Source organism: Ruegeria sp. HKCCA5463 (assembly GCF_013034175.1).
In the GTDB taxonomy this organism is placed as follows: Bacteria; Pseudomonadota; Alphaproteobacteria; order Rhodobacterales; family Rhodobacteraceae; genus Ruegeria.
Genome location: NZ_WQFL01000002.1, coordinates 1 through 56,778, shown reverse-complemented (window position 1 = coordinate 56,778; position 56,778 = coordinate 1). Strand labels below are relative to the sequence as shown.

The 56,778-nt window shown below is 57.5% G+C and carries 53 protein-coding genes and 1 tRNA gene (1 of these 54 only partly in view); 27 read left to right on the top strand and 27 right to left on the bottom strand.

Annotation, left to right across the window (positions count from 1 at the left end; genetic code table 11):
• The 6 genes from addB to regB form a co-directional block, all read right to left on the bottom strand.
• Nucleotides 1-117: the 5' end (the start) of a double-strand break repair protein AddB gene (gene addB / locus GOW09_RS06330; RefSeq protein ID WP_171116666.1), read on the bottom strand. 2,808 nt of this gene lie to the left of the window's left edge; the window shows 117 of its 2,925 coding nt (coding positions 1-117); it begins with the start codon at nt 115-117; the stop codon falls past the left edge of the window.
• On the bottom strand, nt 110-796 hold the full coding sequence (locus GOW09_RS06325) for a nucleotidyltransferase family protein (protein ID WP_171116664.1): 687 nt from the start codon (nt 794-796) through the stop codon (nt 110-112). The genes addB and GOW09_RS06325 overlap by 8 nt, the downstream gene beginning before the upstream one ends.
• On the bottom strand, nt 793-1,797 hold the full coding sequence (locus GOW09_RS06320; RefSeq protein ID WP_171116662.1) for an aminoglycoside phosphotransferase family protein: 1,005 nt from the start codon (nt 1,795-1,797) through the stop codon (nt 793-795). Before GOW09_RS06320 ends, GOW09_RS06325 begins: the two co-directional genes overlap by 4 nt.
• Nucleotides 1,794-2,267 carry a tRNA (adenosine(37)-N6)-threonylcarbamoyltransferase complex ATPase subunit type 1 TsaE gene (gene tsaE / locus GOW09_RS06315; RefSeq protein ID WP_171116660.1) on the bottom strand — a complete coding sequence of 158 codons (474 nt, stop codon included), beginning with the start codon at nt 2,265-2,267 and terminating at the stop codon, nt 1,794-1,796. The genes GOW09_RS06320 and tsaE overlap by 4 nt, the downstream gene beginning before the upstream one ends.
• A 41-nt stretch (nt 2,268-2,308) precedes the next feature.
• Entirely contained in the window at nt 2,309-3,817 is a 1,509-nt protein-coding gene (locus tag GOW09_RS06310; protein WP_171116658.1) for a PAS-domain containing protein, read from the bottom strand.
• 66 nt (nt 3,818-3,883) lie between these two features.
• Nucleotides 3,884-5,281 (bottom strand): sensor histidine kinase RegB, encoded by a 1,398-nt coding sequence (regB, locus tag GOW09_RS06305; RefSeq protein ID WP_171116656.1) that lies wholly within the window; start codon nt 5,279-5,281, stop codon nt 3,884-3,886.
• 90 nt (nt 5,282-5,371) lie between these two features.
• On the opposite strand from regB, the gene GOW09_RS06300 reads away from it, so the two are divergent.
• From GOW09_RS06300 to GOW09_RS06290, 3 genes are all read left to right on the top strand, one after another.
• Nucleotides 5,372-5,998 (top strand): SCO family protein, encoded by a 627-nt coding sequence (locus GOW09_RS06300; RefSeq protein ID WP_171116654.1) that lies wholly within the window; start codon nt 5,372-5,374, stop codon nt 5,996-5,998.
• Between the two features lie 80 nt (nt 5,999-6,078).
• The gene (locus tag GOW09_RS06295; RefSeq protein ID WP_152459641.1) at nt 6,079-6,633 is read left to right on the top strand and encodes an ActR/PrrA/RegA family redox response regulator transcription factor; all 555 of its coding nucleotides are present in this window, start codon (nt 6,079-6,081) and stop codon (nt 6,631-6,633) included.
• A gap of 101 nt (nt 6,634-6,734) precedes the next feature.
• Nucleotides 6,735-7,106 carry a VOC family protein gene (locus tag GOW09_RS06290; RefSeq protein WP_152459642.1) on the top strand — a complete coding sequence of 124 codons (372 nt, stop codon included), beginning with the start codon at nt 6,735-6,737 and terminating at the stop codon, nt 7,104-7,106.
• A gap of 78 nt (nt 7,107-7,184) precedes the next feature.
• On the opposite strand, the gene GOW09_RS06285 is transcribed toward GOW09_RS06290, so the two are convergent.
• On the bottom strand, nt 7,185-7,898 hold the full coding sequence (locus GOW09_RS06285; protein WP_171116652.1) for a GDSL-type esterase/lipase family protein: 714 nt from the start codon (nt 7,896-7,898) through the stop codon (nt 7,185-7,187).
• A gap of 51 nt (nt 7,899-7,949) precedes the next feature.
• A complete protein-coding gene (locus tag GOW09_RS06280; protein WP_171116650.1) occupies nt 7,950-8,543 on the bottom strand; it encodes an HD domain-containing protein in 594 nt (197 codons plus the stop codon).
• A 206-nt stretch (nt 8,544-8,749) separates the two neighbouring features.
• On the opposite strand from GOW09_RS06280, the gene GOW09_RS06275 reads away from it, so the two are divergent.
• The 4 genes from GOW09_RS06275 to GOW09_RS06260 all read left to right on the top strand — a co-directional run bounded on the left by GOW09_RS06275 (nt 8,750) and on the right by GOW09_RS06260 (nt 11,802).
• On the top strand, nt 8,750-9,064 hold the full coding sequence (locus tag GOW09_RS06275; protein WP_171116648.1) for a hypothetical protein: 315 nt from the start codon (nt 8,750-8,752) through the stop codon (nt 9,062-9,064).
• A 103-nt stretch (nt 9,065-9,167) separates the two neighbouring features.
• Nucleotides 9,168-10,556: an adenosylhomocysteinase gene (ahcY, locus tag GOW09_RS06270; protein WP_171116646.1), complete on the top strand. Its 1,389-nt coding sequence runs from the start codon at nt 9,168-9,170 to the stop codon at nt 10,554-10,556.
• Nucleotides 10,557-10,569: 13 nt separating this feature from the next.
• Nucleotides 10,570-11,319 (top strand): extensin family protein, encoded by a 750-nt coding sequence (locus GOW09_RS06265; protein ID WP_171116644.1) that lies wholly within the window; start codon nt 10,570-10,572, stop codon nt 11,317-11,319.
• A gap of 141 nt (nt 11,320-11,460) precedes the next feature.
• The gene (locus GOW09_RS06260; protein WP_152459648.1) at nt 11,461-11,802 is read left to right on the top strand and encodes a DUF2853 family protein; all 342 of its coding nucleotides are present in this window, start codon (nt 11,461-11,463) and stop codon (nt 11,800-11,802) included.
• Between the two features lie 218 nt (nt 11,803-12,020).
• On the opposite strand, the gene GOW09_RS06255 is transcribed toward GOW09_RS06260, so the two are convergent.
• The 5 genes from GOW09_RS06255 to tsaD all read right to left on the bottom strand — a co-directional run bounded on the left by GOW09_RS06255 (nt 12,021) and on the right by tsaD (nt 16,245).
• The gene (locus GOW09_RS06255) at nt 12,021-13,334 is read right to left on the bottom strand and encodes a hypothetical protein (RefSeq protein ID WP_171116642.1); all 1,314 of its coding nucleotides are present in this window, start codon (nt 13,332-13,334) and stop codon (nt 12,021-12,023) included.
• A 161-nt stretch (nt 13,335-13,495) separates the two neighbouring features.
• On the bottom strand, nt 13,496-13,918 hold the full coding sequence (locus tag GOW09_RS06250; protein ID WP_171116640.1) for an EVE domain-containing protein: 423 nt from the start codon (nt 13,916-13,918) through the stop codon (nt 13,496-13,498).
• Nucleotides 13,918-14,187 (bottom strand): YciI family protein, encoded by a 270-nt coding sequence (locus GOW09_RS06245; RefSeq protein WP_171116638.1) that lies wholly within the window; start codon nt 14,185-14,187, stop codon nt 13,918-13,920. The genes GOW09_RS06250 and GOW09_RS06245 overlap by 1 nt, the downstream gene beginning before the upstream one ends.
• 1 nt (nt 14,188) lies before the next feature.
• Nucleotides 14,189-15,151 (bottom strand): NAD(P)H-dependent glycerol-3-phosphate dehydrogenase, encoded by a 963-nt coding sequence (locus GOW09_RS06240; RefSeq protein ID WP_171116636.1) that lies wholly within the window; start codon nt 15,149-15,151, stop codon nt 14,189-14,191.
• Nucleotides 15,148-16,245 carry a tRNA (adenosine(37)-N6)-threonylcarbamoyltransferase complex transferase subunit TsaD gene (gene tsaD, locus GOW09_RS06235; protein ID WP_171116634.1) on the bottom strand — a complete coding sequence of 366 codons (1,098 nt, stop codon included), beginning with the start codon at nt 16,243-16,245 and terminating at the stop codon, nt 15,148-15,150. The genes GOW09_RS06240 and tsaD overlap by 4 nt, the downstream gene beginning before the upstream one ends.
• Nucleotides 16,246-16,343: 98 nt before the next feature.
• Here tsaD and GOW09_RS06230 point away from each other — a divergent pair, with 98 nt between their 5' ends.
• From GOW09_RS06230 to GOW09_RS06220, 3 genes are read left to right on the top strand one after another with little or no spacing between them, the layout of a single operon-like run.
• Complete coding sequence (locus tag GOW09_RS06230; RefSeq protein ID WP_171117255.1) at nt 16,344-17,057, top strand: uroporphyrinogen-III synthase; 714 nt, start codon at nt 16,344-16,346, stop codon at nt 17,055-17,057.
• A 54-nt stretch (nt 17,058-17,111) separates the two neighbouring features.
• Nucleotides 17,112-18,326: a COG4223 family protein gene (locus GOW09_RS06225; protein WP_171116632.1), complete on the top strand. Its 1,215-nt coding sequence runs from the start codon at nt 17,112-17,114 to the stop codon at nt 18,324-18,326.
• A 10-nt stretch (nt 18,327-18,336) separates the two neighbouring features.
• The gene (locus tag GOW09_RS06220; protein WP_171116630.1) at nt 18,337-19,830 is read left to right on the top strand and encodes a heme biosynthesis protein HemY; all 1,494 of its coding nucleotides are present in this window, start codon (nt 18,337-18,339) and stop codon (nt 19,828-19,830) included.
• A 344-nt stretch (nt 19,831-20,174) separates the two neighbouring features.
• Here the strand turns inward: GOW09_RS06220 and GOW09_RS06215 are convergent, their stop codons facing one another.
• Nucleotides 20,175-20,756 (bottom strand): TetR/AcrR family transcriptional regulator, encoded by a 582-nt coding sequence (locus GOW09_RS06215; protein WP_256368147.1) that lies wholly within the window; start codon nt 20,754-20,756, stop codon nt 20,175-20,177.
• A gap of 86 nt (nt 20,757-20,842) precedes the next feature.
• Here GOW09_RS06215 and GOW09_RS06210 point away from each other — a divergent pair, with 86 nt between their 5' ends.
• Nucleotides 20,843-21,316, top strand: coding sequence for a cupin domain-containing protein (locus GOW09_RS06210; protein WP_253282584.1), 474 nt, complete (start codon nt 20,843-20,845; stop codon nt 21,314-21,316).
• 261 nt (nt 21,317-21,577) lie between these two features.
• Here the strand turns inward: GOW09_RS06210 and GOW09_RS06205 are convergent, their stop codons facing one another.
• Entirely contained in the window at nt 21,578-22,219 is a 642-nt protein-coding gene (locus GOW09_RS06205; protein WP_171116624.1) for a TetR/AcrR family transcriptional regulator, read from the bottom strand.
• Nucleotides 22,220-22,357: 138 nt separating this feature from the next.
• On the opposite strand from GOW09_RS06205, the gene GOW09_RS06200 reads away from it, so the two are divergent.
• A complete protein-coding gene (locus GOW09_RS06200) occupies nt 22,358-23,467 on the top strand; it encodes an efflux RND transporter periplasmic adaptor subunit (protein WP_217360256.1) in 1,110 nt (369 codons plus the stop codon).
• 12 nt (nt 23,468-23,479) lie between these two features.
• Nucleotides 23,480-26,623: an efflux RND transporter permease subunit gene (locus tag GOW09_RS06195; protein ID WP_171116620.1), complete on the top strand. Its 3,144-nt coding sequence runs from the start codon at nt 23,480-23,482 to the stop codon at nt 26,621-26,623.
• A 517-nt stretch (nt 26,624-27,140) separates the two neighbouring features.
• On the opposite strand, the gene GOW09_RS06190 is transcribed toward GOW09_RS06195, so the two are convergent.
• Nucleotides 27,141-27,227 (bottom strand) — tRNA-Leu (locus GOW09_RS06190).
• 201 nt (nt 27,228-27,428) lie between these two features.
• Between GOW09_RS06190 and GOW09_RS06185 the strand changes: the two genes are divergently transcribed.
• Entirely contained in the window at nt 27,429-28,412 is a 984-nt protein-coding gene (locus GOW09_RS06185; RefSeq protein ID WP_171116618.1) for a complex I NDUFA9 subunit family protein, read from the top strand.
• Here GOW09_RS06185 and GOW09_RS06180 read toward each other — a convergent pair whose 3' ends face one another.
• Nucleotides 28,413-29,216, bottom strand: coding sequence for an undecaprenyl-diphosphate phosphatase (locus GOW09_RS06180; RefSeq protein ID WP_171116616.1), 804 nt, complete (start codon nt 29,214-29,216; stop codon nt 28,413-28,415).
• A 230-nt stretch (nt 29,217-29,446) separates the two neighbouring features.
• On the opposite strand from GOW09_RS06180, the gene GOW09_RS06175 reads away from it, so the two are divergent.
• From GOW09_RS06175 to GOW09_RS06140, 8 genes are all read left to right on the top strand, one after another.
• Nucleotides 29,447-30,880: an NAD(P)-dependent oxidoreductase gene (locus GOW09_RS06175; RefSeq protein ID WP_171116614.1), complete on the top strand. Its 1,434-nt coding sequence runs from the start codon at nt 29,447-29,449 to the stop codon at nt 30,878-30,880.
• 24 nt (nt 30,881-30,904) lie between these two features.
• Nucleotides 30,905-31,342 (top strand): GFA family protein, encoded by a 438-nt coding sequence (locus tag GOW09_RS06170; RefSeq protein ID WP_171116612.1) that lies wholly within the window; start codon nt 30,905-30,907, stop codon nt 31,340-31,342.
• On the top strand, nt 31,339-35,871 hold the full coding sequence (gltB, locus tag GOW09_RS06165; RefSeq protein ID WP_171116609.1) for a glutamate synthase large subunit: 4,533 nt from the start codon (nt 31,339-31,341) through the stop codon (nt 35,869-35,871). The genes GOW09_RS06170 and gltB overlap by 4 nt, the downstream gene beginning before the upstream one ends.
• A gap of 180 nt (nt 35,872-36,051) precedes the next feature.
• Complete coding sequence (locus GOW09_RS06160; protein ID WP_171116607.1) at nt 36,052-36,966, top strand: Hint domain-containing protein; 915 nt, start codon at nt 36,052-36,054, stop codon at nt 36,964-36,966.
• A gap of 39 nt (nt 36,967-37,005) precedes the next feature.
• A complete protein-coding gene (gene mtgA, locus GOW09_RS06155) occupies nt 37,006-37,740 on the top strand; it encodes a monofunctional biosynthetic peptidoglycan transglycosylase (protein ID WP_171116605.1) in 735 nt (244 codons plus the stop codon).
• A 58-nt stretch (nt 37,741-37,798) separates the two neighbouring features.
• Nucleotides 37,799-38,464, top strand: a complete 666-nt coding sequence (locus GOW09_RS06150; RefSeq protein ID WP_171117253.1) for a glutathione S-transferase family protein — start codon at nt 37,799-37,801, stop codon at nt 38,462-38,464.
• Between the two features lie 75 nt (nt 38,465-38,539).
• Nucleotides 38,540-39,577: a tRNA epoxyqueuosine(34) reductase QueG gene (queG, locus tag GOW09_RS06145; protein ID WP_171116603.1), complete on the top strand. Its 1,038-nt coding sequence runs from the start codon at nt 38,540-38,542 to the stop codon at nt 39,575-39,577.
• A gap of 72 nt (nt 39,578-39,649) precedes the next feature.
• Nucleotides 39,650-41,653: a hydantoinase/oxoprolinase family protein gene (locus GOW09_RS06140; RefSeq protein ID WP_171116601.1), complete on the top strand. Its 2,004-nt coding sequence runs from the start codon at nt 39,650-39,652 to the stop codon at nt 41,651-41,653.
• A 39-nt stretch (nt 41,654-41,692) separates the two neighbouring features.
• Here the strand turns inward: GOW09_RS06140 and msrA are convergent, their stop codons facing one another.
• Nucleotides 41,693-42,205: a peptide-methionine (S)-S-oxide reductase MsrA gene (gene msrA / locus GOW09_RS06135; RefSeq protein WP_171116598.1), complete on the bottom strand. Its 513-nt coding sequence runs from the start codon at nt 42,203-42,205 to the stop codon at nt 41,693-41,695.
• The gene (gene msrB, locus GOW09_RS06130) at nt 42,205-42,651 is read right to left on the bottom strand and encodes a peptide-methionine (R)-S-oxide reductase MsrB (RefSeq protein ID WP_152459671.1); all 447 of its coding nucleotides are present in this window, start codon (nt 42,649-42,651) and stop codon (nt 42,205-42,207) included. The genes msrA and msrB overlap by 1 nt, the downstream gene beginning before the upstream one ends.
• A gap of 145 nt (nt 42,652-42,796) precedes the next feature.
• Here msrB and GOW09_RS06125 point away from each other — a divergent pair, with 145 nt between their 5' ends.
• On the top strand, nt 42,797-43,318 hold the full coding sequence (locus GOW09_RS06125; protein ID WP_152459672.1) for a glutathione peroxidase: 522 nt from the start codon (nt 42,797-42,799) through the stop codon (nt 43,316-43,318).
• Here the strand turns inward: GOW09_RS06125 and GOW09_RS06120 are convergent.
• Nucleotides 43,294-44,181 (bottom strand): DMT family transporter, encoded by an 888-nt coding sequence (locus tag GOW09_RS06120; RefSeq protein ID WP_171116596.1) that lies wholly within the window; start codon nt 44,179-44,181, stop codon nt 43,294-43,296. The genes GOW09_RS06125 and GOW09_RS06120 overlap by 25 nt on opposite strands.
• Before the next feature lie 182 nt (nt 44,182-44,363).
• Here GOW09_RS06120 and GOW09_RS06115 point away from each other — a divergent pair, with 182 nt between their 5' ends.
• The gene (locus tag GOW09_RS06115; RefSeq protein ID WP_171117252.1) at nt 44,364-45,560 is read left to right on the top strand and encodes a BCCT family transporter; all 1,197 of its coding nucleotides are present in this window, start codon (nt 44,364-44,366) and stop codon (nt 45,558-45,560) included.
• A gap of 196 nt (nt 45,561-45,756) precedes the next feature.
• Here GOW09_RS06115 and GOW09_RS06110 read toward each other — a convergent pair whose 3' ends face one another.
• The 5 genes from GOW09_RS06110 to GOW09_RS06090 form a co-directional block, all read right to left on the bottom strand.
• Nucleotides 45,757-46,116, bottom strand: a complete 360-nt coding sequence (locus GOW09_RS06110; protein ID WP_371808024.1) for a CHAP domain-containing protein — start codon at nt 46,114-46,116, stop codon at nt 45,757-45,759.
• Between the two features lie 456 nt (nt 46,117-46,572).
• Nucleotides 46,573-46,860, bottom strand: coding sequence for an HU family DNA-binding protein (locus tag GOW09_RS06105; RefSeq protein WP_117871130.1), 288 nt, complete (start codon nt 46,858-46,860; stop codon nt 46,573-46,575).
• Nucleotides 46,861-46,990: 130 nt separating this feature from the next.
• A complete protein-coding gene (locus GOW09_RS06100; protein ID WP_152459674.1) occupies nt 46,991-48,454 on the bottom strand; it encodes an AMP nucleosidase in 1,464 nt (487 codons plus the stop codon).
• A complete protein-coding gene (gene ade / locus GOW09_RS06095; protein ID WP_171116594.1) occupies nt 48,451-50,253 on the bottom strand; it encodes an adenine deaminase in 1,803 nt (600 codons plus the stop codon). The genes GOW09_RS06100 and ade overlap by 4 nt, the downstream gene beginning before the upstream one ends.
• Before the next feature lie 108 nt (nt 50,254-50,361).
• Nucleotides 50,362-51,231, bottom strand: coding sequence for a LysR substrate-binding domain-containing protein (locus tag GOW09_RS06090; RefSeq protein ID WP_171116592.1), 870 nt, complete (start codon nt 51,229-51,231; stop codon nt 50,362-50,364).
• Between the two features lie 112 nt (nt 51,232-51,343).
• On the opposite strand from GOW09_RS06090, the gene GOW09_RS06085 reads away from it, so the two are divergent.
• Both GOW09_RS06085 and GOW09_RS06080 read left to right on the top strand, forming a co-directional pair.
• Nucleotides 51,344-52,099, top strand: a complete 756-nt coding sequence (locus tag GOW09_RS06085) for a class II aldolase and adducin N-terminal domain-containing protein (protein ID WP_171116590.1) — start codon at nt 51,344-51,346, stop codon at nt 52,097-52,099.
• A 23-nt stretch (nt 52,100-52,122) separates the two neighbouring features.
• On the top strand, nt 52,123-53,112 hold the full coding sequence (locus GOW09_RS06080; RefSeq protein WP_171116587.1) for a sterol desaturase family protein: 990 nt from the start codon (nt 52,123-52,125) through the stop codon (nt 53,110-53,112).
• Nucleotides 53,113-53,136: 24 nt separating this feature from the next.
• On the opposite strand, the gene GOW09_RS06075 is transcribed toward GOW09_RS06080, so the two are convergent.
• A complete protein-coding gene (locus GOW09_RS06075) occupies nt 53,137-53,769 on the bottom strand; it encodes a class I SAM-dependent methyltransferase (RefSeq protein ID WP_171117250.1) in 633 nt (210 codons plus the stop codon).
• Nucleotides 53,770-53,857: 88 nt separating this feature from the next.
• Between GOW09_RS06075 and GOW09_RS06070 the strand changes: the two genes are divergently transcribed.
• Nucleotides 53,858-54,703: an SDR family oxidoreductase gene (locus GOW09_RS06070; protein WP_171116586.1), complete on the top strand. Its 846-nt coding sequence runs from the start codon at nt 53,858-53,860 to the stop codon at nt 54,701-54,703.
• A 5-nt stretch (nt 54,704-54,708) separates the two neighbouring features.
• Here the strand turns inward: GOW09_RS06070 and GOW09_RS06065 are convergent, their stop codons facing one another.
• On the bottom strand, nt 54,709-56,328 hold the full coding sequence (locus tag GOW09_RS06065) for a GMC family oxidoreductase (RefSeq protein ID WP_171116584.1): 1,620 nt from the start codon (nt 56,326-56,328) through the stop codon (nt 54,709-54,711).
• Between the last annotated feature and the right edge of the window lie 450 nt (nt 56,329-56,778).

Genomic DNA, 56,778 nt, shown 5'->3' with positions numbered 1-56,778 from the left:
CGCCAAAGTTTCGGGTGGGCCCGAACAGCGCTGCCGCAGGCCATCGACCAATGCCGTGGGGAAATCCGTACCGGGAGGCACGGCAAATACACGGGGTAGGGTGCCGGATTCAAACATCAGCCAGCAAACCCTCGGCCAGCGTGATGCCTTCCGGACGACCTACGTCGCACCAGCGTCCCGGGTATTCGATCGCAAAAAGCCGACCCTTATCAAGCATCTGGTTCCAGAGCAGGTTGAGTGAAAACGCAGTTTGCGAGAACGAATGCAAACCTTGGGCCTTGAGGATCTGGGCCCCGCCGTAAACCAGACCAGGACCGCGCGTGATCCGTCCATCTTTTCCAGCGGTGAAATCACCCGATCCAATATGACCAACGGTTCGCACAACTGGAACACACATCAACAGCGCATCCATACGACCCGGGTCCCAGGCTTGCTGCAACAGGGTCAAAGGGTTTGGCCCTGACCAGATCGCGTCCGTGTTCAACGTGAATACGGGGTCGGTGCCCAGCATCGGCAAAGCCGCCCGCAATCCGCCACCTGTTTCCAGGATTTCAGGAGCTTCCCGAGACAGCAGAACGCCTTTGGGGCCGAGATGCGCCGCGAGTTGATCAGCGTGATAATGCAGGTTGGCAACGGTACGGACGGGATCAAGATCTTCGACAAGATCCAGCGCATGATCAATCAGTGGTCGCCCCGCCACTTCGATCAATGGCTTCGGCCGGTCTTTGGTCAGCGCACCCATGCGGGTGCCAAACCCGGCTGCGAACAGCATTGCGGCAAATGGCGATCCGGTCATTGCGTTCTCAACTTGGCCAGGTTTTCCGGTGTGGGTCTGGGCAAAGCTTCGTGCAGCAGGGACGCCACCGAAACCAGGGCAGGGTGATCCAGATCGCGCATCAGATGTGCCCAGACGGCCGGGATCATGTCCACATAGTGAGGCTTGCCATATTCCGTCGCCAGACGTGCGAAGACGCCAAGGATACGCAGGTTTCTCTGGGCCCCCAAAACACTGTAGGCCGTGCGGAAATCATGGTCGTCCATACCTGACGCAGAGATGTAGTGGTTGATCATCTGCATTTCGATCCCGGCCGAGACATCTCGGCGTACATCCTGTAGCAGAGACACCAGATCGTAGGCCGGGTGCCCCAGCATGGCCAACTGAAAGTCCAGCAACCCGACGCGCTTCACGCCTTCGCGCTGCGGCAGCCACAACAGGTTTTCCGCGTGATAATCCCTGAGAATGACCACTTTCGAACCGGATGTTTCACGATGCAGGATGTCCGCGAACCGGTGCTCGAACCGCGACAGGGCGTCCTCATCACGTGTTCCCAGGATACCGGCCGCATACTTGGTGAAAGCCAATGAAGCCAGTTCCGTCATCAGGGACGGATCATAAGACGGCAAGGCAAGAGAAGGCGCCCGATGCAGGTGGAGCAGCACGTCGGTGGCGGCCCGGTACAATTCACGCTCTTTGCCCGGGTCTTTTTTCAGGACGCGCGCAAAAAGATCATCACCCAGATCTTCCAGCAACAGAAAACCGTACTGGGTATCTTCGGCATAGATTTCCGGCGCGCTCAGACCAACCGATCGGAGGTATTCGGCAACCCGCACGAAGGGTTCAACATCGTCACTTTTTTCAGGTGGCGCGTCCATCAAAACCGCAGTGCGCCCGTTGGTTGGATCAATCAGCCGTTCGTATCGCCGGTTCGAGGCATCGCCTGCCAGTGGCGTACGTGTTGCTCTGGCCCAGGGTGTTTGCGCAATCAGGGCTTCGGCCAGGACCGTCCTGTTCGTCATGCGGTTCTCTCCAGTTTTTCCGCCCATTTCGGAGCAGTCCAAGACAGGGTCACACGGCGGAAATCGATATTGTTAGGGTCTGTTTCAAAAGCCAAAGTCAACGCGCCTTGGGGCGCCAACGGGCCCATCTTGTCCGGCCATTCCACAAGGCAGATTGCCGTATCGAAAGCGTCCGTCAGACCCAGTTCGTCAACTTCTTCGGCCGCGCTCAGACGATACAGGTCGCAATGCCATATTTCCCCTGATGGCGTGTCGTAAGCCTGGACCAAAGTGAATGTTGGCGAGGGCACATCTTCGGGTTCATCCATCAATGACTGAATGAGGTTGCGCGCGAAATGCGTCTTGCCGCTGCCGATCGGGCCCTCCAGCAGAACGACATCGCCCGGGCGCAGTGATTTTCCCAATTGCCGTGCGAAAACTGCGGTTTCTTCGGGCGATTTGAAAGTCAGAGATCGGGCGGTCTGTGTCATGCCGCCACAATGGCCTTGCGCCTGACCGGCTGCAACCCGGTTCAGGCGCTGATCTGTTCTATCGCGGTGGATTTTGAGGGAAATTCGGATTGCGTAAACCGCACGATTGTCGCGCCGTTATGAACCGGTGTGACGGTGCAATCCACGGTAATGCCGGTTCTCATCTGGATTTCAGCTGTCCATTCGGCGCGGTTTTCCCGCATTTCGACAAAATCCCGCACCTCACCCAAAACCGGCGTCGCAATACAGAGGTCTTGCCAGCGTCGCGTGACGTCGGTGACCGTTTCGCTTTGGAACCCGACCTCGTGCGCGTCTCCCCACAGCTTCTGATACGCATAGTTGGTGAAGGCCAGCGTACCGTCATCCGCAAAGACGGCAATCGCGTCCGCCAGTTTGTCCAGGATGGACTGCATCAGATCCATTTCTGATCGAAAGCGCCGCGTCAGGGTGATTTCGGCGGTGATATCCTCGAATAGAAACGCCACTGCGCCGTCCGGGTGAGGGCGGCCGCTGACGGAATAGACCGACCCGGATGGCAGCGACCACGTCTCGTGATAGTTTCCATCTTCAGCCGCTTCGAGAAGGTCGTTCATCTGACGCCGCCAGCTGCGGTAATTCTTCGGTTCGGGCATCATGTGTTGATCCCGCAAGCGGTCGAAGAAACTGCTCAGGCTGGGGCGGCAACTGAGGAAATCGGGCGGCAAGGTGGTCAGGTCGATCAAGGCCGGGTTGAACAGGGCCAATTGCCGATTGCGGTCAAAAATGGCGAGACCAATGGACAATTGGGCAAAGGTCTTGGTCATGGTCTGCACGAATTTGCGCTGGGCGGTTTCCGCCTCGACAATCGCGTTGACGTCAACGGCATAGCATAGATGCCCGTTCTCATGTTCGATCCGAGTCAAATCGAACCAAAGCTTGCGATCAGTATCTGCCACATCCACCGACACGCGGGTTTTTCCGGTAGGTCTTGTGGCATCCGCCGGGCTTTCAAAAAGCGGCGCAGTCAGATCGGCGTCCTGATCACGTGCCTTTTGAACAAGTGCGACATAGGCGGCATTGCACCATTGCACCCGATTGTCGTTATCCGCCAACCATACCGGGTAAGGGGCCAGATCCATTGCCAGACGAGTCGGTTCGCCTGGGGTAACCGATCCGGCCGAGGTGGTCCTGGCGCATTCGCAAAGTCGAACGCGGACGATACCGTCGATCCACTCACACACGACTTCTCGTTCGATCGTGCAGTCAATGGCCGATACCACGATTTTGCCCTGATCGCGCACTTTGTCGGAAGTTTCGGGAAAGGTGGGGAAGTCCCTTTGCAACAAGCGCCGCAGATCCAGCCAGTTTTCAACATGCTCAAACCCGGCCAGTGCGAAATCAGAATGGCTGATCAGTTGGTCGCCATCGAACAGGAATACGGCGTCAAACAGCGAGGTGTTCGAAAACAGACCAAAAGCCTTGTCGCGCTGAGCCCGGCGTGGCAACAGCCACAGTACGGCGAAACAGCACGAAACAAGACTGATCGCGGCCAGAATAATCCAATCGGCCATCAAATTCCCCAAGCCTGAACGATACAAGGACAGACTATGTGTGCGATTGGTTAACGGTCTCTTAATTCACACCTGGATGCGCGTGTTGGATCCCGACGGGACCGGGGTGTCACCTTTCTGCGCATCAATCAGCTTGCGTGGCCAGGTCACCTTGACGATTGCCCCGCGCCGTTCCGGATTGTCGGTCAGATGCTGGTAGGGGTCCGAACCATTGGCGAATTCCAGTTCGGCGCCGCTGCGTTCCAGCAGGGTTTTGGCGATGAACAATCCCAGGCCCATCCCTTCGTACTCCGGGCGTGCTCTCTGATCGGATTCCGCCCGTCTGCGGCGCATAAACGGGTCGCCGATGCGCCCGATCATGTGGGGCGGATATCCCCGCCCGTCATCCATGATGCTGACGGTGATCCTGCTGTCGGTCCATTCGGCCTCGACCCAGACATTTGCGCGGGCGAAATCCACGGCATTCTGAATCAGGTTGCGCAAACCGTGAATGATCTCGGGTTTGCGCAGGATCGAGGGCTGCTGAACATCCCCGTCCTGCGCGGGGCCTTCAGAGAAATGAACCTCTTTGCCGCGACCGACATGTGGTTCGGCCGCTTCGTTCACCACTGTCGAAAGCGGTGCCTGCCTCAGGTGCAGATCATCTTTGCCCGCCCGCCCCATGTCGCGCAGAATGTCACGGCAACGGTCTGCCTGCTCGCGGATCAAAGCAGCGTCTTCTTTCAGGTCCGGGCGGTCGTCCAGTTCTTCGATCAGTTCCGCGCTGGTCAGTTTTATCGTCGCCAGAGGCGTGCCCAGTTCATGCGCGGCAGCGGCAACGACGCCCCCAAGATCGGTCAGTTTCTGCTCGCGCGCCAGCGCCATATGCGTGGCGGCCAGCGCTTCGGACATGGATTGGACTTCGGAACTGACGCGGTGGGAATAGGCGCCGATGAAGACGATGGCGATTATGATCGCGGCCCAGTTTCCAAACAGAAGGATATCAGGGATATCCAGAACAAGCCCGAGACTTGTCCGCAACGGAAGGTGAAATTCCGCCAGCACAGTTGTCAGAACGATTGCGACGGCGCCGACAATCAGGGTCGATCGTGTGCTCATGACATTGGCTGAAATCGTGACCGGGCCCAGCAGAAGCAGCGCAAACGGATTGTTCAGCCCGCCGGTCAAATAGAGCAGAATTGACAATTGCAGCAGGTCGAACAGAACCATCAGGAAGTTTTCAAACTCGGTCAGGCGCTTGTTTTGCGGAAACAGCAATATGGCAGTCAGGTTGCCCATGACCGAGATTCCGATGGCCAGGTAACACAGGCCCAGTTCCAGCTGCACGTCATAGTATCGCTGGGCCACCGTGATTGCGGTGAGCTGGCCGATGATGGCCACCCATCGCAAAAGGATCAGGGTCCGAAGCCGAATCCAGCTGCTGCGTTCCTGGCCGCGCCAAAAAGTCTGATTGGATTCTGCCATCGGTCGCTTATGTCCTGTTGCATCGGCTGGTCATCTTGATAGGTGTCCCGGCCGGAACGATCAACAACCCCTTGAGACCGGATAATCGAAATGACCCGCCTTCTCGCAATTCTCGCAACTGTTGTTCTGGCTATCGGACTTGGGGCCATGTGGGTTCTGACGCGGGGCGGCGGGTCCGATGACAAATTCGCGCAATGCCGGTCCAGCCAGATTGCTGGGGGTGCCGCCGCAATTGGTGGACCATTTGAACTGGTGAACGGCAAAGGCGAGGCGGTTACGGACAAAGATGTGATTACCGAACCGACGCTGGTTTACTTCGGATATACGTTCTGCCCGGATGTTTGCCCGTTCGACATGTCCCGCAACGCCGACGCTGTCGATATTCTGGCCGAACGCGGGCTGTCGGTGACACCTTTGTTCATCTCGATTGACCCGGATCGCGATACGCCCGAAGTCATGGCTGACTATGCTTTCAATCTCGGGGGCAAGACGATCGCCCTGACCGGCTCGCCCGAACAGGTCAAGGCGGCCAGCAAGGCCTACAAGACCTATTACAAGGCGCATGACAAGGGCGATGAATTCTATCTGGTTGACCATTCCACCTTTACCTATCTGGTTACACCCGAATATGGATTTCTGGAGTTCTTCAAGCGCGAAGACACGGCCGAACAGATGGCGGACAAGGTTGAATGCTTCCTGAAGCAGGCCGCGTCGTAACAAGGTTGTTTGACCTTTGTTCCCGCGCTGCTATTACTCATGTTCGAGCCAAAGGCATGAAATAGCGAAAGACCTAACATATGGCAGACACTTCTCAGCTTGACATCGGCCCTGACAAATCCCTGCTTTTGGTTGATGATGACGAGCCGTTTCTGAGACGTTTGGCCAAGGCCATGGAAAAGCGTGGCTTCGAGGTTGAGACCGCAGGATCCGTCGCGGCAGGTCGCGCGATATCCACCGCCCGGCCCCCGGCTTATGCCGTTGTCGATCTGCGGCTTGAGGATGGCAACGGATTGGACGTTGTCGAGGTATTGCGGGAAAAACGCCCTGACAGCCGTGTCGTTGTTCTGACCGGATATGGTGCGATCGCGACCGCTGTCGCGGCTGTCAAGATCGGCGCGACCGACTATCTGTCAAAGCCAGCCGATGCGACCGACATCACGAACGCATTGCTGGCAAAGGGTGACGAGATGCCCCCGCCGCCGGAAAACCCCATGAGCGCGGACCGTGTGCGCTGGGAACATATCCAGCGCGTTTATGAGCTGTGTGACCGGAATGTTTCCGAAACCGCGCGACGGTTGAATATGCATCGGCGGACGTTGCAGCGGATACTGGCGAAACGCAGCCCGCGTTAGGCGGCCCGGCCGCTCGATGACGGTTTAGTGACTTGTAACCTTGGACCCTGTCGAGGACTGTTCGCCGCATCTGGAATCTTTTGTCAGAACAGGACCACTTTATGATCGGATATGTAACCGTTGGCGTTTCGGACATGGAGCGCGCCAAGGACTTCTATACCAAACTTTTCGCGGACAAGGGCGCGAAAGTGGTTATAGACGCAGGCCGGATCGCGTTCATCGGCAACAAACCCGAAGCGCCGATGCTGGCGGTCTGCGAGCCCTACGACGGTGATGCCTGCGCCGCCGGAAATGGCAACATGGTCGCCTTTGCAGCCGACTCCAAGGATGAGGTCAAGGAACTATATGACAAGGCAATCAGCCTGGGTGCGGTGGACGAAGGCGAACCTGGTCAACGCGTCCCCGACAGGTTCTATGGTGCCTATCTGCGTGACCCGGATGGCAACAAACTTTGCTTCTACGTCTTTGGCTGAAACGGCGTGAACACAAACCCTGCCCAAGTTTCAGACTGGTCTGCAAGCAGCGGTGCTGACCGTACCCATTCAGTACCTTCAGGGTGAGCAGGAAATTTCTGCGCAGAGCTGCCGCGCCAGCTGACGATATCCGATTGCGTTGGGATGCAACCCGTCCGATGTCCAGTCGGCGGTGTTCTCGGCGAACCCGTCCGGCGGGGTCAGAAACGTGCAGTTCGCCATATCCTGACAGGCCTGTTGTGCAGCCGAATTGAAGGCCGTTCGAAACGCCTCTTGTTCCGCGGTCCAGTTTGCACCGGTGACGGGCAACACAGCACGCCAGATCAACCTGTCAGCAGGCATGAACAGGGCCTTCAACTGTGCGACATACTCTGCAATCTTCTCTGGCGGGGTGGCCGTCAGAGCGTCATTGACCCCGATTCCCAGATACCATGTCGGAACATGGGCAATCAGTTCCGGTTTTGCCCGTGCGATCAGGCCCGGGGTGGTGTCGCGGCTGATCCCAAGATTCAGCGAGTTGGGCAGGATGTTGCTGGTCAACCACCCTTCGATAATGGAATCGCCGATGAAAGCGATCTGAATATCCGGTGAGGCGAGCGCCTGAGAAGTCGGCCGCTCGTGCAGCCAGACCATGAGCTTGTAGTGATCGGTTTCCGTGACCGGGACATGTGTGCCCGAGATTTTTCTGAGCGCCTTCGAGACATACCCGGTTTCGACCAACGCTGCCGCAAGACCAACAGTCAGCACGACATTGACGACAAGCAAAACTCGGGTTCCGGTCTTTTTTTTCATCTTTCTTCCACCCGTTCCCCCGTACCACTCACCGCATTCGGAAAGCGCCTCTCAGACCTGTGCAATCAACTCTGCGTGCCGCGCCGTAAAGGCGTGCCGCACCTCGACCGGGGGGCGCAGCCTGATCTGTAAACCCGCCATGATCCCTCTGTCCGGGCGACCAAAGAACTTCGTGGCTTCGGCCTCGGAAAACCCGGCAATCTGAGTCGCCTCCATCCAGGCGCTGATCTTGTCGGCCTTCTTGATCTGGCGCTTCACCGTTTTTGGGACCTCAGCCGGTAGTCCAAACCGTATATGGATTGCTGCCGCCAGCCGGTCGTCCAACGCGCCGTAGTCTGGGCCGACGGCGGATTTCACGGGTGAGATCATATCGCCGATCACATATTCGGGCGCGTCATGTAACAGGGCCGCCAAACGCCATTTCATGGGTGCTTTGGGGGCAATACGGCCAAAAATCTCTTCAACCAGCAGGGAATGTTCGGCCACGGAATAAGCGAAATCGCCGTTTGTCTGACCGTTCCAACGAGCGACAAAGGCAAGGCCGTGTGCGATGTCTTCAATCTCGATATCCACCGGTGTCGGGTCCAGCAGGTCCAGCCTGCGGCCCGACAGCATCCTTTGCCACGCTCTGGGTTGTGTTGCCATTCTGCCATGCCTTGTGAAGTTGGACACGTTCAATTCGCGTTTTTATGGTATGATGTACCTGTCTGGATCACACGCTGCCAACATTTTCTTGAGCGTTCGTGCTTTGAAACGGCGCGGTAAGATCCCGACATTGAAGACTGAGGGGGGTGCATTCTCCTCCCAGTGTGCCCCTCTCGAACTGAAACACGTATCGAAAGGAGCACTCTATGTTCAAACGTTTATTCGCAATCGCACTGACCTTCGGAATGGCCGCCACCGCGCCACCTGCCTTTGCCCAGAATTGCGCGACACGGGATCACATCATATCCAAATTGCAGGAGAACTATGCCGAAGAATTGGCCTTTGGCGGCCTGCAAAAAACACGCGGCGCGCAATCGGTGATGGAGGTTTGGACCTCGAAAGAAACGGGAAGTTATACCGTTTTGGTAACCAATGCGAACGGTATCAGCTGTATTGTTGCCGTTGGCACCGATTTTTTTGAAGCGATACCAAAGATCGAAATTGAAGGCACACCAAGCTGATATTGGCCATATCGTTTCCGATCACAGTCTTCAAAGTTGCCACCTGCCCCAAGGAATGCTAGGGGCAGCCAGGACTGTGAATTACCGGAAAATGGAGCACCTGATGGCCGGGGACTATATCGTTAAAGACATTTCATTGGCTGGCTTTGGCCGCAAAGAGCTGGACATAGCCGAAACCGAGATGCCGGGCCTGATGTCCCTGCGCGCGGAATACGGCGACAGCAAGCCGTTGAAAGGGGCGCGCATCGTCGGGTCGTTGCACATGACCATCCAGACGGGCGTTCTGATCGAAACGCTGGTGGCGCTGGGCGCGGATGTGCGCTGGGCGTCGTGCAACATCTTCTCGACCCAAGACCACGCCGCCGCCGCGATTGCCGAGGCGGGTATTCCCGTCTTCGCCGTCAAGGGCCAGACACTGGAAGAGCACTGGGATTATCTGGACAAATCCTTCCTGTTCGAGGAAGGCCCGAACATGATCCTGGATGATGGCGGCGACGCAACGCTGTACATCCTGTTGGGCGCCCGTGCCGAAGCGGGTGAGGACATCATCCCTGTTCCGGGTTCGGAAGAGGAAGAGGTTATCAAGAAGCAGATCGCCAAGCGCATGGCGGCAAGCCCGGGCTGGTTCACCAAGATGCGGGATCAGATCAAGGGTGTTTCCGAGGAAACCACCACCGGTGTGAACCGCCTGTATCAGCTGGTCAAGGAAGGGCATCTGCCGTTCCCGGCGATCAACGTGAATGACAGCGTCACCAAGTCGAAATTCGACAACAAATACGGCTGCAAGGAATCGCTGGTCGACGGTATCCGCCGCGCCACCGACACGATGATGGCCGGCAAGGTTGCAGTGGTCTGCGGTTACGGTGATGTGGGCAAAGGCTCGGCCGCGTCGTTGCGTGGTGCTGGTGCTCGTGTGAAAGTCACCGAAGTCGACCCGATCTGCGCCCTGCAAGCCGCGATGGACGGTTTCGAAGTGACCCTGCTGGAAGACGAAGTCGCCACCGCGGATATCTTCATCACAACCACCGGCAACAAGGACGTGATCCGCATCGAGCATATGCGCGAGATGAAGGACATGGCCATCGTCGGCAACATTGGCCACTTCGACAACGAAATTCAGGTGGCCAGCCTGAAGAACCACAAATGGACCAACATCAAGGAACAGGTGGACATGATCGAGATGCCTTCGGGCAACCGCATCATCCTGCTGTCCGAAGGTCGTCTGCTGAACCTGGGCAACGCCACCGGGCACCCGTCCTTCGTGATGTCGGCCTCGTTCACCAACCAGGTTCTGGCCCAGATCGAGCTGTTCACCAAGGGTGACCAGTACGAGAACAAGGTCTACATCCTGCCCAAGCATCTGGATGAGAAAGTGGCCCGCCTGCATCTGGATCGCATCGGCGTGAAGCTGACCCAGATGGATGCGGATCAGGCTGCTTACATCGGTGTCAAACCGGAAGGTCCGTACAAGCCGGAACACTACCGCTACTGATCGCCGTCTGGGTATGACGCAGAAATCTGGGCGCCGCCGGTATTTGTACCTGGCGGCGTCTTTCTTTTTCAGGCTGGCGGTTGTTGTGATCCTTTTGGGCGGTGGTGTCTGGTGGGTGTTGGCGCATCCCGAAACGCCGATACCGTCACACTGGAACCCGTTGCGTGATCTGAAGGTAACCGCCCCGATCACACCCGTCACCAAGCTTCAGTTGAACCGCGCACTGGCCCGCGAAGCACAGTGTCGGGCCGCTCTGGAAGACGCAGGTGTTCGGTTTGAGGCGATGGGGGACCTGGTCGTCGATCAGAACTGCGGTATCGCCGGTCGGGGTCGTCTTACCAAATTGGTGACATCAGGGATCGAGGATGTTGAAACCAGTTGCGCCACGGCGTTGCGCCTGACCATGTGGGAACATCACGTCGTACAGCCTGCCGCACGCGATCTGCTTGGGACCGACGTTTCCCGATTGCGCCACATCGGCAGTTACAATTGCCGCCCCATGCGCACCGCGCAGGGTGAAAACAGTGGGTGGAGCAGCCATGCCCGCGCGAATTCGATAGATATCGTCGGTGTGGATACCGTTGACGGTCGGACGCTGACCTTGTTGTCAAACTGGCAGGGCTCGGGACCGGAAGGCGCCTTTTTTCGACGGATCTGGCGCGGGGCCTGCGGTTGGTTTCGCGTGGTTCTTGGGCCCGATTTCAATCGTTTGCACGCGGATCATTTCCACTTGCAAGGCCCGGGGTGGGGCTATTGCCGATAGGCCTTTCAGCAAGAAACGTGCAGGCTGCGACCAAGGGGGGAGAAATCGCAAATTTTTTTCCTTTTGGAAAAGCCTGCGACGCGGCTAGTCTTTCGATCATCGGTAAAAGGTGCCGGGTAAACGGATCAAGGAGACTAGGATATGGGCAAGCGCGACGAGCTGATCGCCAAATACGCAGAAGACCTGAAAACCAAATGCGGGATGGACCCCGATATGGACCTGCTGACCAAGGTCACCATCGGTTGTGGTCCGGCGATCTATGACGCAGATGCGGCAACTGTCGCGGCCAGCCAGGACTCGGAACTGGAAACCGTCAAGAACAACTTCCTGATCAAAAAGCTGGGTCTGGCAGATGGCCCCGAGCTGATGGAAGGGATCAACAAAGCCATGGAAACCTATGGCATGTCCGAGCGCAACAAGTACCGTGCCGTTGTCTATTATGTTTTGACCAAGCATTTCGGAAAAGAATCCGTTTACAGCTGACCCGGTCGAAATTTACCAAGCGCCCGCCGAGATTCTGGCGGGCGTACTTAATTTGAGTTTCAATTTAAAGACTTGGCATTTGAAACCAAGGGTGCGGCTGGGCTAAGTTCAACCTGTGACCAGGACGGTCAGAACCAGATATTTCCATACGCGTGTGGTGAGTAGGGAGCACGCGGGGGTAGGGAAGGTTCTGTATCGTCAGAGCCTTCCCTCGTTTCTTATCTGAGTTCGCCAAGAATACGCGCAATGAAATTGTCGAATTCCGTGGGCCTTGGGTCCGAATTCCTGGATGACGCGCCACCGCTGCCTGCCAGGTAGACTTCTATCCGCCCCGGACGGGTCTTGCTGCCCGAATTCGTGAAATCCCTCAATATTCCGTCAAGAGCATCAGCCGCCAGCGCCGCGTTTTCAGCGTCGCTTGGATGATAGAAACGAACCTGTGTTTCTCGGACCCGAAAACCCACGCGGTCTGTTGATACAACAGTCGCGCGGCCCTGCGTAAGCAGTTCCAAAGCCCGGCTGCTGGCGTCTTGCGACACTCTCAACGGAACAAAAAGCGAGACTTCCAGATCAATGGGGGATTGTGCGGGCGAAAGCGGTTTTACCTCTGCATAAGACGGGACCGCAGATAAAGTGATCTCTTGCAGAACAGGGTCCAAAACCATCAAGGATGTCTGCGAAAAGCTGTCTTTGTTCGACCGGTTGGTGTGGCGCCACGGAGGTTCGGCAGAAGCTGGAAACAGGGTTTGAATATCCGCAGAAGAAGCGGTGGCCAAGATGGGTTCGAGCTGTGGCGGAATGAATATGGCTGGCGGGGACAAAGACACGGCCGGTTCCGCTTCTGGGGTTGGGGGTCTTGGCTCCACCCTGTCTTGGTCATCCGCAGCCGAAATGTCTTCGGCTGGAACGGGTGGCGTCACGAGCGCTTCAACCGAGACGCTCTGGTCGAGAGGTGCGCCTGTGATCGCATCCTCGACCTCTTCGATGATTGCCGGGTTGGAAACGGGTGCGACTTCGGAAGACGCTGAATCGGCGGGGCCCTCGGCTGCTTGTGTGTCTCGTGGGGCCGGTGACTCTGCGATTCCGACGGTGGGGGCTCTGTCTGAAAGCAGCTCCTCGATTTCAGGAAGAGTTTCCGTCGCCGCATCCAGGCTGGCTGGGGGCGTTCCACCGGTAGAGCGCCAAGTTCCGGCAATATGTGTGACCGCCCATTGCAGGAACGCGCCGCAAACCAAGGCGGCCAGAACAATACCTGCTCTAACCAAGGGTTTTTTCTTAGTTTTTGTTTCTTCCAAATGCAAAGAACGGACCCGGTCTGATACGATCTCTTCGATTTTGGTTTCGTCTGGCCGGGGCAGGTGCTCTGTCTCGGAAGGTTTCAGGGTGGGTTTTTCCTGCGCTTCACCCTGCGCCCCGCTGAGCACTCTGGCACGCTTTTCACGCGCCTCTTTCAGGCGCGCTTCCCAGTTTTTTGAATTCTTCGCAGCAACGGCGTCTTCGAATATCCCATTGCCGCCTTCGTCGTCAGACATGGGTTTTTGCTTTCAAGAAAGACCGATCTTTATTCGAACACCACCAAGCAATTTCAATCGCGGAAAAACGCGACCGACATGTTCTCACCCGGCAAAGCCCAAGGAAAGATAGCATCTTGCCAGGGGTTTGAGAAGTTCTGCGCCCGGTGCCACTGTCCCGTTCAGTCAGGCTGGGTTTCACCCAGCATGCAAATCACCCGCCATTCATCCTCGGTCACGGGTTGCACCGACAAACGAGAGTTCTTCACCAGCACCATGTTGGCCAGACGCTCGTCCGCCTTGATCTGGTCCAGCGTTACGGGTTTGGAAAAGGGCCGCACGGCCTTGATGTCTACACACTCCCACCGTTCGTCATCGGTGGTGCTGTCGGGATGGGCCTCGGCACAGACCTCGATAATGCCAACAACGGACTTGTCCTTTTGCGAATGGTAGAAGAACCCCCGGTCCCCAACCTTCATCTGACGCATGAAATTGCGCGCCTGATAATTGCGGACACCGTCCCATTCCTCGCCCGCGTCGCCCTTTGCGACTTGCTGATCCCAACTCCAGGTCGACGGTTCCGACTTGAACAACCAATAGGCCATCAACCGATCACCTTTTTCCACGGGATCAGCTCAACCGATTGGAACAATCCTGCCTTTGCGTAAGGGTCGCCATCGGCCCACGATTGTGCGGCGGCCAGGTCCTCCACATCGAGAATTATCAATGAGCCGATCATGGCGTCACCGTTCAGCAACGGTCCGGCCTGTGACACGACGCCGGTTTCTTCGATATAGGCAAGGTGGGCCGAGCGGTTGTCCAATCGGGTTTGCAACGCGTCTGGTTTGTCACGAGCGATGAGGGCGATCAGCATGTTATTCCTCCTTGAGGGGTCGATTTAGCAGGTTTTGAATGGCCTCGGTGACACTGTAGGCGCCATGGCTCAGGTCCGCCACCGTGGCGCTGATGGGCATATCCAGCCCTTCCTTGGCGGCAATGTCCGACATGGCACGAGCGGTGGCGACGCCTTCGACCGTTGTTTGGCTGTCAAAGGGCTGATTCAGACCCAAACTCAGGCCAAAACGATAGTTTCGGGACAGTTCGGAAGAGCAGGTCAGCACAAGATCCCCCAACCCGGACAAGCCCATCAGGGTGTCGGGGCGCGCGCCGCGCATCGCGGCAAAGCGCTGCATCTCGGCAAACCCGCGGGTCATCAAGGCCGCCCGGGCGCTGTCTCCCAGACCTGCGCCGATGGCGGCACCGCAGCCAATGGCCATGACATTCTTCAGCGCGCCGCCAAGTTCGGCGCCGATCGTGTCTGTGGTGCGGTAAAGGCGCAGGTTCGCCGTCGTCAGTTCGGCCTGAAGCGCCTTGCCAAGTTCCGTATCCTCGCAAGCCAGCGTCAGAGCGGTGGGCAGGCCATGTGCAATGTCATCTGCAAAACTGGGCCCGGTCAGCAGCGCGACGCGGGCATCCGGGATGCTCTCTTTGATGACCGCGACAGGTCCAAGCCCCGAGGTCAGTTCAATTCCCTTGCAGCAGGCCACCAGAGTCTTGCCGCGCAGGGCCGGTGCGTGATCTTGCAAAGCGCTGCGCAATTTCTGCATTGGCACGGCCAACAAAAGCGTGGCAGCCCTGAGCGCCTTGGCGATATCCCCAGTCACATTGATGTCCCCGGGCAAGGTTATGTTGGGCAGTCGGGTTGCATTTTCGCGCGTCTCGCGCATCTGCTGCGCCCGATCGGCGTTTCTTGACCACAGTGTCACTGGCCCGTTGCCTGCCAGCGAGATAGCCAGAGCAGTGCCAAACGCACCGGAACCCAGGACGGATACGCTCATGCCTTGGCCCCTTTCTTGCCACCGCCCAGCATGGCCGGGCTGTGCTGATCCAGAGGCCAGCGAGGGCGGGCGGTCAGGTCCAGCCCATCCCGCGCGCCGGCACGAAAGCGTTCCAGGCCAGCATAGGCAATCATCGCCGCATTGTCCGTGCACAACGCCAACGGGGGGGCGGTAAATTGGGTATTTTTTTCAGCACAAACAGACTCTAATGCGGACCGAATGGCCGAGTTCGCGGCAACCCCTCCGGCAACGGCAATCACGGGTTCAGACGGAGAGGTTTCCAGATACAAATCAATCGCACGCCGGGTCTTTTCGGCCAATGTGTCCACAATAGCCTGCTGGAATCCGGCGCACAGATCTGCGCGGTCCTGGCGCGTCAAGCCACCCTTTTCATTCACGATCTGGTCGCGCATCCGCATCAAGGCCGTTTTCAATCCCGAAAAGGACAGATCGCAACCGGGCCGGTCCAGAAGCGGCCTGGGAAATCGAAAGCGTTTGGGATCACCGGCGCGCGCCTCGGCTTCGACGGAAGGGCCACCAGGTTGCGGCAGGCCCAGAAGGCGGGCGGTTTTGTCGAAGGCCTCTCCCGGCGCATCGTCGATGGTGCCGCCAAGGCGGGTAAAATGTTCGGGCCCGTGGGCGATCAGGAACTGGCAGTGGCCGCCAGACACCAGAAGCATCAGGTAGGGGAAGGTAATGTTGTCCGTCAGTCGTGGTGTCAACGCGTGACCGGCAAGGTGATTGACACCCACCAGCGGCAGACCGGTTGCCGCACTGATCCCCTTGGCGCACATGACGCCCGACATGACCCCTCCGATCAGACCCGGCCCCGCGGTGACCGCAACGGCGTCCACGTCTTTCAGTGAAAGACCAGCGGTGTCCAGCGCTTGCAGAACGCAGACATCCAGCTTTTCCGCATGCGCCCGGGCCGCGATCTCGGGCACGACGCCACCAAAAGGGCTGTGCAGTTCGGTTTGGCCATGTACCACGGATGACAGGATTTCGGCCTTGGCGCCCGTCGTTTGACGCACGATGGCCGCGGCGGTATCGTCGCAGCTGCTTTCCAATCCCAGTACGGTAAGTGTTTGCACCATCACCCTGATCCGTTGCATCATGATCTAACGGCGGGGTATCACCCTGCGCGGATGCAAACAATCCTGAAGGGCCAAGGGGCCGCACGTTGTATTTGTTGATGACCCGCCCGCGCGCTGCCTCTGAACGGTTCGTCGCGCAGCTGCCGACCCGCACCAAATCTCGGGTTCAGGTCATCTATTCTCCGATCATGGAAATCCGGCCGTTGCCGGTAGAGGTTGAGACCGAGGGTGTGCAAGGACTGATTTTCACGTCGGCCAATGCGGTGAATGCGGCAGCCCTGAAAGGTGTGGACCGCAACCTGCCCGCTTTCTGCGTCGGACCGACTACGACCAGCACAGCGAAGGGTTGCGGCTGGCAGGCCGAAATGGTCGGGGCCACGGCGGAAGAACTGGTGGGACATCTGCTTAAGCGGAGGCCCAAAAGCCCGTTGTTGCATTTGAGGGGTGAGAACACGCGCGGCAATGTTGCCGGTCGACTGACCGAATCCGGCCTGACCGTGGGGGAACTGCCAGTCTACCAGCAATTGCTGTTGCCGCTAACATCCGAAGTGACCCGGGTGGCAGATCTGGATTCGCCGGTAATCGCACCGCTTTTTTCGCCAAGAACGGCGCGACATTTTGCCGATATTTGGACCGGATCCGCGCCTTTGTGGTTGGCCGCAATCAGTCAGGCCACGGCGGATCCCCTTTATTCATTGGACTATGCGCGCCTGAAGATCGCAAAGAAGCCGACACCAAAGAAAATGCGTAAGGCTGTCAAAAAGCTTGTGAAACATGCGTTGCGGGTTGAGGGCGGCGCGGTCCCCGATTAACTTGACTGGGGCTGTTATTCATCTGAATTTGGATTCGATAAGGGGAATATTGCGGTGGCTGGTAAGAAAAAGTCCGAAGAAAAGCCGGTGGAAACCCCCAAGGCAGATGACGTCGTCGAACCCGAACTGCAACAGGAAGATACACCTGTTGACCCGACTGAGGCCGTAGAAGAAGAACTTTCCGAAGCCGAAGCCGAAGCCGAAGCCGAAGCCGAAGCCGAAGCCGAAGCCGAAGCCGAAGCGTCGACTGAAGATACTGCCCCGGCCGAAGAAAAAGTGGTCGAGCGTGTCGTTGAAAAGCGTGGCGGATTTGTTCCCGCTTTGCTGGGCGGTGCCATCGCTGCCGCCGTCGGGTTTGCACTGGGCAATGGCGGGCTGTTGTCAACTGGCTCGGACAGCTCGGATACCTTGGCGACGTTGGAATCCAAACTGGCAGACCAGTCCGACCAGATTGCCAAGCTGTCTCAGGCGCTTGCAAACAGTCCGGATGATGCTGGTCTGACGGATCAGGTCAAAGCGCTGTCCGACAAATTGACACCCGTGGAAAGTGACCTGAGTGCGATCAAATCCACTGTGGATACGCTGTCAGGCCAGATCGGACCATTGTCAGACCGCATTGCGACGCTTGAGAAAACCCCGATCGAATCCAGCGTGTCGCCCGAATCCATGGCCGCGTTCGAAGCTGAGCTGAAGAAGCTTCAGGACTCGCTGGCCTCGCAACGGGCCGAGGTTGAAAAAATGGTTTCCGACGCTCAGGCGCTGGAGGCGAAAGCATCAGCCGATGCGCAGGCTGCGGCCAATGCCGCCGTTCTGTCGCGTTTGCATGGGCAATTGGATGCGGGTCAGCCCTATTCTGATCTGGTTGCAGAACTGAAAGCAGGCGGTGTGGATGTGCCGGATGCCCTGTCCGGGCCGGCTGAGAAGGGTGTTGAAACACTCTCTTCTCTGCGCGACAGTTTCGCGCCTGCGGCCCGAACCGCGCTGGCCCAAGCCCGTGAAGCCGACAAGGGCACCGGCCTGATCGCGTTCCTGCAACGTCAAACGGGCGCGCGCTCGGTCACGCCCCAGGAAGGGGATGGGCCAGATGCCATCCTGTCACGGGCACAGGCTGCGCTTGCGGACGGAGATCTGGCCAAAGCCTTGAGCGAACTGAAATCACTTCCCGAAGCGGCACAGGCTGCAATGTCCGATTGGGAACAGGTGGCCCAAACACGGGTCGCCGCCGTCGATGCGGCGAATACACTGGCTTCCAGCCTGAACTCGAACTGAAGGACCTGCCATGCTGTGGTCACTGTTTAAGATCCTCGTTTTTGTTGCGATTATCGGTCTGCTGGCGTTGGGCGGTCACTTCCTGATGCAAACCAGTGGCGGGGTTCAGATCACCGTCGCGGGCACGGAATTCACGCTCGGGCCGCTTCAGTCAGTGATCGCGCTGGCTGTGTTGGTTTTTGCGGTCTGGCTGTTTTTCAAGTTGCTCAGCCTGCTGATCGCAACGCTGAAATTCCTGAACGGTGACGAAACGGCGCTGTCTCGGTATTTTGACCGCAATCGCCAGCAAAAGGGATACCAGGCGCTGGCTGATGGTTTGTTGGCGCTGGCCTCGGGCGAAGGGCGCGTGGCAATGACCAAAGCCAGCAAGGCCGAGAAACTGCTGAACAAGCCCGAGCTTACCGACCTGCTGGTGGCACAGGCCGCCGAGATGACCGGGGATACGAAAAAGGCATCGGATACTTATAAAAAACTGGTGACCAACAGCGCCACCAGTTTCGTCGGCGTGCGCGGGATCATGAAGCAGAAGCTGGCCGAAGGTGATGATGAAACGGCCCGCAAACTGGCCGAGAAGGCCCTGGCGATCAAACCACGTCATGAAGAAACGCAGGACGTGCTGCTGAACCTTCAAACCAAGGCGCAGGATTGGGCCGGTGCACGTTCGACCCTGACGGCCAAGTTGAAGGCCGGGTATTTGCCGCGCGATGTCTTCAAACGGCGTGACGCGGTTTTGGCCTTGTCCGAAGCCAAGGGAATTCTGGACGAAGGTGCGACGGTCGAACAGCAGGAGCGCGCGATTGAAGCCAATCGCCTGTCGCCTGATTTGGTGCCTGCCGCTGCCATGGCGGCCCGCGCGTATATCGCCAAAGGCAAACCCCGGGCCGCAACCAAGATTCTGAAAAAAGCATGGGAGGCGCAGCCCCATCCGGATCTGGCCCATGCCTTTGCCGACATCGTGCCGGATGAAACCCCTGACCAACGGATCAAGCGGTTCACCGCGCTGACCCGGATTCACCCCGAGAACATGGAAACGCGTCTGATACTGGCCGAACTGAACATCGTGGCCGAGGACTTCCCCGAAGCCCGCCGTGCGCTGGGTGATGTGGTCGAAACGCAGGGTGATGCGCGCGCCCATACGTTGATGGCCGCTATCGAACGGGGCGAAGGGGCCTCGGACGCCATTGTGCAAGGCTGGTTGGCCAAGGCGCTGAATGCGCCGCGTGGTCCGCAATGGGTGTGCACCAATTGCCATGATATCCAACCTGAATGGGGACCGGTCTGCCAGAACTGCGGCAGCTTCGACACGCTCAGCTGGCAGACACCACAAACACCCGAAATCGCAAGCGCGACCGGCGTACATATGTTGCCTTTGATCGTTGGTGCGCTCGAAGATCAATCCGAAGAGCCTGAAGTCATGGAGCCCGCGGACGAGGATGATGTGGTCGAAGTGACACCAGAGTCGGCAGAGGTGGCAGACGAAGCCGAGGTTCAAAAGCAGGCCTGAGCCCTGCAACGTCTGTTTTTGCCTGCTTACACTCATCGAGATTGATGCGACGCCGCGCTTTTTTTTGGTGAAGCCAAACCGGACGCCAGCGGTCCGAAGGGTCGTGCTTTTTCGTCTCTCTCAGCGGCTTGTCGACGCGTTGGCGGCCTCTTGCATTTACAGGCTGTGTTGGCCGCTTCCTCCGCAAAGCAGCCGTTTAATAAAGGCGCAGTTAACGTCCGAGATGCGGTCAAAACGGCCGTTCGCGTTCTTCGTCGCGAAGCACACAGTCAATCCAAAGCGGACGTTTAACTGGTGTCTATTTTCCAGCAGTTTTGGGATGAAGTCGGCATCTGAATTCTGCCTCAGTTTTTTGGTAAGTACCGATCCAACAGAGCGTCGACCAAACCTTCCTGAAGTTCGTAACCGGTTGCTTCGTCCACTCGCAAAATGTCTTCCAGAATAATAAGTTGTTCCATGCCCGTCGTCATGGACAATCGCTTTGCCAGGTCGTCAATTTCCTTCGGCTTCATTAATGGCTGAACTGGTGCAAGTGCTTCCGAAAAAGCCGCCACTCTTCTGGCGCCACGCATTTTGACAGTTCCATCTTCAAGTGATGCCTTGAGTGATTCAGCAAGAAACTGCCGGAAGTGCGCCTCATGAACCCGAGAAAAATCCAGATAGTAGCGCGCAACGGCGTGTACGCGGCTCCTGACGTTATTCAGCCCCTCGAGAAGTTCTGAAGTTGGAGTAACTTCAAGATCGAGCGTCGCATCCAAAGCCAAGACACTTGGGTCAGAAAAGTAACGATAGACCGTCGCACGACTGGTTTTGGCACGCTCAGCGACTTTTGCCAGCGTGACTTCTTTGCCTTCCGACATCAAGTCACGTGCAGCTGAAAGAAGTGCTTCTCGTGTTCGATTAATTTGATTTGTACGCGACGCCAATACCAAGCCTTTTATGATACACTTGTCTCATTAGTAGATATATGTATCATAAGGGCAGTGTGTTTCAAGTAAAGGGAGTTGAAGTAATGGCTGAACCTCGCCCGCGAATTTATCATCTTCTAGGAAACCTTCTGACTTTTCACGCCTTTCCCAGTGAGACCGGAGATCGTTGCACAATCGTTGAGATAAAGACGGCGCCGGGTGCCGGTGCGCCACCCAATCATCATGCTGGCGAAGACGAAAGCTTCTATGTGCTTGATGGTGAATTCGAGTTCTTTGTGAATGGTGAGACAATCAGCGCAAAAAGTGGTGACTTCGTCAAAGTTCCGGACGGCGCAGTGCACGCCTTTACGTGTACTGGGGAACGGCCTGGCCGGCTACTTTGCATAAACGCCCCTGGCGCGATGCATGACACTTTCTTTACTGAAGCTGGTGAAGCAATGCCTGATGGTACGACAGAAATTCCGGCGCCAGATGGACCGCCAGACATTCCGGCAATCATGGCCGTAGCAGACCGAGCAGGAATGACGATCTTGGTGCCTGCAGAAGTTCCCAGCTAACAAACGCGCCTATATAATTCCAGGTTGAGAAACGGAAGTATTGGACTGAAAACTCTGATATAGACCCTATCTGGTAACACTAGCTCAATCCCAAGCCGGCATTCACGATGAGACCTTGCGATTTGTGGATAGCGGACATTCGCTGCGCTGTCCAAAAATGTCTTCTATGTGAACCAGAGCAATCGTTTACGCGTAGGCGTGATAGCGGCTTAGATTGTCTGCTATCTGCGCTTGGTCAAGTTCGTTTTGGCGTGAGAACGCTCAACTCAGCATTCTTTCCGAAACGTCCTCAAGAAGGGTATGAAGATCGAAATCTTCGCCTTTCTCAGCAAGCCCTTTGTCATGCAGAATGAAGGACAGCCCGTGCACGAAACTCCACAACAAAAAACCACGGCGGCGAACTTCGTCTGTGATTCCCGGTTCACCGAGACACTTTGCTACCTCAGTCAAAAGAATCCCGAAACTTTGCTGGCCACCTTCCTCCAACCGGGGATCCGCGATGCGATCTGTGAAGCCGCCAAATTTCAGTCTGAAGATCCCAGGCTCATTTAACGCGAAGGCAACATACTCCATCCCGATGGCAGTAATGCGCTCGGGAGATCCTTCGGGAACGCCTTCCAGTGCGGCAAGCATTTTGTCTCGGTGCCGATCCATTCCTTCAAGGACAGTGGCGACCAACATTTCTGTCTTGTCTTTGAAGTGCTTGTAAGGTGCCGCGGTTGATACGCCAGCCCTTCTACAGGCCTCGGAAACGGAAAAACTGTCCGGACCTTTTTCTTCAACCAACTGTCGGGTTGCTTCGATCAGTGCAGCGCGGAGATCGCCGTGATGATAGGCTTTCTTGCTCACCGATTGACCTGTCGCCTGGCTGATTGTTGAGTGACTTTTTTCTATGCTGGTCATGATCCAACATGTGCCAGATCACGTATCCCTTGTCAAAGTGAGAACTTCTAACATATGTTAGAGATGCTAACTTGATGAGGTCCGCAAATGCCAAGTCCCGCGAAATACTTTACTGAAGAGACCAAGCCGAGCCTTTTTTTGCGTGTTTTACGCGGTACCGTGCGTGTCGGGGTGACCGTTAGCTTCATAGGTGTTGCAGCGGCCGCAGTTTACTTCGGTGCATCGGAGCTGACGCGCAGAGCAGATGCTGTACCGGCGCCAGATGCCGCTGCCGTAACCTCGGTCTCCGCCACACCAATCACGTCCGAAAGCGCCTACACAGTCGACCGTGTGTTCATCGGTCAGGTCGAGCCTCAGCGTTCGGCAGATATCTCTTTCGAATTGAATGGGACGCTTGATCAAATTCTGGTGGATGAGGGTGACGAGGTTGCTAAGGGCCAACTTCTCGCAACGTTGGACGTAGCTCTGTTGGAAGTTGAACGCGACCGACTGACGGCATCTCGTGATGCCATTGCAGCCCAGCTTTCATTTGCCGAGAAAACGGTCGAGCGAAACGCGAAACTCATCGAACAAGGCTTTACCAGTCAAGCTCGCTTAGATGAGGCACTTTCCCGACAAGATGAATTGTTGTCTAGAATTGGGGAACTGGATGCAGCGCTGCGGGACGTAACCGTTCGGATCGAGAAATCCAGCATTGAGGCTCCGTTTTCTGGTCAAGTAACCGCGCGACACGTGGACGGCGGTGAAACTCTGCGCTCGGGCGAACTGGTTCTGGGTACGGTCGAGGTCGTGTCGCCGCAGGTTCGGATCGGTATCCCACTCGACGTTGACCCGGCGCTTCTGACAGATGTTGAAATCGAGATCGCTGGTCAAAGCTATCGGGCTAACCTTGCAACCTTGCGGCCCGACATTGATCCGGTAACCCGCACCAGAACCGCACTTTTCGATCTGAGGAACGCGCCGGACGTTGCCTTCGGGCAGACCGCTCGTGTGCATATAATTGATCCCGTACAGAGTGCGGGAACCTGGGTGCCCACGACATCCTTGAAAGAAGGTACGCGTGGGCAATGGACACTGCTGGTTGCTGACGCGCAGAAGATTGTGCGCCTGGCGACGGTCGAAGTTCTGCATGCTGAAAATGACCGTGTCTTTGTGCGTGGCACGTTTCCGGAAGGCACCGTCCTGATCGACCAAGGGCCGCAGCGTGTAACCGTCGGTCAGCGCGTCGCCTTCAACACTGGCGAGTAACGGAGCGATCTGATGGAAACCCTTACCTTTCGCCACCCCCGGCTGGTTGCCCTCATCATTTTGGTGCTTGTATCTGCAGGTCTGTCTTCGTTCCTGTCGCTGGGACGGCAGGAAGACCCAACGATTACCAACCTCTTCGCAACTGTGACGACGCAGTTCCCTGGTGCAGACCCTGAACGGGTCGAAGCGTTGGTTACCACAGAAATCGAAGAAGAGCTTCGGAAAATTGCCGAGGTGGATGAAATCAGCTCTGTATCCCGGTCGGGCGTATCGGTCGTTTCGGTAGAGTTGCTGGAGACGCTGGATGAAGCAACCATTGAGCAGGTTTGGGCCGAAGCTCGGGATGCCGTTGAAGATGCTCGACAGAACTTTCCGAGTGGAGTGTTGCCGCCGGAATTCGATGCCGAGGGTATTTCTGCCTATTCTGCTGTCATTGCCGTTGCGGCCGAGGATCCGGACTTCCCGTTAACTTTGCTTTCGCGGCATGCCGAAGCTCTGGGTGACAGGCTGCGCGCGATACCCTCTACGCGAGCCGTGGACTATTTCGGTCAGCCGGAAGAAGAAGTGCTCGTAAATGTCGATATGGACAAGGCCGCTGCGCTTGGGCTCAGCGCTGCCGAGATCTCCCAGCGGATTGCAGAAGCAGATGGGAAGGTTCAATCCGGGCGGTTGCAGTCCGATGTCGACCTGACAATAGGCATAAGCGGAGAAATTGAGACTTTGGACCGCATTCGAAGCATCGTCCTGCGAGAAAATGCAGACGGTGCCGTGGTGCAGCTCGGAGATATTGCCAGCGTAGACCGGGGCGCGCGCAAACCGCAGCCCTCAATCGCGTTTGCCAACGGAAAGCCCTCGGTTTTGATAGGAGTTCTGGCGCAGGACGGGGTACAGATCGACCGTTGGACGGGCTTTCTTCGGGATGAGCTTGAGGCCGGCGCCGCATCGGTACCTTTGGGCATGCAGGAAATACTGCTGTTTGATCAAAGCGAGTACACGACGGATCGTTTGTCAGAGGTTGGGATCAACATGGCCATTGGCGTGGCACTGGTCGTGGCAGTTTTGTTTGTTACGTTGGGGGTTCGGGCAGCTGGGATTGTGGCTTTGGTATTGCCGGTTGTCTCATTGGCAACTCTGGCGACGATGAACATGATTGGATTGCCAATTCATCAGATGTCCGTGACGGGCCTGATTGTTGCCCTTGGTCTGCTCGTTGACGCAGCCATCGTCATGACCGATGAAATTCGACGTCGTCTGCAGGATGGGATGGATCGGCTAGCAGCCGTACGGGATGCTGTTCGCAGGTTGGCCGCGCCACTGCTGGCATCGACCGTGACAACGGCGCTTGCCTTCACGCCGATGATCTTGCTGCCGGGACCCGCAGGCGACTTTGTCGGTGCCATCGCTATCGCCGTGGTGCTTATGCTTGTCTGGTCCCTTGTTGTGGCCTTGACGGTGACCCCGGCGATTGCGGGCTGGCTACTGTCGGACCGCCCCGACGCAGGAATGCTGAGCCGCGGCATCAGCATCCCGCCGCTTGCCCGAATGTTCGAGGCCTCAATTCGATTGTCAGTCGCTAATCCGGTGCGATCCATCGCCTTGGCACTGGTCTTGCCCGTGCTTGGCTTCGCGGCCTTTCCAACGCTTACTGCGCAATTCTTCCCGGGCGTCGACCGAAACCAGTTCTATGTCGAGGTCGACATGCCGGGTGGAACATCAATTTCCACCACCGAAGCGACCGCGCGCCAGATTGACGAAATGCTACTGGCAGATGAAGGTGTTAAGAGTGTCTACTGGACAGTCGGAGAGTCCGGCCCGGCATTCTACTACAACATCGTTGGCAACCGTTCGCGCGAGCCCGGTTTTGCACAGGCCATGATCACGACCAACACGGCCGACGATGCGGCCCGCCTTGTCGGAGCGTTGCAGAGCCGTCTGGATATCGACTTTCCTGACGCGCAGATCATCGTGCGCAATCTTGTTCAGGGTCCTCCGGTCGCCGCACCGGTTGAAGTCAAAATTCAGGGGCAGGACATCTCGGTATTACGTAATCTGGGCGACGAGGTGCGTTCAGTAATGGCCAATCTCGATCTGGTGACGCAGGCGCGTGCCAGTGTGAACGGCGGCAACCCTCAAATCCGGTTCGAGATTGATGAGGTCAAAGCCCGTTTGCTGGGGCTGGACGTGGCGGATATAGCGGGTCAGCTGGACACGGCGCTTGTTGGCACAACCGGTGGATCACTGATCGAAGGGACTGAGCAGTTGCCGGTGCGCGTTCGTTTGGGTGACGAGGTGCGATCAGATCTAAGCGCGATTGTCAGTATGCCCATTCTACTGCCGAACGCTGCCGAAATATCCGCGACAGGAATTCTCCCTGCTGTGCCGTTGTCAGAACTAGCCAGACCCATAATCGAACCTGCAGAAAGCGTCATAACTCGAACGGATGGCGTGCGAGAAAACACCATACAGGCGTTTATCGTACCTGGTGTTTTACCCGAAGAGGCTTTGCAGGACATATTGGAAGCGCTTGATGCGTCCGGGTTTGTGTTGCCTCAAGGCTATTCGATGTCCTTAGGCGGCGACAGTGATGCCCGATCCAATACCGTGGGAAATTTGCTTGCCTCTGTCGGGTTGATCGTCACACTCTCCATCGCGACGATCGTTCTGACCTTCAACTCGTTCCGGCTGACCCTTGTGACCTTGGTCGTGTGCGTTTTGTCTGCAGGCCTTTCACTGCTGTCGCTGGCCGTCATGCAATTCCCGTTCGGAATAACGGCAATCATCGGGGTCATCGGCTCAATAGGGGTTTCGATCAACGCGGCGATCATTATTTTGACCGGGTTACAACAAGACCGAGAGGCCGGCCAGGGAGATCGCGCAGCCATGGCTCGCGTAGTTACTGGTTCCAGCCGTCACATTATTTCGACAACGGTCACGACCTTTGGCGGCTTCTTACCCCTGATATTGGGTGGAGGTGCATTTTGGCCACCATTCGCCGTAGCAATCGCAGGCGGCGTTCTGTTATCAACCGTTGTATCTTTCTACTTCACCCCTCCCGTGTTCGCTTTGGTGTATCGTAGAACATTCAACAAACAACGTCCGGCCAAAAACCGCCATTCCGAACCACGCGAAGCCGTTGTCGCGCTGGTGGCGGAATGAGAATTGCGCCTACTTCTCCTTGTGAGTTGGTGTGGTTCAAAGCCGCCGTTGTTCGAAGTAAGAGTCAAGTTCTGCTGTGGGCCGAACGCCGGATTTTGCAGTGTCTGGTTTCTGCGCGTTGACGTCGTTATCGCGGACTGCAGCACCTGGTTACTTTGGGGCCGGATCGGAAATTTGCTCGACTGAGATGCACTACTGCTTTGCGGTGCTTTTCCGTCAGTGACCCGCTTGCGCCGGTTGTGCGGAGGATACGACTCATAATCGATTTGGGCTATCCGTCTCGTTGTAGATTGCGCAGCCTTGGCTTTGATCATTAGGACCATTGAAACGGGCGGAACAACCTTAACAAAACCTAACAACTCAGCTGCAGTCAGCGGACGATTCTGCCGAAGCTTGGAAGCTGCGCGATACCAACCAATACCTACAGATCTATCTGCGAAAAGTCGGGAGATAAATCAGGGGGTATTTTGATGCCTGCAAAGAAAATTTTTGTGTTTCAACATCTTGTGGGGATATTTGGTGCCCAGGAGAGGACTCGAACCTCCACGTCCATACGGACACTAGCACCTGAAGCTAGCGCGTCTACCAATTCCGCCACCTGGGCAGGTGTCGTGGAGGGGCGTTTAAGCCTAGTCGCGGGGGGCGTCAACCAGATTCGGTGAGATTTTTTTAAGTTTTTTGAATTCGGTTCCCGGCCGGTGTTTTCCACGCATGGTTTTCAACGCCGTCGCGGCGAATTAGCGCCTTGTTTGACTGGCCTGCGGGCGCTAGTTCTAGGGCGCAATTTCTCAGCAGGAGCCCTCTCATGTCGAAACTGGTGACGATTTTTGGCGGATCGGGATTTGTCGGTCGCTACATCGCGCGGCGCATGGCGAAAGAGGGGTGGCGTGTCCGGGTGGCTGTACGTCGCCCGAACGAGGCCATGTTCGTCAAACCCTATGGTGCCGTGGGTCAGGTCGAACCGGTGCTGTGCAATATCCGGGATGACGCCTCGGTGGCGCTGGCGATGCAGAGCGCCGATGCGGTTGTAAACTGCGTGGGTGTGCTGAACGAGCTTGGCAAGAACGGGTTTGATACCGTTCAGGCCGAAGGAGCTGAACGCATCGCGCGTTTGGCGGCCGAGCAGGGCATCAAGCGGATGGTTCATATCTCGGCCATCGGTGCGGATGCGAATTCAGCCAGCGCGTATTCCCGGACCAAAGCACATGGTGAAGCGGGCGTGTTGAAGCATATGCCAGACGCTGTGATCCTGCGTCCTTCGGTGATCTTTGGCACCGAAGACCAGTTCTTCAACCGTTTCGCCGGAATGACCCGCATGGGACCGTTCCTGCCTCTGGTCGGGGCCGAGACAAAATTCCAGCCCGTTTACGTAGACGATGTGGCGCAGGCTGCCGTCAAAGGCGTTCTGGGGCAGGCAGAGCCGGGTATTTACGAGCTTGGCGGCCCCGAGGTTAAGACCTTTCGTGTCTTGATGCAGCAGATGCTTGAAGTGATTCACCGTCGCCGCGTCATCATCGGCCTGCCGTTCTTTGCCGCGCGGATTATGGCGGGTGTGCTGGATATCGTTAAATTTGTCAGCTTCCAGCTGTTCCCCAACAACATTCTGACGCGCGATCAGCTTAAGAACCTGCGTCACGACAATGTTGTCGCCGAGGGCGCAAAGTCTTTTACAGACCTTGGTATCGTGCCGACCACGCTGGAATCGGTACTGCCGGAATACCTGTGGAAATTCCGCCCCTCGGGTCAGTATGACGACATTCAGAACTCGGCCAAAAACCTGCGTATCTGATCAGCTGTAGGCCATGATCAAAAGTATCACGCCTAGAATGACGCGGTAGATGACGTAGGGTGTGAAGCTGACGCTGCGCAGAAGCCGCATCATCAGGCTGAGCGCCAGCAGGGCCGAAAGAAAGGCAAGCAGCGCCGCAATGGCCCCATCCCGGGCCAGTTGCATATCGGCCCCGCGCACGGCATCCAATGCCAGCAGTGTGCCCGACGCCAGGATTGTCGGGATCGACATCAACATCGCGATCCGCGCGCCGTCTTCACGGGTATATCCCAATTGCCGCGCGCCGGTTATGGTTATCCCGGAACGGGACGTTCCTGGGATCAGGGCAAGAACCTGCCACAGACCCATGATCAGCGCGTCGCGTATTCCCCAGTTTTCGGCCTCTTTGGTTTCAGGAGCCTTCTGATCCACCCAATACAGCAGCAGACCGAAACCCAGCATTGTCCATCCGATGACCGTGATCGAGCGCATGGCCTGGCTCAACCCGGTGACATGCAGAATGAGGCCCGCGATCACGGTAGGAACAGTTGCAACGATCAGGCCCAGAGCAAGCCGGGCCTGCGGTGTATCCGCCCGTCCGGTCAATGCGCGCGGTAATCCGGCAAGGGCCTGTTTTACATCTGACCGGAAATACAGCACCACGGCGCCCAGGGTTCCCACATGTACCGCGACATCAATGGCTTGACCCTGATCCTGCAACCCCGACAGGTTGGGCAGCAGGATCAGGTGACCAGATGAGGATATGGGCAAAAACTCAGTGATTCCCTGAATGATTGCTACGAGAATCAGGTGAAACAAACTCATCTGCCCTGCCGTGCTGCTGCCACGTGTTCTTTGTGGGTTATGGGTATAAGGGCGATGGAAAAAAGGAAAGCGCGCATATAGGTCCGAATCGGATCTAAAAATTCCAATTATTTTCCACTTTTCTTAAAGGCGCGCTGCATTTTTTCAATTTAGGTCAGCATAATTGACTTTTCATCCAAAAGCGCATCCCGTAAAGAAACGGAACCTAGCCAATTCATGGAGTCTGACCCGTGGCCAAGCAACCGATGCTGAAATTTGTGCAGATCGACCGCGTCATGCCGGAAAAGCGTGCTGCCAATGACCGCAAGGACGACTTTGACGAGATCTATTCCGAGTTCGCCGATGAAAAAGCAGCCGAGCAGGCGAGTCGGTGCAGCCAATGTGGTGTTCCGTACTGCCAGTCGCATTGCCCGTTGCACAACAATATTCCCGACTGGTTGCGCCTGACTGCGACCGGGCGCCTGGAAGAAGCCTATCAGGTAAGTCAGGCCACCAATACCTTCCCCGAGATCTGCGGGCGCATCTGTCCGCAGGACCGCCTGTGCGAGGGCAACTGCGTGATCGAACAGTCGGGCCATGGAACGGTCACGATTGGTTCGATCGAGAAATACATAACGGATACCGCATGGGAAAAAGGCTGGGTCCAGCCGGTTGCTCCATCGGCCGAACGCGCTGAAAGCGTGGGTATCATTGGTGCTGGCCCCGGTGGATTGGCCGCTGCGGATATGCTGCGCCAGGCTGGTATCCAGGTCACGGTATACGACCGCTATGACCGGGCCGGTGGCCTGCTGATGTATGGCATTCCGGGGTTCAAACTGGAAAAAGACGTTGTTCAGCGCCGCAATGACCTGTTGGCTGATGGTGGGGTCGAGTTTGTTCTGAATTGCGACGTGGATGCGGCCAAGTTCGAAGAAATCCGGGCCAGGCATGATGCCGTTATCATTGCGACCGGTGTCTACAAGTCGCGCGACCTGGCAATGCCGGGCAGCGGTCTGGCCGGGATCGAAAAGGCGATCGACTTCCTGACAGCCTCGAACCGGAAAAGCTTTGGCGACCAGGTCGAAGAATTCGACAACGGTCGCTTGAACGCCGACGGCAAAAAAGTCGTCGTGATTGGCGGCGGTGACACTGCGATGGATTGCGTGCGCACTTCGATCCGTCAGGGCGCGACTTCTGTCAAATGTCTGTATCGCCGGGACCGGGCCAACATGCCGGGGTCACAGCGTGAAACGCAGAATGCCGAGGAAGAAGGCGTGATCTTCGAATGGCTCAGCGCGCCCAAGGGGTTCTCGGGTGAAGACACGGTCAATGGTGTCATCGTTCAGAAGATGCGCCTGGGACAGCCAGACGCATCCGGTCGTCAGGCCCCCGAAGTGATCGAAGGCGCGGACTATGTCGAAGACGCCGATCTTGTGATCAAGGCGCTTGGATTCGAACCTGAAGACCTGCCGACGCTGTTCGGACAACCTGATCTGCCGGTCACCCGCTGGGGTACGATCAAGGCGGCGTTCCAAACCGGCGAGACCGAAATGGACGGAGTCTATGCAATCGGTGACATCGTGCGCGGTGCCTCGCTGGTGGTCTGGGCGATCCGGGACGGTCGTGACTGCGCTGGTGCGATCATCGAACGCTTCAATGCCAAATCTGCCGTTGCGGCCGAATAATCCCGGCGATCAGGAGGCTTCGAAATGCCTGAATTGCAAGGCCAATGCATGTGTGGCGCGGTCACGGTGACGGCAACTCCGGCGCGGGATGCGCTGGGGGCCTGCCATTGCGACCAGTGCCGGCGCTGGACCAGTTCCATGCTGGTGACATTTCAGGCCGAAGAAGGCTATGCCGCGCTTGGACCGGTCAAAACCTACACTTCCTCTGACTGGGCCGAGCGCGCCTTTTGCGCCGATTGCGGCTCGGCGCTTTGGTATCGGATCACGCTTCCGGGCGAGATGCACGGCCAGACGCAGATGGCGGCAGGTCTGTTTGACAACGCCGCAGGCAACCCACTGAAACTTGAACTTTACATCGACAAAAAGCCCCAGGGCTACGCGTTCGCAGGCGAACGCCGGCAGATGACCAAAGCCGAGGTCGAAGCCATGTACGCCCCCTCTGACGAAGGAGACAGCCAATGACCAAATATGATGCCGATTGGGTGCGGGCCGAAAAAGCCAAGCGCAAATGGATGGCTGAAAATGGTCTCTATTCCGAGGAAGAAGAGCATTCTTCCTGCGGTGTGGGTCTCGTTGTGTCCGTGGATGGGAAAGCGTCGCGCAAGGTTGTGGACGCCGGTATCGACGCGCTCAAGGCGATCTGGCACCGCGGCGCGGTTGATGCTGACGGCAAGACCGGTGATGGCGCGGGCATTCACGTGCAGATTCCGGTTTCGTTTTTCTACGATCAGATCAGGCGCACAGGCCACGAGCCCAAATTGGACGAACTGATCGCTGTTGGTCAGGTTTTCCTGCCGCGCACCGACTTTGGCGCACAGGAACAGTGCCGGACCATCGTGGAAAGCGAAGTTCTGCGCATGGGCTATTACATCTATGGCTGGCGTCACGTGCCGGTCGATGTCACCTGTCTGGGTGAAAAAGCCAACGCCACCCGGCCCGAGATCGAGCAGATCCTGATCTCGAATTCCAAAGGTGTGGACGAAGAGACCTTCGAGCGCGAGCTCTATGTCATTCGTCGCCGTATTGAAAAGGCCGCCTCAGCCGCCGGTATTTCCGGGCTGTACCTGGCTTCGCTGTCCTGCCGTTCAATCATCTACAAGGGTATGATGCTGGCCGAGCAGGTTGCTGTCTTCTATCCCGACCTGATGGACGAACGGTTTGAATCCGCCTTCGCAATCTACCACCAGCGCTATTCCACCAACACCTTCCCGCAATGGTGGCTGGCGCAGCCCTTCCGCATGTTGGCGCATAATGGCGAGATCAACACGCTGAAAGGCAATATCAACTGGATGAAAAGCCACGAGATCCGCATGGCGTCCTCGACATTTGGGGATTATGCCGAGGATATCAAGCCGATCATCGCCGGAGGATCGTCGGATTCGGCCGCATTAGACTCTGTTTTTGAGGTTCTGGTGCGCGCGGGTCGCTCGGCCCCGATGGCGAAAACCATGCTGGTTCCGGAAAGCTGGTCCAAGCAGGCGGTGGAACTGCCGCAGGCGTGGCGCGACATGTATTCTTACTGCAACTCGGTGATGGAGCCGTGGGACGGCCCCGCCGCGCTGGCCATGACGGATGGCCACTGGGTCTGTGCTGGGCTGGACCGCAACGGCCTGCGTCCGATGCGTTACGTCGTGACTGGCGATGGTCTTGTCATTGCGGGATCCGAGGCCGGCATGGTGCCGATTGATGAGTCCACAGTGACCGAAAAAGGCGCGCTGGGCCCCGGTCAGATGCTGGCTGTCGACATGAAAAAGGGCAAGCTGTATCGCGACACCCAGATCAAGAACAAGCTGGCGAGCGCATTGCCGTTTGGCGAATGGGTCGGCAAGATAAACGATCTGGACGAGGCGCTGGCAGGCGTGACCGAAAAGCCGATTTTTTCGGGTGAAGATCTGCGCAAGCGCCAGATCGCGGCAGGCTATTCAGTCGAAGAGCTGGAGCAGATTCTTGCGCCTATGGCTGAAGATGGCAAAGAGGCGCTGGCGTCCATGGGTGACGATACGCCCTCGGCGGTTCTGTCCAAGCAATACCGCCCGCTCAGCCATTTCTTCCGGCAGAATTTCAGCCAGGTCACCAACCCGCCGATCGACAGTTTGCGCGAATACCGCGTCATGTCCTTGAAAACCCGGTTCGGGAACCTGAAGAACGTGCTGGATGAGGACAGCAGCCAGACCGAGATCATCGTTCTGGAAAGCCCCTTTGTCGGAAACGCACAATGGGATGAACTGGTTGGGAACCTCAATGCTCCGCTGGCCGAGATCGATTGCAGCTTTGAGCCTGGTCAAGGCGCGCTGAGCGCTGCTTTGGCCCGTGTCAGAGCCGAAGCTGAAGAGGCTGTCCGGTCTGGCGCAGGGCATCTGGTGCTGACCGACATGCACTCGGGTGAAGATCGTGTGGCGATGCCGATGATCCTTGCCACCAGCGCAGTGCACTCACACCTGACCCGTCAGGGCCTGCGGACGTTCTGTTCCTTGAACGTACGCTCGGCTGAATGTGTCGATCCGCATTACTTTGCGGTTCTGATCGGCTGTGGCGCGACCGTTGTGAACGCCTATCTGGCCGAAGACTCGCTGGCCGATCGTATCGATCGTGGGCTGCTGGACGGCACACTGACCGAAAATGTTGCGCGCTACCGCGAAGCCATCGACCAGGGCCTGTTGAAAATCATGGCCAAGATGGGGATCTCGGTGATCTCGTCCTACCGCGGCGGTCTGAATTTCGAGGCTGTTGGCCTTAGCCGCGCGATGGTCGCCGAGTACTTCCCGGGTATGACCAGCCGGATTTCCGGCATCGGCGTCACCGGTATTCAGGCAAAGGCCGAAGAAATCCACGCCAAGGGCTGGAACAGTGGTCTGGACGTGTTGCCGATCGGTGGTTTCTACAAGTCGCGGCAATCGGGTGAAACCCACGCGTGGGAAGCGACCTCGATGCATATGATGCAGATGGCGTGCAACAAGGCGTCCTATGAGCTGTGGAAACAGTATTCTGCCAAGATGCAATCGAACCCGCCGATCCATCTGCGCGACCTGATGGATTTCAAACCATTGGGCAAACCGGTACCGATCGAAGAGGTGGAATCGATCACCTCAATCCGCAAGCGTTTCGTCACGCCGGGCATGTCACTGGGCGCGCTCAGCCCCGAGGCGCACAAGACGCTGAACGTGGCCATGAACCGGATCGGAGCGAAATCCGACTCGGGTGAAGGTGGTGAAGATCCTGCACACTTCGTGCCCGAGCCGAATGGCGACAACCCCTCGGCCAAGATCAAGCAGGTGGCCTCGGGCCGGTTCGGTGTGACCGCCGAATACCTCAACCAGTGCGAAGAGCTGGAAATCAAGGTGGCCCAAGGTGCCAAGCCCGGCGAGGGCGGCCAGCTGCCCGGCATGAAGGTCACCGATCTGATCGCGCGCCTGCGTCACTCGACCAAGGGCGTGACGCTGATTTCTCCGCCGCCGCATCATGACATCTACTCGATCGAGGATCTAGCGCAGCTGATCTATGACCTGAAACAGATCAACCCGCGCTGCAAGGTGACGGTTAAACTGGTGGCGTCTTCGGGCGTTGGCACGATTGCTGCCGGTGTGGCCAAGGCGAAAGCGGATATTATCCTGATTTCGGGTCACAATGGCGGTACGGGTGCCTCACCCGCGACCAGCATCAAATATGCCGGTCTGCCATGGGAGATGGGCCTGACCGAGGCGCATCAGGTTCTGGCGATGAACAACCTGCGTGATCGTGTGACTCTGCGCACCGATGGTGGTCTGCGGACCGGACGTGACGTTGTCATGGCTGCGATGATGGGGGCCGAAGAATACGGGATCGGCACCGCTGCGCTGATTGCGATGGGCTGCATCATGGTGCGTCAGTGCCAATCGAACACCTGTCCGGTTGGTGTATGCACGCAAGACGAAAGCCTGCGCGCCAAGTTCACCGGAAACGCGGACAAGGTCGTCAACCTGATCACCTTCTACGCTCAGGAAGTGCGCGAGCTGCTGGCCAGCCTTGGCGCGCGTTCCGTGGATGAAATCATCGGCCGTGCCGACCTGCTGGCTCAGGTCAGCCGTGGCTCGGCGCATCTGGACGATCTGGATCTCAATCCGCTGCTGATCACCGTCGATGGTGCGCATAACATCGTGTACAATCGCGACAAGGACCGCAACGCCGTGCCCGACACGCTGGATGCCGAGATCGTGCGCGATGCGGCGCGGTTCCTGAAGGACGGCGAGAAGATGCAGTTGTCATATGCCATCCAGAACACGCACCGGACCGTCGGAACCCGTATTTCCAGCCACATTGTGCAGAACTTCGGCATGCGGAACACGTTCCAGGATGACCACCTGCACGTGAAACTCCAGGGTTCGGCCGGTCAGTCTCTGGGGGCTTTCGCTGCCCCGGGTCTGAAGCTGGAAGTGTCGGGGGATGCCAATGACTATGTGGGCAAGGGCCTGTCTGGCGGCACGATCGTTGTGCGCCCGCCGCAGGTCAGCCCGCTGAAGGCAGACGACAACACAATCATCGGCAACACGGTTCTCTACGGTGCAACTGACGGCCATCTGTTTGCGGCCGGCCGCGCGGGTGAACGGTTTGCCGTGCGCAACTCGGGCGCCAAAGTTGTGGTTGAAGGATGTGGCTCGAACGGGTGTGAGTACATGACCGGCGGTGTGGCCGTGATTCTTGGTGATATCGGGGCCAATTTCGGTGCCGGGATGACCGGTGGCATGGCATATCTGTATGATCCTGAAGGCAAGGCCGAAGCGTTGATGAACAAGGAAACGCTTGTTACCTGCCCGGTCACCGTGGACCATTGGGTGGATCAATTGAAAGCCCTGATCACGCGTCACGCCGAGGAGACTTACAGCCGCAAGGCTGCGGATATTCTCCAGCATTGGGATGTGGAAAAGGGCAACTTCTTACAGGTTTGTCCCAAAGAAATGCTCAACAAACTCAGCCACCCGCTGAGCGAAGAAGCCACGGCAGTTCCGGCGGAGTAAGCCGAAATTCCACCAAAAAACCGGCCCCGCGTGCCATTTGCAGCACGCGGGGCCACAGTTTTTGTGCGGTTTCGGTGGGATTCTTGCCTGTTCTTCCGAATTTCGCCATGCTTTTTTCACCTTGTAGTGATAGCCATTGCCTGTTTCGGTTTCTAATGGTGACAGAGTAGGGGCAACAGGATGCCAACGACATATCGCGATCAGTTCTTCACCTTTGATCCCGCAAGCCCGCCACCAGCGGGAACGGCCGTCGCGGTCAGCAATTTCACCCTGACTGATGCGAATGATGACAATCTTATTGACGCGCCCAGTGGTGACACGGTCAACGGTCAAGACGTTACAAATTCCTGGCCAGGCGATACTGTAACGATCAACGTGTCAGGCGTTGGGAACGTGACCTATACAGGAACCACTTTCTACCTGGCCGATGGGTCTCGGGCTTTCACCCCCACAGACGGCCAGGTGCTTCAGCCCGGAACGCTGGTGTCGACCACTTTCGTCAACACACAAGGCCCCCTGAATGTCGGAAATCTGGGACCGCCGTGTTTTACGGCAGGGACCATGATCGCGACGCCGGAAGGTGAGCGCGCGGTTGAGGGTTTGAAGGCTGGTGATCTGGTCATCACGGTGGATCACGGGCCACAACCCTTGATCTGGGTCGGGTGTACAACCGTCGCAGCCGAAGGCAAATTGGCCCCAATCCGTTTCGATGCCGGGGTGTTTGGTCTGGATCGCCCATTGCTGGTTTCACCGCAGCACCGGATGCTGATCGAAGACTGGCAGGCGTCCTATCTGTTCGGCCATACCGAAGCGCTGGTTCCGGCGCATACTCTGGTCAACGATGACACCGTGAAACGGGTCGAGGGCGGTGAGGTTGAATATTTCCACCTGTTGTTCAAACAGCATGAGATTGTTTTCGCCAACGGAGCAAAAAGTGAAAGCTATTATCCCGGGCATGCGTTGTCGGCCTCGGATCGTGAAACGCAAAGCGAAGTTCTGCACTTGTTTCCCGAGTTGACCGGGCTTGATCCGATGTCGCTGAAAACCGCGCGCCCGATCGTTCATCCGCGCGAGGCGCGCGCTTTCGCGATTTAGGCCGTTTCAAACCGGAACCTTGCGTCGTATAGCTGAGACATGGCGAAGAAAGCAGCCCGCAAATCCGGCGGAAAAAAACGCAAGGCATCCAGAAAGAAGGAACCAGTGGCGCGGCAGATCCGCCGCTGGGTAACGCGAGCGGTCATGGCGGTTTTGGGCCTCGTGGTTGCTCTGGTCCTGATTTATTCGGTGGTGAACCCTCCTGTCACCCACACCATCTGGTCGGAATGGCGCCGGCTGGGAAAGGTTGAACGCGAATGGGTTCCGATCGAAGACATGGCACCGATCATGGCAAGATCAGTTGTTGCAGCCGAGGACGCAAATTTCTGCCTGCATTGGGGCTTTGACGTAGAAGCCATCCGCGACGCGCTTGAGGATGGCGGCAATCGTGGTGCCTCGACCATCACGCAACAGGTGGTGAAGAATGTGTTCCTCTGGCAGGGTCGCAGCTGGGTGCGCAAGGCTTTGGAAACCTCGATCACGCCGGTGGTTGAAATATTCTGGAGCAAAAAGCGTATTCTTGAGGTGTATCTGAATGTCGCCGAAACCGGAAATGGCGTATTCGGGGTCGAAGCTGCGGCGCAACGCTATTTCAACACCAGCGCGGCAAAGCTGACTTCTGTTCAAGCGGCGCGGATTGCCGCAATCCTGCCGTCCCCGCGCAACCGGTCGGTCACGGATCCGACTGCGCGGACCCGCAGACGGGCGGCTTCGATCCTCGATGGGGCGGCCACCATCCGCGCAGATGGTCGCGCGGATTGTTTCGAGGATTGAAACCCGCTATCTGCCAAGGCTAAATCTGTCGGGTATTCACTTGTTCGAATGGAAGTCCATGGCGCGTCTGTTTCACGTTCCCCTCTCTCCGTATTGTCGCAAGGTCCGCCTGTCGCTGGCGGAGAAGAAGATCGAGGTTGAGCTGGTAGAAGAGCGATACTGGGAACAGGATCCTGATTTTCTGCGGCGCAACCCGGCGGGAAAAGTACCCGTGTTGCGTCTGGACGGGCAGATCATGTCGGAAAGCGCTGCGATCTGCGAATACATCGAAGAAACCCGCTCTGAGCCAGCTTTGATGCCGAAAACCCCCGAAGCCAGGTTTGAAGTAAGACGCCTTGTCGGGTGGTTCGACGACAAGTTTCACCACGAGGTGACATCGAAGCTGTTGTATGAGCGAGTGAACAAAAAGGTGACAGGACAGGGGTATCCGGACAGCAAGAACGTTAAACAGGGTGCCAAGGCGATCAAATACCATCTGGATTACATGGCGTGGCTGCTGGATCACCGCCGTTGGTTGGCCGGGGATCAGATGACATTGGCGGATTTCGCGGCCGCGGCGCATCTGTCTTCGCTGGACTACATCTCGGACGTGGACTGGAACCGCAGCCAGGTGGTCAAGGACTGGTATGCCAAGATCAAGTCTCGACCGGCATTTCGGTCAATTCTGGCGGATCAGGTGCCGGGGTTCCGACCGCCGCCCCATTACGCTGATCTGGATTTCTGATAGGGTGCGCAAGGGGGGGCTGTCTGCCCCCCATCGCGCCAAGGGCGCGATTCCCCCCGAGGATATTTTGGCCAGATGAAGAGCGGATCGGATCTTAAGGAAAAGCTGGTGCAACAAACCCAGGCAGAGGGGTTTGTTGCCTGTCGCGTGTGCCGCCCTTGGGATGTTCCACAGGTGCCGAAACGCTTGCGGGCCTATCTGGACGCCGGGTACCACGGGCAAATGGGATGGATGGCCGAGCGTACGCATTGGCGTGGCGATCCTGCCGCGCTTTGGCCTGAGGCGCAATCGGTGGTCATGTTGGCTGAAAGCTATACGCCGGAACATGACCCGACGGAGATCCTGAAACACCCGGATCGTGGTGCAATTTCGGTCTATGCGCAGAACAAGGACTATCATGATCTGGTCAAGAAGCGGCTGAAGCGCTTGGCGCGATGGCTGATTGCCGAAGCCGGAGGTGAGGTAAAGGTATTCGTCGATACCGCTCCGGTTCCCGAGAAGGCGCTGGGATATGCCGCCGGACTGGGGTGGCAGGGCAAGCACACCAATCTTGTAAGCCGCGAATGGGGAAATTGGGCCTTTATAGGGTCTGTTTTCACTACTCTGGACCTACCGGCGGACAATTCAGAGATCGATCATTGCGGGTCGTGCCGCGCCTGTCTGGACAGTTGCCCGACCGATGCGTTTCCGGCCCCGTATCAACTGGATGCACGGCGGTGCATTTCATACCTGACCATTGAGCATAAAGGCCCGGTGGACCATGAGCTGCGCGGAAAGTTGGGCAATCGGATCTATGGCTGCGACGATTGTCTGGCGGCCTGTCCATGGAACAAGTTTGCCGTCGCAGCGAGCGATATGCGCTATGCCGCCCGGGACGATCTGAAAGCGCCCGGTTTGGAAGAACTGGCGGCGCTGGACGATGCCGCTTTTCGTGCAAAGTTTTCCGGCTCGCCGATCAAACGAATCGGCCGGGACCGGTTCGTGCGCAATGTTCTGTATGCCATTGGAAACTCGGGACAGCCGAAACTGAAAACAGTGGCTCAGCGTCTGTTGGAAGACCCGGATGAGACCGTGGCAGAGGCGGCGCGCTGGGCGGTGGAACAACTGTCATAATTGCCGCAAACAGGCTGGACGTGTCGTGCATAACCGCTAAACCCATCCGCAGCGAACAGACAGGAGGACCCGATGACGTTGTCTTTGGGGGTAGATACGGGCGGGACCTATACCGACGCGGTGCTGATCAGGGATGAGAAAGAGGTCATCGCCTCGGCCAAGTCGCTGACCACCCGGGCGGATCTGGCGATTGGTGTGGGCAAGGCGATCTCGTCTGTGCTGGCAGAGGCGCAGGTTACGCCGGATCAGATTTCGATGGCGTCATTGTCGACGACGCTGGCCACGAATGCTCTGGTCGAGGGGCAGGGTGGTCGTGTCGCGTTGATCTATATCGGGTTCAAGGACAGTGATCTTGAAAAACACGGGCTGAAAGAGGCGCTGAAGGGCGATCCGGCCTTGGTGATTGCCGGTGGGCATACCCATTCCGGCGGGCAGGCTGCCGCCTTGGATGTCGCAGCGCTTGAGGCCTTTTTGGATTCGCATAACGGAATTTCCGGCTTTGCGGTTGCTGCTCAGTTCGCCACCCGCAACCCGGCGCACGAGTTGGAAGCGGCGCGCATAATCTCGGAAAGAACCGGGGCGCCGGTGACCTGTTCGCATCACTTGTCCGCCAAGCTCAATGGTCCGAAACGCGCGGTGACGGCTGTGCTGAATGCGCGGCTGATCGGGATGATCGACCGATTGATCGGGCGTGCACAGGATCAACTGCATGCGCTGGGAATTTCGGCGCCGATGATGGTGGTGCGCGGGGATGGCGCCCTGATGAGCGCGGAACAGGCCCGGGAACGGCCGATCGAGACTATTCTGAGCGGGCCTGCGGCTTCTATCGTCGGGGCGCGATGGCTTACCGGAGCGGACAATGCGCTGGTCTCGGACATCGGGGGAACGACCACTGATGTCGCACTTATCCGGGACGGAAAGCCCGCGATCGACCCGGCCGGGGCGCAGGTGGGTGGGTTTCGCACCATGGTCGAGGCCGTGGCGATGCGAACCCACGGTCTGGGCGGCGACAGTCAGGTTCATGTTGCGACCGAAGGGTTGCGGGGCGGTGTTTTCCTGGGCCCGCGTCGCGTGTTGCCCGTTTCGCTGATCGCATCAGAAGCGCCCGACGTTGTGCATTCTGTACTGGATGAACAATTGCGGGCCACGACCGTGGGCGAGCATGATACGCGTTTTGCCCGCCGCGTGCCCGGCATCCATGCTGAAGGAGTCGGCGCGCGGGAAGAAAGCCTGCTGGAGAGGCTGGGAGATCGCGTTCTGCCCCTGAGCTCCTTGCTGCGTTCGCGGATGGAGAACGGGGCGCTGATGCGCCTGGTCGATCGCGGAATCATCCAGGTGTCTGGGGTTACGCCATCTGATGCCAGCCACGTGTTGGGGCGGGTTCGTGCCTGGGATGTCGATGCGGCGCGCAAGGCATTGGAACTGATGGCACGCAAACGGGTCGGGTCAGGGGATATGTTGGCAAACTCTCCCGAAGCGTTGGCCCAGATGATCGTGGATCAATTGACGGAACAGACCAGTTTGACCTTGTTAGAGGCTGCTTTTGACGAAGAGCAGGTTGGTTTTGGTCTGCCTTCGCAAGACTTGGCGCGTCATGTGCTGACACAGCGCGGGTTGGCACAACACCGTGGGTTGCTGTCGCTGAGCGCTGCTTTGAATGTGGATGTGGTTGGCCTTGGGGCGTCGGCCCCCAGCTATTACCCTGCGGTGGGTGAACGGCTGCACTGCCGAATGATCCTGCCGGAACATGCGGGCGTGGCAAATGCGATTGGTGCTGTCGTGGGGCGGCTGACCCTGCGTCGCTCGGGCACCGTCACATCCCCGGCGGAAGGGCGATATCGTGTGCATCTGGAGGATGGCCCGAAGGACTTCGCCGCGTCAGAGGACGCTCTGGCCCTGTTGGAAAAGGTTTTGATGTCCGAAGCAGAGGGCGCAGTACGAGAAGCCGGCGCAGAAGACATTCGCGTGATCGTGGATCGTGACATCAAAACCGCGCGAGTCGAGGCAAAGGACGTTTTTGTCGAGGCCCTGATCACGGTCGAGGCAAGCGGACGTCCACGGGTGGCCGCGGGCTAGCCCCCCTGAAAGCTTCAGAGGGGCCGGGCAGGTGGTGCTTTATTCTGCTGCGCTTGAGCGTTTGGGCAGGACCCAATCCTGACGCGGGAAGTGGCAGGTATAGCCGTTCGGAATCCGCTCCAGATAATCCTGATGCTCTGGTTCGGCTTCCCAGAACTCTCCGACAGGTTCGACCTCGGTCACGACTTTTCCGGGCCACAAGCCGCTGGCATTCACGTCGGCGATGGTGTCCAGGGCCACCTGTTTCTGCGAGTCATCCACGTAGTAGATCGCAGATCGATAGCTCATGCCGATATCGTTGCCCTGACGGTTGACCGTGGTCGGGTCATGGATCTGAAAGAAGAATTCCAGCAGGTCGCGATAGCTGATCCGAGACTGATCGAACCAGATCTCGATCCCTTCCGCGTGGGTGCCGTGATTGCGATAGGTCGCGTTGGGCACGTCACCGCCGGTATAGCCGACACGCGTACGTGACACGCCCGGCAGTTTGCGGATCAGGTCCTGCATCCCCCAGAAGCAGCCCCCGGCCAGTACAGCGCGTTGCTCGTTCATCAGATTTCCTCCACATGAATCAGGTATTCGCCATAACCTTCGGCTTCCATCTCATCCCGATGAATGAACCGAAGCGAGGCAGAGTTGATGCAGTACCGCAAACCGCCATGTTCACGTGGACCGTCCGGGAAGACATGCCCCAGATGGCTGTCGCCGTGTTTCGAACGAACCTCGGTCCGGATCATGCCATGCGTGGTATCGCGGAACTCTTCGACATGTTCGTGCACGATCGGCTTGGTGAAACTGGGCCAGCCGCACCCGGATTCGTATTTGTGGGTCGAGGCAAACAGCGGTTCACCCGATACGATATCCACATAAATACCGGGTTCCTTGTTGTTCAGGTATTTCCCGGTGCCCGGACGTTCTGTACCACTGCGCTGGGTGACGTGAAACTCTTCGGGCGAAAGCGCAGCAATGGCCGTGGGGTCTTTGGTATAGCGAGTCATGGATCCTCCGGCTGAAATAGTGTTTGCGCCATTATCTGGGGGCTGCGGGGTGGAAAGCAAAGCGATATTTCAAACCGCTCTCGCAGTCGTGCAAGTGATCTGAACAACAGAGTCACGCGTATCTGAGTTAAAGGGAGGACAAGACATGATGAGATTGCTGCTTTTGACTGCCCTGATCTTGCTGGGCCGCGCCGTTCAGGCGGCACCGCTGACCGGTGAGTTCGACTCGATCGACGGAGGCACATTGGCCATCGAAGAGTGGCGCGGCCAACCCATCCTGGTGGTCAACACCGCGTCACAATGTGGGTTTACCGGGCAATACAAGGCTCTGCAAAAGGTGCATGAGGCCTATTCCGGCAAGGGGCTGGTCGTTCTTGCGGTTCCGTCGGATTCGTTCAATCAGGAACTTGGGTCCGCGGAAGAGGTGAAACAGTTCTGCGAGATGAACTATGGGCTGACCCTGCCGATGACGGATATCACTCCGGTCAAAGGGGCTGACGCTCACCCGTTCTACAAGGCCGTTGCCGCGCAGACCGGGTTCACGCCCAAGTGGAACTTCAACAAAATCCTGATCGATCCTGAGGGTGAAGTCGCGGCGACTTTCGGGTCAAATGTAAAACCCGATTCCCGCAAACTGCTGTCTCAGGTCGAAGCCCTGCTGCCCTGAGCGGGCTGGCGTGAAAGCTGAACCGCAAGAATGCCAAGGGTTGTAACCGTGACGCCAACCGCATCCATGGCGCCTAGCTTCTCGCCCAGCAGGATCGCCGCGATGGTGACCCCGAACACGGGGTTCAAAAAGTGGAAGGTGGCGGCCCGAACGGCTCCGATTCGGTCCAACAGCAGGAACCAGATCAGTGTCGCCAGCAATCCGGGGAAAAGAGTCGTGTAGGTAAAGGCCAGCGCCAGTGGCAGCGTCGGGTGGATGTAGATGGTTTCAAAGACCGGAGCAGCCGCAAACAGCGCGGCTGAACCAACCAACATCTGCAAGCCAACGACCATCATGAAGTTCCCGCCGGATGTTGCACCGCGAACGGCCAAGGTTGCAAAGGTCAAGGCAAGAGCACCCAAACCGCAAAGCGCGACCCCGAACATATCAACGCCCGCGCTGATCCGGCTGCTCATGATAAGGGCGACTCCGGCGAAACCGGCGAACAGACCCAAAACACCCAGTGGCCGCAGCTTTTCGCCGAAAATCAACCACCCCGCCAGCGCCACCAACAAGGGCATGGTGGATGCGATTATGGCCGCGACCGAAGCCTCGACCGTTTGCATCGCATAGAAATTTAGACCCAAATAAAGGGCATTTTGGCAGATCCCGAACAATATCGTTGCGCGCCATTGGTTTCGGGTCAGGTGCCAGCTTTGCCCCATCGCGCGAGCAATCATGACTCCCAGAACACCGGAGATCAGAAACCTCAAGGCCAGCGAAAACAGAGGGGACGCATCCGCCACGATAATACGCGCCGAGGTAAAGGCAGATGACCAGATCAGGGCAAATGTCAGCCCCATGGCTATGGCGCGCAGATCCATGGAGACCCCCTGTCACTTTGCGCGGACTGTTCCTGATTTTGGGATCGGTCGCAAGCGGTGCGCGTCAAAAAAGACACATGCGTGATGCAAGAAAAGTCTTGCGCATGATTTTATTGATTGACTGGCCAATTAAAGATATCGGCGGCAGGACCTGACATATCAAGGGAGGTTTGTCGGTGCTTCTGGAGTACATTCTATCGTTCGGCGTCCTGCTGGCATTGGGGCTGGTCGCATTCTTCGTCGTGAAATGGTGGAACCTGCGCTGTGTCGGCGTGACACCGGTTCATCTGTTCACGTTCATCGCGATTCTGTTCACATCCGGCCTGGATGTCGGCCTGATCATGTTTCCACTGACCGAATTCGGAGGATACGCCGAGGATCCGGCCTATGCCTTTGCCAACCCGCTGGCGATCGAATTCGGATTCTGGGGTTTTCTGATCTGGGCCTTCTATTTCCTGACGGCCTTCTACTTCTGCGTGATAGAACCCCGCGTGAAGTTCTTTGAGATCCCGCTGGTCAAGCTGATCAACAACGTGGTGATCATTGGCACATGCGCCTTCACCGCCAGCCTGTTTCTGATCTACCTGCCCGGCTATCTGCCCGAGGTCGGAGATGGTGAATCCGTCGTTACCACCTTCTACATCATCGTGTTTGTCGTCATTCTGGCGGCGGCCTATTCCTCGACCGATCTGAAATACGTTCGCATCCTGTCCGTCGGTTCGACCTTTCTGTTCCTTGCCCTGATTCTGGGCATGTGGGCAGCCGCAGGTATGGGCGTGACCGGGTTCGTGGAAACCGGCAGCAATATCGGCGCCTATTTCGCCAACCTGCACAAGTTCGTCCTGCCATTGACCGACTATCACGCGTTCTACCTGTTCTGGTGGTTTGCATGGTCGATCATGATCGGACAGTTTACGTCGCGCTTTGTGGGTGGTCTGACCACGTGGCAGTTGCTGGCCGCGCTGTTGATCTTCCCGTCGATCCCGCTGGGGATCTGGTTCACTGTACTTTATTATTACCACCTGAACGGCATCAGTACCGCTGGCATCACCAACATTGCGATGGTGATCGTAGGTGTAACGTTCGTGATCAACTCTCTGGACTCGCTGATCCGTCTGTACACCGACAACCTGAACCTGACCGTCGAGCGGTTCGGAAAGGCGATCTATGTGGCGGGCAACGTCGCACTGCTGTTTGTCCTGACCCTGCTGTTCCAAAGCCAGTGGCTGCAAATCCAGTGGATCGGAGCGGTCGTAGTTGGACTGTATCTGGCTTGTGTCGTCTATATCCTGATCACCAAACGCCAGGAGGTATTGAGCATCGACTCGATGCCAGAAGATCGTGATCTGGACTTCCACAAGGTTGAAACGGTCCACTGACCGGACCAGAGACACGGAACAGAAACGGGCACCTCTGCTGCCCGTTTTTTACCGACAATATCGCAGCTTTGGACAATCTGCGGTCTTTTCAGACGCGCGACATCCCAACCCGGGCGGCGGCTGCCTTTACGGTACGATCAAAAGGAATGTTGCCCGCGTTGCAATCAACCCGCCCGTGAAATGAAGTTGGGCAAGGCTACTCGTCAACCGCCGGATAGATGAACCCGTTTACCGGGTAGGGATTGCCGTAGCGGCCCGGTTGGCTTTCAACCCGAACCAACGTCCAGTCATTGTTTTTTGAGACATCCTTGACGCCCATCTTCAACGACACCTTGTTTCGGTGCCAGTTGGCATGATTCACGATGACTTCTCGGTCGGTGACGATATCGGATACGACAGCCACATGGCCCAGGGGCATTCCGCGGGTCGCCCGAAACGACATAACCGCACCAACAACCGGTTCCTTGCCGCGCTCGAACACTTGCTGCGCCCTTCCCCACCAGTCCTTCGCGTTGCCGCGAATTTCAATACCGCTGAGGTCTCGGGCGTAGGGCACGCACCATACTCTTTGCCCTCTGGCCCGCTTTTTCGAGACCTCTTGCAACGCCATCAACTGACGTTCAGGGTCGAGATTTTCATTGGTGGTGTTTTGCGCGCAGGCAGAGACAAGAGTGATAAGACCCACCGCAATCGCGGAACGGGTGCTGCCGGACAAGCGCGGCCAAGTCTTTTTCTTTCTACAGACGCTGTTTTGCAAAATGCTTCATTGCCGGTTCGAAGATTGACGAAGTTGTAAGGTGATCGGACAAGCCTTGAAAAGAGGCCCGTCAACGCACGGCAAGATTTTGCCAGTTCTCTGACCCTGAAGGCGCATTTTCACTTGGGTGGCGAATATCCGGGCCGAAACATGCTGTGCGAAGCGGGTTCAAACCCGGCAGGCACAACATATTCGAGACGATAGAAAAAGGGCCCCCCGAAGGCGGCCCTTTATCGTTGTCCTGAAAAGCTGAAATCAGCCGTTCACGCTGTCTTTCAGCGCTTTGGCGATGGTCATTTTCACAACCTTGTCGGCCTCTTTGGTGAAGGTTTCACCAGTGGCCGGGTTACGGACCTGACGCTCGGGCCGCTCGCGGCAGTAGATTTTGCCGACGCCGGGCAGGGTCACTGCGCCACCGGCCGAAACTTCGCGGGTAATCAGGCCGGTGATGGCCTCCAGCGCGGAGTTTGCGGATTTCTTGTCGGTTCCCATTTCCTCAGCGAGAGCAGCAACCAGCTGAGTCTTTGTCATAGGCTTTGCCATTTCTTGGTCTCCTTAACGTGCCCGATCTATAGGGCCTCACCGCGTAACTGTAACGGGATATTGTGGCCAAACACAACGAATAGTAGCGCTGAAACCCCTAAAAATATGGGGAAAACGTTGCTTTTTTGCGTCAGAGGAAGGCCGTTTCGTCGAAGGAGCGCAGTTTCCGGCTGTGCAAACGCTCCAACGGCATGCCGCGCAGATGCTCCATCGCCTTGATGCCGATGGCCAGATGTCGGCTGACCTGAGTGGTATAGAACGAAGACGCCATGCCTGGCAGCTTCAATTCTCCGTGCAGGGGTTTGTCCGACACGCACAGCAAAGTGCCGTACGGAACGCGGAACCGATAGCCGTTTGCGGCAATGGTGGCACTTTCCATATCCAGCGCGATTGCCCGGGATTGGCTGAGGCGCTGGACCGGGCCGGACTGATCGCGCAGTTCCCAGTTTCGGTTGTCGACCGAAGCCACGGTGCCGGTCCGCATGATCCGTTTCAGCTCATACCCTTCCAGTTTCGTCACCTCGGCCACGGCGTGTTCCAGCGCCACCTGAACTTCGGCCAGAGGCGGGATCGGCACCCAGACAGGCAGATCGTCATCCAGGACCTTGTCTTCGCGCAGATAGGCGTGGGCCAGAACGAAATCGCCCAATGCCTGCGTATTGCGCAACCCGGCGCAATGGCCAACCATCAGCCACGCGTGCGGGCGCAGAACGGCAATATGGTCGGTGGCGGTTTTTGCATTGGATGGGCCAACACCGATGTTCACCAAAGTAATTCCCGAACCATCTTTGCGCTTCAGGTGATAGGTCGGCATTTGCGGCAGTTTCAGCGGTTGTTCGATAGGTGCCTTGGGGTCCGTTATCTCGGCATTGCCGGTTGAAACAAAGCTGGTATAGCCGCTGGCAGGGTCCGCCAATTGTTCTCGGGCGTAGTTTTCGAATTCCGAGACATAGAACTGGTAGTTCGTAAACAACACGTGATTCTGAAAGTGACCAGCGTCGGTGGCGGTGTAGTGTGCCAATCTGGCAAGCGAATAATCCACGCGCTGGGCGGTGAAAAGGGACAAGGGTCCAACGGCATCTTCATGGTCATGCACGCCATTGACGATGTCATCATTGGTGGTTGTCAGGTCCGGAACATCAAACACATCGCGCAGGGTGAAGTCGGCTGCGCCCTGATGAGGCACGACCAGATCGGGATTGTTTGCCACGGCAAAATGCACCGGAATCGGCGTGTCCGACGCCGCAATTGTTACAGGCTGACCATGGTTCTTGATCAACAGGGCGATCTGTTGGGTCAGGTAGGATCTGAACAGATCTGGGCGCGTCACCGTCGTGGCATGAACGCCAGGTTCAGACACATGACCAAAGCTCAGGCGGCTGTCGACTTGGGCATAGGTCGAGGTTTTGATGCGAATTTCCGGATAATAGGCTCTGAATCGTGCGGCAGGTGCCCCATTTTCCATGGCGTCCGCAAAGCTGTCGCACAGGAAATCGGTGGCCTGCACATACAGCTCTTCCAACCGTGCAACAGCGGCGGCGGGATCGGTAAACTGTTCTGGCGCGGGTGCTTGCGGTGTCAGGAGTGTGGTCATGCCAATGGTTCCAGAAGTTCTATTTTTTCGAATGTGCGTACGTCGACCAACCCGAGATCCGATATTCGAAGTTCGGGAATCACGACCAGCGCCAGCAATGAATGCTGCATGTACGCGTTGTTCAGATGACAGCCGCAGTCCTGCATCGCCTGCACCATCCTGTCGGCCTTGGCCGCAACTTCGGCGGCGGGGCTGTCGGACATCAGGCCTGCGATGGGCAGCTCGACCAGTGCCAGTTCCTGCCCGTCTCGGAACAAGGTGATGCCACCGCCCACTTCGGCCAGACGGTTGGCGGCCAGCGCCATCTGATCCCGGTCCGTACCCACGACGATCATGTGATGACTGTCATGCGCCACGGTCGAGGCCATGGCCATTTTTCCCTGATAGCCAAAGCCCGAAACAAAAGCGTTGGTGACGCCCCCGGTGGCCTGGTGCCGCTCGACCAGCGCGATCTGGCACACTTCGCCTTCGCCCTCGACGAGCCCGCCAATGATCGGCAATTCGGCCTTCAATGCCTTGGTCGGGGCCTGGTTTTCCACCACGCCGATGACGTTGGCCTGAACTTTGTTGGCCCCTTCCGGTGCCTTGATCTCAAAATCGGCCGACGTCAGCGCATGCCCCAGATGAACGGTATTGCGCGATTTTTCGGGCCAGTTCAGATGTGGACAATCCACTTTGATTGCCCCGTTTTCCGCAACAACCTGCCCGCGGGCTATCACGATCTCAACCGGCAGTTCGGTCAGATCCGAGCTGAGGATGATATCCGCCCGCCGCCCCGGAGTGACGGAACCGATCTCGCGTTCCAGCCCGAAATGCGTCGCCGTGTTGATCGTCGCCATTTGCAGCGCGACCAGGGGGTCGCATCCGCAAGCAATGGCATGGCGCACGACGCGGTTCATATGCCCGTCATTCACCAATGTGCCGGAATGACAGTCATCTGTACAAAGAATGAAGTTGCGCGGATCCAGCCCTTTTTCTGTCACGGCCGTAATCTGGCTTTCCACATCATACCAGGCCGATCCCAGACGCATCATCGAGCGCATCCCCTGCCGAACCCGTGCAATGGCGTCGGCCTCGCATGTGCCTTCGTGATCATCCGCCGGGCCACCCGCCACGTAAGCCGCAAAATCAGGTCCTAAATCAGGCGAAGCATAGTGCCCTCCGACCGTTTTTCCGGCCCGTTGAGTGGCGGCTATCTCGGCCAGCATCTTGGGATCACCATGGATCACGCCCGGGAAATTCATCATCTCGCCCAGTCCGATGATACCCGGCCAGTTCATCGCCTCGGCCACGTCTTCGGGCGTGATCTCATAGCCCGTCGTTTCCAACCCCGGTGCGGATGGCGCGCAGGATGGCATCTGGGTGAAAATATTGACCGGTTGCATCATGGCTTCGTCATGCATCATGCGCACGCCGTCCAGACCCAGCACATTGGCGATCTCATGCGGATCGGTGAACATGCTGGTGGTTCCATGCGGGATGACGGCACGGGCAAATTCGGCTGGGGTGAGCATTCCGGATTCGATATGCATATGCGCATCACACAAGCCGGGCAGGATGTAGCGCCCTTGTGCTTCGATGATTTCCGTATCCAGACCCACGCAATGCGAGGCATCCGGTCCGACGAATGCTATGCGCCCGGCAGCAATCGCCACAGAATGACCCGGCAGCAATTCGCGGCTGTGTACGTTCACCCAGGTTCCGCCCTGAATGACCATGTCCGCCGCCTCGCGTCCGGCTGCAACTGCGATCAATTTGGGGGCGACATCGGGCCAGCTTGGGAAAGGTGTGTATTCCATGGCTCAACTTTCACGAATGCGTCAGCGGGCGCAACCCCGGTTCTTCGGTCTTGGGGATTCCTCATACATGTTGGGCACGTCTTTCGGTTCTGGCGCGCGCGTTTCCCATTACACCTCAGACCCGATCTCACGCCGCACCCAGTTGGCAAAGGCCACGGCGCCGGGTGTGTCCTCGGCCTGCGGCGACAGCAGCAGATAGTAGGACTCGGGCATTCGCGCACGGTGCTTGAACGGCGCGACCAGCTGACCGCGCTTGATCAGATGACTGGCGATCGTGTCATGTGCCAGGCAAAGACCACCACCAGCCATGACCGCTGACAGGCAAACCAGATAGGTCGTCGCGTAGGTTATCGGCGGATTTCCCCAATTCAGACCCTGATCTTCCGCCCAACTTGGCCAGTTGGACAGCAGGTTGTAGCAGTCGAAAAGTGGCTGTTCCTGAAGGTTTTCCAAGCATACCGGATAATCTGGTGCGCAGACCGGATAATAGTGTTCGGTACGCAGAATTTCAGTTCGGACCGTGTCGGACGGGCGGAGCGAGAACCGAATCTCGACCGCTGCGCCTTCGGCCATTTCGCGCGGTTCCCAAAGCTCGGTGAAGACGTTCAATTGAACATGTGGATGTTCCGCCCGAAACGCCGGCAGGCGCGGGGCCAGCCAGTTGACGGCAAAGCTGATGTTGCATTGCACTTGAACCGCGTTTGGTTGCGCACCGGTAACCGCCCGGGTTCCGCGCATCAGTGTCCGGAATGCCTCTCGCACAACTGGCAAATAGGTGATTCCGGCCTCGGTCAGTTCCAGAGCTTTGGGGCGGCGCAGAAACAGTGGCTGCCCCAGATGCCCTTCCAGAGATTTAATCTGCTGGCTGACGGCGCTTTGCGTCATGTTCAGGTCTCGTGCCGCGCCGGTAAACGAGAGATGGCGCGCGGCGGCTTCGAAAGTGCGCAACCAGCCCAGCGGAGGAAGCGAGTTCTGCATCTACATAACCTCGGCATAAGTTCAGCTAATGGGATAGTTGCGTTTTTTTCGTTGGTCAAACTGCCGGACCCCATGCAGGTTTAGCCTCGACCAGCCGCGAAAGGAGCCAAGCATGAGCCTCACCAGTCTTCGTCCCAATATCGATCATTGGACCGAGCGCGTGGATATGGCTGCCACCTTCCGCTGGACGGCCCGGTTGAACATGCATGAGGCGGTTGCCAACCATTTCAGCCTGGCGGTGAATGATGACGGCACGCAGTTTCTGATGAACCCCAATCAGGTGCACTTCGCGCGCATTCGTGCCTCGGATCTATTGTTGCTGGATGCCAATGACCCGAATGTGATGGAACAACCTGGCGCGCCGGACCCGACGGCCTGGGGGCTGCACGGCTCAATCCACCGCCACTGCCCGCATGCGCGTTGCGTCATGCATGTGCATTCGATCTTTGCGACTGTTCTGGCGGCTTTGGCCGACAGTTCATTGCCGCCGATCGATCAGAACACGGCGACCTTTTACAACCGCTACGTGGTAGATGAAGAATTCGGAGGTCTGGCCTTTGAAAGCGAGGGTGAGCGCTGCGCAGGGATGCTGTCCGATCCCAGGAAGAAGGTCATGATCATGGGCAATCACGGTGTTCTGGTCATCGGCAGCGACCCTGCGGATACCTTCAACAGGCTGTATTATTTCGAACGCGCGGCCGAAACCTACATTCGTGCCTTGCAGACCGGGCGGCCCCTGCGTGTCTTGTCGGATGAGATTGCCGAAAAAACAGCGCTTGAGCTGGATGACTATCCCGATCAGGCCGAGGCGCACCTGCGTGAGATCAAGGCGATTCTCGACGCAGAGGAATCAGACTACGCAACCTGACTGCACATCCCAAAGAGAGCATCATGACGGATATCGCCCCGGATCCCGAAACCGCCCGCTGGCACTATCACCCCGAAGGTCCCGTGGGTCTGAACCCTTTGTTCAGCTGGCCACCGCGCCCCGCGGCAGTGCTGAAATGGTACAGCGGCGCGTGGTCGCAGATCACGTCCCTGACCTTGTGCATGGTTCTGGCGATAATTGCCTATGCCTTCTTTTTCCCTGCATTAGAGACGATGCAGAGCTTTGCCCCCGGCTGGATGTTCCGGATCTGGCTGTTGAACATGGTGCCGCAAATCCTGGTGGCTGGGGGGCTGCATTGGTGGCTTTACATGCAAAAAGGGCAGGGCATGTATAAAAAGTTCGACCGCCGGGATCTGACACGGAACAACGGAACGTTTACTTTCCGCAATCAGGTTTGGGACAATATCTGGTGGACGCTGGGCAGCGCCATGACGGTTGCCACTGTTTACCAGTGGATCATCTACTGGGCGATGGCCAACGGCTGGGCGCCGACGATCACCTGGGCTGAAGCTCCGGTTTGGTTTGTGGTCTGGATGATGTTCATCCCGATGTGGTCTGGCCTGCACTTTTACTGGGTGCACCGGCTAGAGCATCACCCAAAGATCTACAAACACGTCCACGCCGTGCATCACCGCAATGTCAATATCGGGCCCTGGTCTGGGATTTCGAACCACTGGTATGAAAACCTGCTGTATTTCACCACCTACTTCATCCACCTGATTGTGCCGTCTCATCCGCTGCATCTGCTGTTTCACAGTTCATTCCAGCAGATCAGCCCGGTTCTGTCCCATTCAGGGTTCGAAAAACTGAAAGCTGGCGAAACCGAAGCTGCGCGAGCTGGGGATTTCTTCCACCAGCTTCATCACAGGTATTTCGAGTGCAACTACGGCACGTCCGAAATCCCGTTCGACAAGTGGTTCGGCACCTACCACGATGGCTCGGCTGAGGCGACAACGCGTACGCGCGCGTACAAAAAGCAGATGTACACCTGATGGTTTCGGCGTGATTGCCTTAGTTTAAACCCGCTCAAACAAAGCAATGAACGCCGTGTCGTCTTTGTTGGGGCCAGCAGCAAGATCGCCATAAATGCGAACTTCGGGCAGGGTCAGATTTCGAATTTGACCCTGTTCCAATTGACGCAGTTTTTCTGCGAAACCCAATTTTTCGAAATGACGGGCATTGATCGAAAGAGCGAACTGCGCACCAGGCCGTGCGACACGCAAAAGCGCGGGAAAGACCTCGGGGCCGAGATGGCCGTGGGTGAAGGTCCCGGAAGAGACGATGCCGGAATAGCTTTCACGGGGCACCGGAATGCCTCGGGTCAGGTCCGCTTCGATCACGTCCCGGTAAATGTCCTTGCTCATCGCCTGATCCAGCATCTCTGCGCTAATGTCGGTTGCATCAATGGGTCCGACGCCAAGCGCCGACAGAACCGCGCCGCACAGGCCGGTTCCTGCTCCGACATCCAGAACGGGCCCCTGACCGCCCGCGCCGACAAATGCCCGTGCCGTGTGGGTGTGAAGCTGATAATCTTCGCGCGCGGCGAAACTGTCATCATAATCTCCTGCCCATTCCGCATAGAGCTGTCTGTTCTCGTCCGGAGAACTCAGCGCATAGGCCGAATGCAGGTCAGGTGTTTTTTTGATCATGGCCAACAGAAAGGCGCAATCGAAGATTCGATTCAAGTGCGTCCATGCGGCGCTTGCATCCCGGTACGACGCAGATCATCAAAGGGGCATGACCAAGACGCTCTTTTCATTCGGCCATGGCTATTCTGCCCAGGCCCTGTCCCGAAAACTTGCCCCTAAGGGCTGGAAAATTTTTGGCACGACGCGAGACCTTGAAGGGACGGGTGCAATCCGGGTCTCTGGCGCCGAGCCGCTGATCTGGCCGGGTGATGCACTGAACCTTGATGGGGTGACCCATTTGCTGATCTCGACGGCGCCAGATGAAGCGGGTGATCCTGTGCTGGCGGCGCTGGGCGATGAAATTACCAAGCGGTCCAGTCAGTTCGATTGGGTGGGCTACTTGTCGACAACGGCCGTCTATGGCGACCATCAGGGTGGCTGGGTGGATGAGGACACGCCGCCCACACCGACCGCCAAGCGCGGAAGATGGCGTATGCTGGCCGAGGAGCAATGGTCGGCCATTCCGGGCCTGCCTGTTCACATCTTCCGTCTGGCGGGTATCTATGGGCCGGGGCGCGGTCCGTTTTCCAAGCTCAAGCGTGGTGGATTGCGGCGCATTATCAAACCGGGGCAGGTGTTTTCGCGCATTCATGTGGAAGACATCGCGCAGATCTTGGAGGCCTCGATGATGAAGCCGAATCCGGGAAGCATCTACAATGTATGTGACGACGAACCGGTCCCGCCGCAGGATGTCATAGGATACGCAGCCGAGTTGCAGGGTTTGCCCCTGCCTCCTGCGGTCCGGTTCGACGACGCCGATCTGACGCCGATGGCGCGCAGTTTCTACAACGAAAACAAGCGGGTTCGAAACGACCGGATCAAGGAAGAACTGGGTATTGATCTGATCTATCCCAATTACCGTGTGGGGCTGGAAGCCCTGATGAAAGGCAAGTAGCGTCCTTACATCGCCGCCGCTTTGATCATGTCCGCCGCTTTTTCGGCTATCATGATCGTGGGCGCGTTTGTATTGCCCGACACCAATGTCGGCATCACCGAGGCATCGACGACCCGCAGGCCTTCAAGCCCGCGCACGCGAAGCCGGGGGTCGACGACCGCCATTTCGTCCACGCCCATTTTGCAGGTGCCCACGGGGTGATAGATCGTGTCGGCGCGGGCGCGGATGTGCTTCTCCCAATCCTGATCGGTCTGGGCGGTATCGGTGCCGAACAGTTCTTTGTGCCGGTACTTGGCCAAAGCTGGCGCGTTGAGGATATCCCGAGCCATTAGCGCGCCTTTGATCATGGTTTGCAGATCGCGTTTGTCTGACAGAAACGCCGGATCGATGGCGGGCGCCGCCGTGGGGTCTGCGCTGTTCAGGCCTACGGTCCCCCGACTTTCCGGCCGCAGCTTGCAAACATGGCAACTGTACCCGTACCCGTAATGCAGCTTGCGGGCATGATCATCGACCATAGCGATGGTGAAATGCAGCTGAATGTCGGGACGCTCCAGATCGGGGGTGGTTTTCAGAAACGCTGCGCCTTCGGCAAATGGCGTAGCCGCCATCGAGACACCCGTCTTGTTCCACCGTTGAATATGTCGCAACAACCGCGCTGCCCCTGTCGGGCCGATACCAAAATTGTCGGTGTCTTTGGTTTTGAAGATCAGCGCGAAATCCAGATGATCCTGCAAGTTCCGTCCCACGCCAGGCAGTTCGTGGTGAATCGCGATTCCGTGCGGTTCAAGGTCGCTTTTTGCGCCAACACCTGAAACCTGAAGCAGCTGCGGCGTTTTCAAGGCCCCTGCGCACAGCAGGACTTCGCGCTTCGCCTGAACGGTGATGTCTGCGCCCTTGCCTCTCACCCGGTATACAACGCCCGTTGCGCGCTTGCCCTCAAAGCGCAGCCTGCTGGCATGTGCATGCGTGATGACAGTCAGGTTCGGTCGGCCGGAAACTGGGAAAAGATAACCAGCTGCCGCGGAACACCGTTCCCCATTCTTTGTCGGGTCGTGAAACTGGGTAACCTGATACAGACCGACGCCTTCGTTATCACCCCGGTTGAAGTCTTCGGTATGGCGGTGTTGCAGCTGCTGTGCGGCTTGAATGAACGCATGGGTGATTGGACGAGGCTCTTTTTGCCGTGAAACCTGCAACGGCCCGCTGTCACCATGCACGCTGTCTGCGCCAAGCTCATTGTTCTCGGCCCGTTTGAAATACGGCAATACGCTGTCCCAGTCCCAGCCGTCGCAGCCCAGATCGGCCCAGCCATCATAGTCCTGCCGCTGACCTCTTACATACAACATGGCGTTGATCGCGCTCGAGCCGCCCAGTGCCTTGCCGCGCGGTTGATATCCTCTGCGCCCGTTCAGACCAGGCTGCGGGACCGTTTCAAAGGCCCAGTTGTTGATCCTTGGACGCCCGGGAAGTGCGGTCACAACAGCGGCAGGCATTCTAACGAAAAGGCTTTTCCCACTGCCACCTGCTTCAAGCAGGCAGACACGTGTGGATGGATCTTCGCTCAGGCGATTGGCCAGAACAGAACCGGCCGAACCGCCGCCGACGATGATATAGTCGAAATCCATGCTGTCTTGCGCACCTCTTGCGACGATTTCGTTTTCTTGACTGGTCGGGCAGAGTTACCACCTTCCCGGTGAGAGTGCGTTAACGGAGCAAAAAAACAACTGTGACCCAAAGTCAGTTTCTTGCGTGACCCAGCCTTTTCTTGATGGGCGGGTCCGGGCTGCACGAAAGGTGCAGATAGGTTTTGCAGGTCGTTTCTGTCTGCCGAACCGCTCGATTCCCCCGCAAGGGCAAGTTTTGTGGTTCCTTCTTGGGATATCCGCACGTTCCAGGCGGCATGGAGTTCTTGATTTGTTAAGTTAACTTATTGTTTTGGTTAACAAACACAAGAAAACGACGCGAAATGCAAAGTTTTTTGAAAATGGGGGTTGCAGGTCTCAGACCTAATCCGTAAATACCCCTTCACCGGCGCTGCTGAGGCGGTGCTGACGGGTCGGAGAGACGGCCTGACG

Excerpts from the sequence above, each read along its gene's own strand:
- GOW09_RS06325 (WP_171116664.1), bottom strand. The coding sequence starts at position 796 with ATGACCGGATCGCCATTTGCCGCAATGCTGTTCGCAGCCGGGTTTGGC.
- GOW09_RS06320 (WP_171116662.1), bottom strand. The coding sequence starts at position 1,797 with ATGACGAACAGGACGGTCCTGGCCGAAGCCCTGATTGCGCAAACACCC.
- tsaE (WP_171116660.1), bottom strand. The coding sequence starts at position 2,267 with ATGACACAGACCGCCCGATCTCTGACTTTCAAATCGCCCGAAGAAACC.
- GOW09_RS06310 (WP_171116658.1), bottom strand. The coding sequence starts at position 3,817 with ATGGCCGATTGGATTATTCTGGCCGCGATCAGTCTTGTTTCGTGCTGT.
- regB (WP_171116656.1), bottom strand. The coding sequence starts at position 5,281 with ATGGCAGAATCCAATCAGACTTTTTGGCGCGGCCAGGAACGCAGCAGC.
- GOW09_RS06300 (WP_171116654.1), top strand. The coding sequence starts at position 5,372 with ATGACCCGCCTTCTCGCAATTCTCGCAACTGTTGTTCTGGCTATCGGA.
- GOW09_RS06295 (WP_152459641.1), top strand. The coding sequence starts at position 6,079 with ATGGCAGACACTTCTCAGCTTGACATCGGCCCTGACAAATCCCTGCTT.
- GOW09_RS06290 (WP_152459642.1), top strand. The coding sequence starts at position 6,735 with ATGATCGGATATGTAACCGTTGGCGTTTCGGACATGGAGCGCGCCAAG.
- GOW09_RS06285 (WP_171116652.1), bottom strand. The coding sequence starts at position 7,898 with ATGAAAAAAAAGACCGGAACCCGAGTTTTGCTTGTCGTCAATGTCGTG.
- GOW09_RS06280 (WP_171116650.1), bottom strand. The coding sequence starts at position 8,543 with ATGGCAACACAACCCAGAGCGTGGCAAAGGATGCTGTCGGGCCGCAGG.
- GOW09_RS06275 (WP_171116648.1), top strand. The coding sequence starts at position 8,750 with ATGTTCAAACGTTTATTCGCAATCGCACTGACCTTCGGAATGGCCGCC.
- ahcY (WP_171116646.1), top strand. The coding sequence starts at position 9,168 with ATGGCCGGGGACTATATCGTTAAAGACATTTCATTGGCTGGCTTTGGC.
- GOW09_RS06265 (WP_171116644.1), top strand. The coding sequence starts at position 10,570 with ATGACGCAGAAATCTGGGCGCCGCCGGTATTTGTACCTGGCGGCGTCT.
- GOW09_RS06260 (WP_152459648.1), top strand. The coding sequence starts at position 11,461 with ATGGGCAAGCGCGACGAGCTGATCGCCAAATACGCAGAAGACCTGAAA.
- GOW09_RS06255 (WP_171116642.1), bottom strand. The coding sequence starts at position 13,334 with ATGTCTGACGACGAAGGCGGCAATGGGATATTCGAAGACGCCGTTGCT.
- GOW09_RS06250 (WP_171116640.1), bottom strand. The coding sequence starts at position 13,918 with ATGGCCTATTGGTTGTTCAAGTCGGAACCGTCGACCTGGAGTTGGGAT.
- GOW09_RS06245 (WP_171116638.1), bottom strand. The coding sequence starts at position 14,187 with ATGCTGATCGCCCTCATCGCTCGTGACAAACCAGACGCGTTGCAAACC.
- GOW09_RS06240 (WP_171116636.1), bottom strand. The coding sequence starts at position 15,151 with ATGAGCGTATCCGTCCTGGGTTCCGGTGCGTTTGGCACTGCTCTGGCT.
- tsaD (WP_171116634.1), bottom strand. The coding sequence starts at position 16,245 with ATGGTGCAAACACTTACCGTACTGGGATTGGAAAGCAGCTGCGACGAT.
- GOW09_RS06230 (WP_171117255.1), top strand. The coding sequence starts at position 16,344 with ATGACCCGCCCGCGCGCTGCCTCTGAACGGTTCGTCGCGCAGCTGCCG.
- GOW09_RS06220 (WP_171116630.1), top strand. The coding sequence starts at position 18,337 with ATGCTGTGGTCACTGTTTAAGATCCTCGTTTTTGTTGCGATTATCGGT.
- GOW09_RS06210 (WP_253282584.1), top strand. The coding sequence starts at position 20,843 with ATGGCTGAACCTCGCCCGCGAATTTATCATCTTCTAGGAAACCTTCTG.
- GOW09_RS06205 (WP_171116624.1), bottom strand. The coding sequence starts at position 22,219 with ATGACCAGCATAGAAAAAAGTCACTCAACAATCAGCCAGGCGACAGGT.
- GOW09_RS06195 (WP_171116620.1), top strand. The coding sequence starts at position 23,480 with ATGGAAACCCTTACCTTTCGCCACCCCCGGCTGGTTGCCCTCATCATT.
- GOW09_RS06185 (WP_171116618.1), top strand. The coding sequence starts at position 27,429 with ATGTCGAAACTGGTGACGATTTTTGGCGGATCGGGATTTGTCGGTCGC.
- GOW09_RS06180 (WP_171116616.1), bottom strand. The coding sequence starts at position 29,216 with ATGAGTTTGTTTCACCTGATTCTCGTAGCAATCATTCAGGGAATCACT.
- GOW09_RS06170 (WP_171116612.1), top strand. The coding sequence starts at position 30,905 with ATGCCTGAATTGCAAGGCCAATGCATGTGTGGCGCGGTCACGGTGACG.
- gltB (WP_171116609.1), top strand. The coding sequence starts at position 31,339 with ATGACCAAATATGATGCCGATTGGGTGCGGGCCGAAAAAGCCAAGCGC.
- GOW09_RS06160 (WP_171116607.1), top strand. The coding sequence starts at position 36,052 with ATGCCAACGACATATCGCGATCAGTTCTTCACCTTTGATCCCGCAAGC.
- mtgA (WP_171116605.1), top strand. The coding sequence starts at position 37,006 with ATGGCGAAGAAAGCAGCCCGCAAATCCGGCGGAAAAAAACGCAAGGCA.
- GOW09_RS06150 (WP_171117253.1), top strand. The coding sequence starts at position 37,799 with ATGGCGCGTCTGTTTCACGTTCCCCTCTCTCCGTATTGTCGCAAGGTC.
- queG (WP_171116603.1), top strand. The coding sequence starts at position 38,540 with ATGAAGAGCGGATCGGATCTTAAGGAAAAGCTGGTGCAACAAACCCAG.
- GOW09_RS06140 (WP_171116601.1), top strand. The coding sequence starts at position 39,650 with ATGACGTTGTCTTTGGGGGTAGATACGGGCGGGACCTATACCGACGCG.
- msrA (WP_171116598.1), bottom strand. The coding sequence starts at position 42,205 with ATGAACGAGCAACGCGCTGTACTGGCCGGGGGCTGCTTCTGGGGGATG.
- msrB (WP_152459671.1), bottom strand. The coding sequence starts at position 42,651 with ATGACTCGCTATACCAAAGACCCCACGGCCATTGCTGCGCTTTCGCCC.
- GOW09_RS06125 (WP_152459672.1), top strand. The coding sequence starts at position 42,797 with ATGATGAGATTGCTGCTTTTGACTGCCCTGATCTTGCTGGGCCGCGCC.
- GOW09_RS06120 (WP_171116596.1), bottom strand. The coding sequence starts at position 44,181 with ATGGATCTGCGCGCCATAGCCATGGGGCTGACATTTGCCCTGATCTGG.
- GOW09_RS06105 (WP_117871130.1), bottom strand. The coding sequence starts at position 46,860 with ATGGCAAAGCCTATGACAAAGACTCAGCTGGTTGCTGCTCTCGCTGAG.
- GOW09_RS06100 (WP_152459674.1), bottom strand. The coding sequence starts at position 48,454 with ATGACCACACTCCTGACACCGCAAGCACCCGCGCCAGAACAGTTTACC.
- ade (WP_171116594.1), bottom strand. The coding sequence starts at position 50,253 with ATGGAATACACACCTTTCCCAAGCTGGCCCGATGTCGCCCCCAAATTG.
- GOW09_RS06090 (WP_171116592.1), bottom strand. The coding sequence starts at position 51,231 with ATGCAGAACTCGCTTCCTCCGCTGGGCTGGTTGCGCACTTTCGAAGCC.
- GOW09_RS06085 (WP_171116590.1), top strand. The coding sequence starts at position 51,344 with ATGAGCCTCACCAGTCTTCGTCCCAATATCGATCATTGGACCGAGCGC.
- GOW09_RS06080 (WP_171116587.1), top strand. The coding sequence starts at position 52,123 with ATGACGGATATCGCCCCGGATCCCGAAACCGCCCGCTGGCACTATCAC.
- GOW09_RS06075 (WP_171117250.1), bottom strand. The coding sequence starts at position 53,769 with ATGATCAAAAAAACACCTGACCTGCATTCGGCCTATGCGCTGAGTTCT.
- GOW09_RS06070 (WP_171116586.1), top strand. The coding sequence starts at position 53,858 with ATGACCAAGACGCTCTTTTCATTCGGCCATGGCTATTCTGCCCAGGCC.
- GOW09_RS06065 (WP_171116584.1), bottom strand. The coding sequence starts at position 56,328 with ATGGATTTCGACTATATCATCGTCGGCGGCGGTTCGGCCGGTTCTGTT.